The following is a 57,671-nucleotide window of genomic DNA, read 5'->3' on the forward strand; positions in this document are numbered from 1 at the left end:
CAGGGCGCGAGCTCCTCCGAGTCGAGGGGGTACAGATAGTCGCGGAAGTCCTCGGTCTCCAGCGTCACCGCCTCGTCGCGGCCGCTCGTACGCGCGGTCGTGAAGAAGCCGTCGATGTCCTCGCCCTGTGTCATTCCCTCTCCTCCGGCGTCTCGACGCTCTCGGTGCGGCTGCGCAGCCGCGCGCGAGTTCCGCCCGTGTAGATCGCGGCCACGATGTCGTCCGGAGAGATCGGAGCGCGCAGCTCGCGTGCCACCTTGCCCCCCTCGAACACCAGTACTCGATCGCAGAGCATCGACAGCTCGTTCTCGTCCGACCCCGCCACCAGCACGTGGGCGCCCTGAGCCGCCGCATCGTGGATGGCATCGACGATCGTACGGCGTGCGCCGACGTCGACGGCCTGGGTGGGCTCGTGCAGCAGCAGCAGCTCCGGCGCGGTCGACAGGCACTTGGCCAGCAGCACCTTCTGCTGATTGCCGCCGCTGAACGTGCCGACCGCCGCCTCCGCGCGGGGAGGGCGCACGTCGAGCCGGTCGATCCACTCCGCCGTCCGCGTCCGTTCGGGGCGACGGCCGTTCGGCAGCAGCGCGGCTGCGCGGCGTACCGTATGCGGGAACGCGATGTTCTCGCTGACGCTCATGGTCATGGCCAGGCCGGCCTTCTCGCGGCCTTCGGGAAGCAGGACGATGCCCGCTCCCGCGGCCCCGCCGGGTGTCAGGCCGCGGACCGCGAGCTCGGCACCGCCGACGCGCACGGTCCCGCCCTTCGCCTTCTGGGCACCCCCTAGCAGGTACGGCACCTCCTCGTACCCGGAGCCTGCGATGCCGGTCACGCCGACCACTTCACCGGGCCGCACGTCGATGTCGATTTCCTCGACGACGCCGCCGGTCAGGCCCGCGATCTGCACCGAAGCGGCGGCATCGGTGGCGAAGGCGGCGCGCCCGCCGCCGCGCTCGAGATCGCGACCGAGCATGATGCTCGTGAGGTCGGCCTCGCTCATGCCCGCGACGTCGTGGCCCGACGCGACCGAGCGACCGTCCCGCAGGACCGTGACCCGGTCGGCCGCGTCGAGCACCTCTTCGAGACGGTGGGTGATCATCAGCACGGCGGTGCCTGTGGAGACGATCTCGTCGAGCAGCACGAAGAAGTGCTCGAGCGCGCGGCGGCTCAGGGCGCGCGTCGACTCGTCGAAGATGATGAGGCCCTGTCCTGGCTGGGCGTCCTGGAGAGCGCGCGCGATGCCGACCGTCGCACGCTCCTCCTCGTGCAGCGACGCGACGGGGGCGTCGAGGGGCACGGCCCGCCCGATGCGCTCGAACACCGCCTCGGCTGCCTCCCGCTCGCGCTTCCAGTCGATCCGCTTGAGGATGCCCTGCCCCTTCAGGCGGCCGATGCGCATGTTCTCCAGCACGCTGAACGACGGCAGCAGGCCCAGGTTCTGGTGCACCACGGCCATGCCGCGGCGCTGTGCTTCGTCGGGACGGACCGGCAGTTCGAAGGGGCTTCCGTCGATCGACACGACGCATCCCTCGTCAGGCGTGTACAACCCGGAGAGGATCTTGGCGGCCGTCGACTTGCCGGATCCGTTCTGTCCGACCAGCGCGTGGATCTCGCCGGGTCGCACGTCGAAGTGGATGTCGGTGAGCACCCGGGCGCTTCCGAACGTCTTCGACAGCCGGCTGACCGCGAGGCGGGGCGGGGGCGCGGCCGCAGCGGCGCGCGCCCCCTCGATCTGCGTCGTCGTCACTGCCACAGCGCCAGGTAGTCGTCCTTGAACGACGTGGGGCCGAACCACTCGCCCGAGCGCTCCGCCTCCTCATCGATCTTCTCGGGCAGCGTGTCGGCCGTAAACAGGCGCACGGGATTCGACCCGGGTTCCAGCTCACTGACCGAGGCGCCCGTTACCAGGCGAAGGAGCGTGTCGGCTTCCTGGTAGCCCAGGAACGCCGATGCCTCCGCTGCGACGCCTGCGAACGCCCCACCGGCGACACCCTGGACGGCTCCGAGAGACGCGGCGCCCGTCAGGAACTTCACGTCGGTGCGGCCCGAGTCCTGGATCGCTCCGGTCGCCTGCGGAATGTACTGCGCGAAGTCGGTGATCAGGTAGCCGATGTCGGGGTTGCTGATGAGCTCCGCGGCGATGTTGCTCTGCAGCTGCGCCTGCGTCGCCGTGGAGATGTCGATCGTCGCGGCGATCGTGCAGTCGGGGCAGTATTCGGGCAGCTCATCGAGCGCGGTCTGCATGAAGCTCGACGACCAATATCCGTCGGCCGAGCGCGACACGAGGATCGTTGCGTCGCCACCCGAGTCCTGCGCGATCCAGTGCAGCATCGCGCGGTCGGAGCTGACGGCGCTCGAGGGGATGTAGGCGAGCGTCTCGTCCGCGGGGAAGTCCTCCTCGTTCGGCCCCTGGTTGGCGATGACGACAGGCACCTCGGCGGCGCGCGCCTTGTCGAACGCCTCGGCGCCCATCTGGTACGGGATCGCGTCGCTCACGATGCCGAGCGCACCCGCCGCAATCGCCTGGTCGACGCACGCCGCGATGTTGGCCGGGTTGCCGTCGGCGGGGCAGGACACGAGCGTGATGTCGACAGCGGCGAGCGCCTCCTCAAGGGAGGCCTGGATGGTGACGAATGTCGGCGCACGCAGGGTGATCGGGATGTAGTACACGGTGCCGCCGGCGAGCTCAGCGACGCCGTCCACGGGCTCCGTGGGCACGGGATACGAGTCGTGGGCCTGGGTGACCTCCGCGAGGAACTCGTCGACAGCCGGCGCGCCGCTCCCGGCAGGAGCGTCGGCGCCCGCCGGTTCTTCGGCGGAAGGGTCGGCCGAGCAGCCGATGAGGGCGACGCTCGCGACCGCGACGGCCGCGAGAGCGAGTACGCCGCGGCGCAGGGATGTGGTGAGCATGGATCTTTCCTTTGACGTCGTTGACAAGGGATGGGGTGGTGCAGAGGGTCTATCTCGAGCGGCGCCCGAGAACGGTGGAAGCGGTGACGGCGATCACGAGCACAGCGCCGTAGAACACGTTGGGAACCCACAGGTTCGAGTTCGTGCCGATGAGGGCGAGCTGCAGCCCGAGCGTGCCCGTCGCCAGAAAGTAGGCCGCGAGCAGCGCTCCGATGGGGTTGAACTTGCCGGGGAACAGGATCGCGGTGCCGAGGAACACGGTCGCGAACATGGGCAGCAGGTACGTCTGCGCCGTGGCGGCGTCGAAGCCGCCGATCTTCGCCGCGCTCAGCACGCCGCCGAGACCGGCGATCGCACCGGCTGCGACGAACGCGCCCAGGCGCACGCGATCGACCCGTACACCTGCCAGGCGGCTGACCTCGCGGTTAGCGCCGACGAACCGCATGTTGCGGCCCAGCGGCGTGAACTGCAGCACGTACGCGAACCCGAGCATCAGGATCAGCCCGAGGTAGAAGCCCACCGGCAGCCCCAGGATGTTCGTGTTCACCACGGCGGTGAACTCCCGCGGGACGCCGCTGATCGGCTGCGCTCCGCTGGCCCAGATCGCGAGGCCCGCGAGCACAGTGCTCATACCGAGCGTCACGACGATGGTGTTGACGCCGAGTCTCACGACGAGCAGCCCGTTGACCAAGCCCACCAGCGTCGACACCGCGATCGCGAGCAGCGCTGACAGCCACACGTTCGTGCCGAGGTTCACGGTGAGCACTGCGACGACCGTGCCGGCGATCCCGTAGTTCGCGGGGACGGACATGTCGACGAACTCACCGACGATGATCGTGCAGAGCAGCGCGGCGGCGAGGAACACGATCTCGAGCTGTCCGCTCAGGATCACCCGGGGCACGCCCGCGCTCAGGAAGCGTTCCGGCGTGATGATGCCGAAGACGACGATCATCAGGATCCACACGCCGATCACGGAGAATCGCGAGGCCCACCATCCGAAGTCGAGTGGCGATCGCTGGGGCTTGATCGCCGCGGAGGTGACGGTGAGCGACTCCGTCGGCTGTTTGCGGGGAGGTGCCAGGTTGGTCATGGTCGATGTCCGTTCACGTCGTTGTGATCAGTGGTCATTCCGCGACGACGCGGTTCTCGATGGCGCCGAGACCCTCGATCTCGGCGCGCACGACGTCGCCCGGCTTGAGGAAGTTCCCGGTCGGCGCTCCGATGCCCTGCGGCGTGCCCGTCAGCAGCACGTCGCCCGGCATGAGCGTCATCACCGTGGAGAGGTAGGAGATCTGATCCGCGATGTCGTAGATCATGTCGTCGGTCAGGTGGTCCTGCCGCACCTCGCCGTTCACGGTGAGCGTCATCCGGAGCACGTGCGGGTCGGCGATCTCGTCGGCCGTGGTGAGCCAGGGGCCGAGCGGGCCGTGCGTGTCCCATCCCTTGCCCAGGATGAACGTCGGCGACAGCTTCTGCAGCCAGTCGCGCACAGACACGTCGTTGGCGACGACGTAGCCTGCGACGGCGCTGAGAGCGTCCGCCTTGGCGATCCTCCGAGTCCTCATGCCGATCACGACCCCGAGCTCGACCTCGTAGTCCAGGGCATCCGACTCGATCGGCTTCACGATCTCGCCGAACGGGTCGTTGAGGCTCGACACCTGCTTGTTGAACCAGAACTGGCTCGTCGGCGTGGGGATGCCGGCCTGCGCGGCCTCGGCGGCGTGCTCGGCGTAGTTCATGCCGATAGCGAGCACCTTCTGCGGGTTGTCGATCGGGTTGAGCAGCGTCACGTCGGCCAGTGCGCGGGTCTCCCCCGCAGCCGAGGCGAGCGCCGGCCCGAGCTCGTCGAGGCGGCTCAGGATCGCGGTCAGCGACGCGCCTCCCGCCGCCTCGGTGACGTCGACGACGCCGTCACCCTCGACACGGCCGAGGCGTTCGGCGCCGTCTGCGGTGCGGAATCGTGCCAGCCTCATCGGTCCTCCTCCTGCTGCTCGGACGGCAGCTTTCCCCACACCTCTTCGCCGATGGGCGTGAGCTGGAAGTTGAGGAAGCGCCACGCGCCGTCCTCCGTGCGGCGCAGCACCTGCGTCACCGTGCCGTGCTGCTCCCGGCTGGAGCCGTCGGGGTTGCGCAGCGAGTTGTGGATCGGGCCCACCATGATGGCGACGTCCCCCACCTGCCGCACCGACAGCTCGCCGCGGGAGATGGCGAGATACGCCCGACGGATGCCGACATGCTCCATCAGCATCGCCTTGTCGTGCACGAGCCCCGGGGCGTGGATGTGGATCAGCGCGTCGTCGAAGATGCGGTCGAGCGTGGCCAGGTCGCCCTCGATGAGGGCGCGCTGACGCTCCTCCTCCAGCGCGATGGCCGCCTCGCGCACGTCAGCGGGTGCTTCCAGGACCGCGGTCATGCCGTGGCTCCCTCTGCCTGCGGCTCGTCGACGAGCCAGGTGCGGAAGCCCGTCGCCTCTCCGGCGTCGTGGCCGGGGCGCGGGGCGCCGACGAGCTTGTGGTAGCCGCTGAAGATCTCGTCGGCCTCGGCGAGCGGCAGCACGTCCTCGATGTCGTCGAACGGCTTGCCGTCGGTGCGCTCGGCGACGATCCGGCGGATGACCTCGTAGCCCTCACCGCGCATGCTGTCGACGATGCGCGTCACGATGGGGCGGCGCGCCTCGTCGTACGCCTGGAATGCCGTCGCGGGGTCGCCGAGCTCGACGAGCTTCTCCGTAAGCACGCGCGCATCCAGCATCGCCTGGGTGATCCCGTTCCCGCCGCGGGGGTACATCGCGTGGGCGGCATCGCCGAGCAGCACCACACGACCGTCCACCCAGGTGTCCAGGGGGAAGTGGCGGACGAGCGGGAAGAGGTACACCTCGCGCGCGTCGCGGATCAGCTGCTGGACGTCGAGGAACGGCAGCTTGAGGGTGTCGAAGGCGGGGATGATCTGCTCCGGGTCGGCGACCTGGTTCCAGTCCTCGATCGTCTCCTCACCGTTGGTCTCGACCACCCAGTTGATCAGGTCCAGGCCGCTGTTCTCGAAGTTCTCGGCGATGGGATAGATGATCATCGTGGAAATGCGGGGGTCGCCGAGGTGCAAGATCGTGTGCCCGTCGCGGATGGGCTCGCGTAGCGTCGTGCCGCGCCACATGGTGATGCCGGAGAACTCGGGCTCCGTCTGAGCGGGGTGCATCTGCTTGCGCACCGCCGACTTGATGCCGTCGGCGGCGATGACGGCGTCGTGGCGCACCGTCTCGGTGCGGCCGTCGCGGTGCTCCAGATGCAGGGTCACGCCGTCAGCGTCCTGCTCGTAGCGCACGACGCGCGCGCCGAGGACGACCGCATCCTCGCCGAGACGCTCGCGCACCTTGTCGAAGAACATCATCTGCAGGATGCCGCGGTGCACGAAGCGCTGCTCGTGCAGATAGCCCATGTGCACGCCGCACTTCTCGGCGTAGATCTCCTGGCCGAAGTGGTTGTAGAAGATCGAGTCGACCGCGTCGACCGAGATCGCGCGGAACTCCTCGAGCAGGCCGAGCTCGTCGATCTCGCGGGTGCCGACCGTCTTGATGTCGACGCCGACACCGAGGGGCTTCAGCTCCGGAACGGTCTCGTAGATCCTGGGGCGCAGTCCGGCCTGGTGCAGGCGCAATGCAGTGATGAGGCCGCCCGGGCCGGCGCCGACGATCGCGATGTCGCTGGTCATGTGTCTCTCTTCCGTGGATCAGCTTCTGAGTCAGGCGGTCGTGCTCACGAGCGCGAGCGTCTCGCCGAGGAATCGGGTGGTTGCGTGACGGGCTCGTGACGCCGCGCGCGGGTTGTAGGCGAACACGGGGTTCGCCGGCGCGTGCTCGAGGGCGGCGCTCGTGAATGCGTGCTTCGTGTGGCCGTAGAGGTCGGTCTCCCAGTCGATCCCGACCTGGGTGAGGGCCGACTCGAGCGCCGCGCGCTGCGAAGGGGTCGCCATCGGGTCATCCGCGCCGGTGCACAGCAGCACGCGCGCCGTGGGGTCTGCGCTGTCCCAGCCGGGCGCCAGCAGGTCAAGGCCGGCGTGGATGCCCACCACGCCGCGCAGGTCGCCGCCCGTACGGAGATGCTCGAGCGCCGTGGAGCCGCCGAAGCACCAGCCGACCGCCACGATCGCGCCCGGATCCACCTCGTCCTGGGCCGCCATGGTGTCGTGGGCCGCGCGGATGCGCCCCATCCACTCGTCGCGGTCGCCGACCATGCCGCCGATGAGGGGGCCGATGCCGTCCGTGTCCTGCGGACGATGGCGCTCGCCCCACACGTCTGCCGCGAACACCGCGAACCCCTGCTCTGCGTACTGCTCCGCCTGCTCGAGCAGGTCGTCGGTCAGTCCGAAGGCATCGTGCACGAGCAGGATGCCGGGCGTCGCCTCTCCTGTGTCGGGTGCGGCCAGGTACCCGATCATGCGGGTGTCGCCGAAGCGGTATTCGATGTCCCGCGAGATCAGTCGCGTCACGGTGCGTCCCTTCGCGTCGAGGCCGCACCGCTCAGCATCAGCGCTGTCTGGTGCGGAACCAGGTCGTGATGAAGTCCAAGAACACGCGCACCCGCTCGGGCGTCTCCCCGCCCGGGGCGTGAACGGCATACAGCGCGCGCGAGGGCGGCGGCAGCTGCGGCAGCACTTCGACGATGCGCCCGTGCTCCAGCGCCTCGCGGGCGGACATCCGCGGCGTCAGCCCGATGCCGCAACCCGCCTCGATGAACTGGTCGATCAGCATGTAGGCGTTCGCGGCCGCGACGGGATGCGCCACCTTGAGCTGAGCCTCGTCCGGCCCCTCGCCCAACCTCCACACCGCGTCGCCCGTGTGGCTGATCAGCCGGTGCTGCGACAGCTCCATCGGAGTCTGCGGCGTTCCACGCTCCGCCAGGTACTCCGGCGAGGCCGCGAGCATGAAGGGCAGCTCGGTGATGCGGCGCACCCGCACCCGCGAGTCCCGCGGCGCACGCGCATGGAACGCGACGTCGAATCCGCGATCCAGGAAGTCGTACAGCCTGTCCGACGGCGTCTCCAGTTCCACGCGCACCGAGATCTCCGGGAACTCGCGTCCGAAGGCGCCGATCGCCGCTCCCAGATCGAGATGACCGATCCACTTCGGACTGAGGATCGACAATCGCCCGCCGACCGATTCCTGAGTCGTCGACAGTGCCGAATCCGTCTGCTCGATCTCGTCGAGGATGCGCTGCGAGAACTGCGCGTACTCGGCCCCGGCCGCGGTCAGGCTGAACGACCGCGCCGTTCGATTGACCAGCCGCACACCGAGCTGCCGCTCCAGGTCGGCCACGTGGCGCGAGACGAGCGAGGGCGAGATAGCCAGCTCGGAGGCTGCTCCGGCGAAGGACGATGACCGCGCGACGGCGGCGAAGGTGCGCATGACGACGAGACGATCCACAGAGGGTCTCCCAGAGGTCGGAGGTCGCAGACGTCGACGTCTGCGGCACGTCTCGCGGGTTCGAGAACGGCGGGGTCGGGCAGGTGGGGCTGTGGTCCATCATGCCTCACTCGCTGTACGCGCTGTCAAGCGAATCCGCCGACGCTCCTCACGTCCGGCCGGATGGCTCGCAGGCGTCGCCTGCAGCAGGGCGCGCGTGTAGGGATCCTTCGGCGCCGCGTACAGCTGCTCCGTCTCGCCGAGTTCGACGAGCCGGCCTCGCCGCATCACGCCGACACGGTGTGAGATGTGCCGGACGATGCCCAGGTCATGCGCGATGAACAGGTAGCTGACTCCTGTGTCCCGCTGAAGATCCATGAGCAGGTTGATGATCTGGCTCTGGGTCGACAGGTCGAGCGCGCTGACGGCCTCGTCGCACACGATGAGGCGCGGTTCGAGCGAGATCGCTCGCGCGATCGCGACCCGCTGCTGCTGACCGCCCGACAGCTCGTTCGGGAAGCGGTGCAGATGCGATGTGTCCAGTCCCACGCGCTCGAACGCATCATGAGCGCGCCGCTCGATCTCCCGCGCGTCCGTGATTCCATGACGGCGCAGCGGCGTCGCGATGGCGTGCCACACGAGCCGGCGCGGGTTCAGCGACAACGAGGGGTCCTGGAAGACGGCCTGCACGTGCTTGCGGTACGCCAGCGGCGGGCGTGCTCCCCAGCGTGCGATGTCGTCGCCCGCGAAGCACACAGTGCCGCCCGTGATCGGTGCCAGGCGCAGGATGGCCCGGCCCGTGGTCGACTTGCCCGACCCCGACTCGCCCACGAGTCCCAGCGTCTCGCCCTCGCCGATCGTGAACGTCACGTCATCGATGGCAGGTGCCGACGAGCGACCGAAGGGACCCTTCGGGTAGGCGACCTGCAGGTTCGTGACCTCGAGCAGCGAAGCGGTCATCAGCGCACCTCCATCAGATCGATCTCGGCGTCGATCGCCGCACGCTCCGCGGCGTCGATCGTGCGGAGCCGGCCGGTCTCCCCCGCGTTCGCGGGGTTCGCGGCGAGCAGCGCACGCGTGTACGGGTGGTGCGGGCTGTCGAACAGCTGCGTCACCGGGGCGTCCTCGACGATCCGGCCGCGGTACAGCACCGCGGCGCGGTCGCAGGCCTCGGCCACGACACCGAGGCTGTGAGTGATCATGAGCACGCCGAGGCCGTACTCGTCGCGCAGGTCGAGGATGAGGTCGAGCACCTGGGCCTGGGTCGTCACGTCGAGCGCGCTGGTCGCCTCGTCCGCGATGAGGAGGTCGGGTTCAGCCGCGAGCGCCATCGCGATCGCGACGCGCTGCGCCATGCCGCCAGAGAACTCGTGCGGGTAGGCGTCCAGACGCCCCGCCGCGTCGACCACACCGACGCGATCCAGCAGCTCGACGGCGCGCTTGCGGGCGTCGGCCGTCGACATGCCCTTGTGGATCCGCAGCGGCTCGGTGAGCTGGCGGCCGACCGTGTGCACGGGCGACAGCGCCGCCATGGGGTCCTGGAACACCGCACCCATGCGCGCGCCCCGGTACTGCTGCAGCTGCCGCGACGTCAGCCCGGCGAGCTCCTCGCCGTCGAGCCTGATCGAGCCATGCCGCAGACGCGTGCCGGCCGGCAGCATGCCGAGCACCGCGCGAGCGAACGTGGACTTGCCGGAACCGGACTCCCCCAGGATGCCGACGATCTCCCCCCTCGCGACCGTCAGAGACGCATCCTTGACGATGTCGACCTCCTCGTACCGCGAGCGGTCGAGGGCCACGGTCACGCCCGAGACCGCGAGCAGCGGGGCATCCTGGGCCGCGGGTGCATTCCCCGGCTCGACGACCGGTGCGGCGGCCTTGGGGGCGGGACGCGGCTTCAGCCGGCGCTCTCCTGTCAGAGCGTCGTTGAGGCCGTCGCCGAACACGTTGAAGGCAAGCACCGTGAGGACGATCGCGATGCCCGGGGCCCAGGTGAGGTAGGGCGCAACCGACTGCTGCTCCAGGGCGAGCGAGAGCATGGCGCCCCAACTGGCGCTCTCGGCGTCCAGGCCCACGCCGAGGAAGCTCATGGCCGACTCGATCGTGATGGCAGAGCCGATGTACACGGCGGCCTGGGTGATCACCGGGCCCGCGACGTTGGGCAGGATCTGCCCGAACAGCACCTGCGCCTGCGTGAGACCGGCGACCTCTGCCGCCTCGACATACGCCTTGCGCCGTTCGGCGAGCACCGAGCCGCGGACCATGCGCACGAAGCCGGACGCGAAGACCAGGCCGATCGCGAGCATGAGCACCCACATGGTGCGGCCGAGGATCGCGACGACCGTGATGCCAATGAGCATCCCCGGAAGCGACTGCAGCATGTCGATGCCGCGCATGCCGATCCGGTCCCACCAGCCGCTGCGGTACCCGATGAGGAGCCCGATCGGCACGCCGATGAGGGCCGCGACGACGACCGACCCGAAGGCGACCACGAGCACGATCCGCGCGCCGTACAGCAGGGTGCTCAGCTGGTCGCGGCCGAGGTCGTCGGTGCCGAGCGGGTGCGCGGCGGACGGGGGCTGCAGGATGGCGCCGAGGTCGGCCGCCGTGGGGTCGTAGGGAGCGATGAGCGGCGCGAACATCGTGATCAGCACGAGCAGCGCGAGGGCCGCTCCGGCGACAAGGGTGCCGGGCTGCCGACGCAGCCTGGCAAGCACGCGCGCCACGTCGCTGCGCTTTCCGCTCGGGGCGGGCCGAGTGCGCACGACGGCGGTCTGGGTCTGGCTCATGCGGCCCTCGCCTTCGGGTCGATCAGGCCGTACGCGATGTCGATGAGCAGGTTGACGGCAATCACCAGCACGGCGATCAGCAGCACGCCGCCCTGCACGACGGCGAAGTCCTTGCCGGTGACGCTGCGCAGCATCAGGGTGCCGATGCCCGGGAAGGCGAAGACCTTCTCGATGGCGAAACTGGTGCCGATCATGACGCTCACCGTGATGCTGGACGCGCCGAGCACTGGGACCATCGCGTTCTTCAGGGCGTAGCGGCCGATGAGCCGGCTCTGCGGCACGCCGGCGGCCGTGAGGGAGTCCATGTAGCGGGCCTCACGTGCACCCGCCAGGGACGAGCGCAGCTGGCGGGCGATGAGCGCGCAGCCCACGATGCCGAGCGACAGCGAGGGCAGGACCATGCCGCGCAGCCATCCGACGATGTCGCTCGTGAGGGGCACGTACGACACCACCGGCAGCCATCCCAGCTGCACGGCGAACACCAGCAGCAGCACGATGCCGATCCAGAACTCCGGGATGGACAGCGACAGCGAAGACAGCGCGGTGGAGATCCGGTCGCGGAGCGAACCGGGCTTGGTGCCGCCGAGCAGTCCCAGCGCGAATCCGAACACGGCGGAGACGACGAGGCCGCCCCCGATCAGGGAGAGCGAGGCCGGCAGCCGCTCGGCGAAGAGCTGCGTCACGGGCCGGGCCGAGACGTAGCTGGTGCCCAGGTCGCCCTGCAGCACGCCGGCGTACCAGCTGCCGAGCCGCTCGAAGAACGGTCGGTCGAGGCCCAGCTGCGTCTCCAGCTGCGCGATCGACTCCGGGTTCGCGGCCGTGCCGAGCACCGCCGCGGCGGCGCTGCCCGGCACGAAGTACGTGAGGGCGAACACCACGAGGCTCAGCAGCGCGAGCTGCGGCACGACGAGTGCGATGCGCGACGCGATGAGGTTCAGCATGCGTCTTCCCTCCTCTCCCTGATCGAGTGCGGCGTCATCGGCGGATCACGAAGCAGGCGTGACGTCGCGGTAGTTGATGAGCTTGGGCTCCCACAGCTCGGCTGGCTGCGCGATGCCCTCGACGACCTCGGGGTTCCAGGCGATGGTCTCCAGCCCGCGGGCGTGGGCGCAGGTGAGCGCCTCGTCCGACACGACCTTCATGGCCTCGCCCCACAGCTCGGCGGCTTCCTCGGAGCCGCCGGCGGCGATGGCGGCGTCGGCGGCCCTCTTCAGGGCCTCGCTCTCCACGCCCGACGGGTTGCCGGGAGCGTCCGCGGCGAACCACGAGTTGTACCACTCGAAAGGCGTCGCCTCGTCATTGCTGCCGAGGCCCATCGGGTAGCGGCCCGAATTCCACTCGCCGCCGAACTGAGGCGGGGGCACGGTGCTCACGGTGGCCGAGATGTCGCCGATCTGCGAGAACTGCTCCACGTACACCTCAAGCTGGTGCGCGTTGTACGGCGCCGCGATCAGCTCCATGGAGACCGAGGGGCTGCCCGCGTCGCTGTAGAGGGTCTTCGCCTCGTCGAGGTCGCCGCCGTAGCCGGCGATGTCGGCGCTGTAGCCGATCTCGCCCTCGTCGAAGTGCTGCGCCGCCGCCTCGTGCTCGCCGCTGATCTCGCCGAACTGCGCGACGTCGATGGCCGAGCAGACCGCCTGACGCAGCTCCTGCGACTCGAAGACGCCGCCGGGGCCCCGATCGAAGAAGATCACGTTGTTGCGGATCGCCGGGAACTGGATGTGCTCGATCGCCGATCCCTCGAAGCGCGGCAGGACGGTCGGCTCGACCTCGGTGACGTCGATCTCCCCGTTCAGCAGAGCGGCCGCCGCGGCCTCCGGCTCCGCGATCGCGTACAGCTCGATGTTGGCGAACCCGGGGGCGTCTCCCCAGTAGTCCTCGAAGGCGGTGAACGCGAGACGGGTGCCCGTCACCGACGTGTCGGGAGAGTAGGCCCACGGCGAGGTGCCCACCGGGTGCTGGGCCGCGCTGTCGTCCGCCAGCGAGGCGGGGCTCGCGATGGGGAGGGTCCGCGTGGTGAGCGTGTGCGCGATGGCCGGGTTGGGGCCCGCGAGGTTGAACCGCACGGTCAGATCGTCCACGACGTCGACCGACTCGATCGACTGCAGCACACCCGCCGCAGGGGTCGCGCCGGCCTTCACGTACTCAACGTTGGCCTTGACCGCTTCGGCGTCGAGCGGCGTTCCGTCATGGAACGTGACGCCGTCGCGCAGCGTGAGCGTGATCGCCTCGTCGGTCAGCTCGTAATCGGTGGCGAGGAACGGCTGCGGAGTGCCGTCGGCACCAGGAGCGAGCAGCGTCTCGTAGGGCACGCGCAGGAGGCCGCCTTCCATCTCCTGTCCGGGCGCCCAGTTCTCAGGGAACTCGCCGTAGTTGATGCGCAGCGTCGCGTCTGCGGCAGCGGGAGACTCTCCGCCATCCGGGTCGGTGTTGGTCGCGCCGCCGGTGCATCCGGCGAGCAGAAGGCCGGTGAGGGCGAGAGGAGCGAGAGTGAGGGGGATTCGGATCTTGCGCTGCATGTAGACGCCTCCTTGCGTGATGGTGCAGCTCGATGCGGACACGGCTGCGTGCCCTCGGGTTGGCGCCACGCTAGCCAGCCGCTGCTCCCCGCCCCAAGCGGCGGACGGTCACGCTAACCGTGCAGGATCGTCACGTTCCCCGACCGTGCCGCTGTCGTAGCGTGTGCCGTGACGACGCCGTCTCCCTGCGACCGCCCGAGGACGACGCGGCGTCCCAGACCATCCGCTCCCGAGAGGAAGGCGCCCGATGACGGTCGTCGACATCAACATCCATCACCTGCCCGAGGACCTCTTCACGAACGAGAAGATCCTGAACGGCTTCCTGAATTCGGCCCCGCGCGGCTTCGGCGAGATCGCCACCGTGGGCACCGCCGACGACGGCAAGCCGCAGCTGATCCTCGAGAAGCCCAAGGGATACCAGAACCTCAACTACGTCGATGGCGACTACTCCGCCGAGGCGAAGCTGGCGGCGATGGATGACGCCGGCGTCGACTACGGCATCATGCGCGTGCCGGTGTGGCAGGAGTGGCTGGATCTCGAGACCTGCAAGGCCGTCAACGACAACGCCGCCGAGATCGTGAAGCGCTCGAACGGCCGCCTCTTCTCGACCGCGTGCGTCCCCCCGTGGGGCGGCAAGGAGAACATCTACGAGCTGGAGCGCTGCATCGATGAGCTCGGTGTCGTGGGCGTGCAGCTCGCGTGCCACTACGGCCAGCTCTACCTCGACGACGAGGTGTTCAAGCCGTACCTGAAGGTGCTGAACGACAAGGGCCTGCCGGTGATCGTGCACCACACTCCGCTGCCCGTGGAGTGGAAGTCGGTCATCGACTACACGAACCTGCGGCGCGAGTACGGGCGCATCATGGACCAGGGCATCGCCGTGGGCCGCGAGCTGTTCAGCGGCATGTTCGACGAGCTGCCGAATCTGAAGTTCATCCACACCATGCTCGGCGGCAACTGGTTCGCGAGCGCGCAGCTGCTCACGCCCCACAAGCCCGTGAAGGCCGAGTCGCTGAGTCGCCTCGACCCGACCGGTGGCGAGAAGATTCGCCAGTACATGGACGAGAACATCTTCTTCGACCTGACCCACCCGCACTCCTGGGGCAAGAAGCAGATCGAGGCCGCGCTCGAGATCTCGGGGGCCGATCACTACATGTTCGGCTCGTCGTTCCCCGTGTTCCGCAGCTGGATGAGCCAGGGCGTCGAGTTCCTGAAGAACGAGATCGAGGTGTCGGACGAGGACCGCGAGCTCGTGCTGTGGAAGAACGCCAAGCGGATGTTCAACCTCCCCATCTGATCTGCATGGGCGCCGCGCGCGCCCACCCCGATCGCTTACAACGAAGTAGGTACACGCATATGACCATCAGCTCCGTTCTCGTCATCGGCGGCGGCATCGGCGGCCTCTCGGCGGCCATCGCACTGCGTCAGCAGGGCTACGAGACGACCGTCATCGAGCGCTACCCGGATATGCACGCGTCGGTGTTCGGCGTCGGCATCATCCAGCCGGCCAACGCCCTGCGCGCACTCGACATGATCGGCTGCGCCCAGGCGTGCATCGAGGCCGGCTACCCGGCCAAGCAGTGGGGCCGGATGCTCGACGTCGACGGGAACCACCGATTCGATATGCCGGGCATCCGGATCGAGGGGTCCACGCTGCCGCCACTCAACGGCGTCACCCGCCCGAAGCTGCACGAGATCCTGACGAACCGCGCCGAAGAGGTCGGCGTCGAGATCCACTACGCGGCCGAGTTCGCCTCGCTCGTCGAGAACGCGGACTCGGTCACCGCGACGCTCGTCGACGGCCGCGAGTTCACCGCCGACATCCTCGTGGGAGCGGACGGGGTCCGTTCCAAGGTGCGCCACCATGTGCTCGGCCACGACATGCAGACGGAGTACATCGGGCAGTCGGCGTTCCGCGTGAACATCCCGCTGCTGCCCGAGATCGACTGCATCATCCTGCAGGGCGACGACCAGGGCATGGCCGGCTACGTGCCCATCGGTCCCGACCTGGCCTACATGTTCTACAACGCGCACATGGGCACGCATGAGCGCATCCCGCACGATCAGCTCGCGCCTCGCCTGCGGGAGTACCTGGCCCGCTTCGGCGGTCTCACCGCCCGCGTGCGCGACGAGTTCATCACCGACGACGCCGACATCGTGCTGCGCCCCGAGGAGTCGATGGGCACGCCGAAGCCGTGGCACAAGGGCCGCGTCGTGCTGATGGGCGACGCGGTGCACGCGATCACGCCGCACCTCGGCCAGGGGGCCGCCCAGGCGATCGAGGACGGCGTCGTGCTGGCCGACGCCCTCGCGGCGCACGACGTGCTCGAGAACGCGTTCCTCGAGTACACCGAGCGCCGCTACGAGCGCTGCAAGCTCGTGGTCGACACGTCGCTCGCCATCGGCGAGTGGGAGATGGGCCGCCTGCCGGGCTTCGACAACGTCGCGGCCACGAACCACGTGCTCGACGTGATGGCCCAGCCGCTCTGACCGGTGCCATCGGACGAAAGGAAGCCGCATTGCTGCCCACCACGAATCATCAGCCGCCGTTCGCCATCACTCGTGCTTCCCACGTGAGGATGCAGGTGACCGACCTCGAGAAGTCGCGCGACTTCTATCGAGACGTCATCGGCCTGGTCGTCACGGAGGAGACCGATGACGCCGTGTACCTGCGCGGGTGGGAGGAGACCGCGCACCACAGCCTCGTGCTCGAGCGCGGTGACGAAGCGAAGGCCCTGCAGGTGGGCCTGCGGGTGCGCACCGACGACGACATCGCTGCGGCCGAGCGCTTCTGCAAGGACGCCGGGCTCCCACACGAGCGCGTCGAGCTCGATCACCAGGGACCGACACTGCGGTTCGTGGACCCCGTCGGCACGCACCTGGAGCTCACCTCGTCGATGAGCCTCGAGCGGAGGCGTCACCAGGACTTCGCCGACTTCGTCGCGGGCGCCCCCCAGCGGCTCGATCACTTCCAGGTCGTCACGTACGACGTGCAGACCGCCACCGACTTCTGGGCGTCGCTGGGCATGCGCCTGGCGGAGTTCACCGCGACCGACGGCACCGACGAGCTCTGGGGGTCGTGGATGGAGGTGAAGGGCAACACGCACGATCTCGTGTTCACCAACGGCCGGGGGCCGCGCCTGCACCACTGGGCGTATACGGTTCCCGACGCGACTGCCCTGCTGCACGCCGCAGACGTCGCGGGCGACCTCGGCTACGGCGACGACATCGACCGCGGGCCGGGCCGGCACGGCATCTCGAACGCGCTGTTCCTGTACCTGCGCGATCCGGATCAGCACCGCATCGAGCTGTTCACGACGCACTACCAGTTCATCGACCTCGAAGAGGAGCCGATGCGCTGGGACGTCTCCGACGCCCGCCGCTCCCAGCTGTGGGGCATGCCCGCCAGCCGGCGCTGGTTCTTCGAGGCGAGCGAGTTCCCCGGCGAGGACGTCCGCGAGCCGCTGCTGCAGGCGACCCCCGCCACGCTCGAGGACGTGCTCAGCATCCACTGAGATCCGCTGCTGCGGCTTTCGGCCCCGCTCTCGTCGAGAACGGGGCCGAAAGCCGCACCGCTCACTGGATCGGAATCCGCGCCCACACGAGATTGTGATCCGAACCGTGGAAGGCCGGATCGAAGCGGCCTCCGGAGAGGCGCACATCGACGCCGTAGGAGAACGCGCTGCCGACACCGCGCGTGTAGATCCCGTCGATCCACTCCGCCTGCAGCTCGGATGCGCTCAGCGCACCGGGCACGCCGTTCGCGACGAACGTGCCCGACTCCGCCGACTTGTACCGGATGTTCGTGCGCGCCGCGGCAGCCGCGGCATTCGTCCACCCGAGCTGGATCATCCGGGCCTGCGCGCCCTTCGTGCCGTCGTAGCTGCCGCCGCTCACGGAGGGTCGCGCCTGGATCGAGTCGTTGAAGTCGGCGAGCAGCACGAGATCGCCGCACGCCGGGGCACGCTCGGTCATGTACGCGGAGATGCGTTCGACGGCGGCGCGGCGCCGAGCCACTGCGGCGCTCGAGGTGTCGTTGGGCGTGAGGTGCACCGAGACCGCGCAGAACGGGCGACCGGTCGCGGCCACGGTGAACCGCGCCCACTCGAAGGGCTGGTCCGCTGTGCTGGAGCCGACGTTCCAGACGGCGTCGCCGACGAGCTGCTTGGTCGACACCGTGGCGGCCTCCTGCAGGCGAAGGTGCGCCGGATCATAGAAGAGGTGAGCGCCCGGGACGCTCGTGGACGACGGCCGGAACCGGTCGCCGGGGATGACCGCCTGGTGACGGGTGAGCAGGGCGTCCAGATCCTGGATCATGTTCCCCCGCCCGGTCCCGGCAGCATCGGCGTTGAGCTCCTGCAGGGCGACCAGTGCGGGATCGACAGCGTCGATCGTGCGCGCCACCGCCGCGCCGCGGGTGCTCCACGGCACCGACGTGACGGCCTTGACCGAGCCCACGTTGTAGGTGGCCACCGTGATCGCCGTCGACGCTGCCGCCGCCTGCGGCGTGGGCACCATGGTGTCCACGACCGTGCCGGCCGACACCCACGTGCGCGACCCCGCGTCGTACCGCTGCAGCTGCGCCGCCACACTCATCCCCGTCGCCTGCCCGATCGCGTTGCGCCAGGCGGCATTCAGAGGGATGTCGACGTTCTTCCGCCCAGCGGGCACCGAGAAGGTGGCCCGCCAGACCGCCCCCGCCACGTCGCGGGCGGTGTTCAGGTCGTCGAGCCGGCGCCCCAGCACGACCCGCAGCGGGGTGCCGGCCGGGTGCTCCTTGTTCCACGAGACCCGCAGCCGGTCGGCGGCGCGCGTCTCGATCACGGGGGCGTCGCTCTTCGGCACGAGGCGGAAGTCGAGCTGCTCCATGCGCAGCGACTGGCCGGACGTGCCGGCGAACGACGCCGCTCCGGTGCCGCCGTTGCGCCACGGCTGCCACCCGATGCGCTGCACGTGCGCGCGGTACTGCAGCACGTAGCGGTCGGCGAGCGGACCGGTCAGGTAGGCGTAGAAGCCCTCCAGACGCTGGCTCTTGCCGCGCGACCCGGCGAAGGCGCCGTCCTGGCGCCACCCCTGCCAACCCTCCTTCTGGATGTGCACGCGATACACGATCGACGAGCCGGGAGCGTTGGCGAGCCGCAGCGTCATCCCCTCCACGCGCAGCGCTCGGCCCGAGGTGCCGAGCGACAGGGGGTTCGCGGCGGCGGGCTTCTGATCGCCGATGCGCTGCACGTGCGCGGTTCCCGAGATGAGCGGGCTCATGACGGCCGCATCGGCGGACCGCGGTGCGCCCGTCAGCGCCGCCGCCACGACGGCGAGCACCACGAGCAGCGCCGCCCAGGCACGGCGCTCGCTCGGCGCGCTGCGGGCTGCTCGAGAGATCGTCTGCATCTTCATTCCTCCGGTCGGGCGACCCGGTGCGCCCGCGAGCGTCCGATGCTATGCGCGGGGGCTGACAGCGAACAGGGGGTTGCGCGGTCGCGTCGTCGCGGGGCGATGCCCTCCGTCGCCCTACCCTGGTGAGGTGACGCGCGACCGGCTGGCCCTGTGGGTGACTCCGCTCGTTCTCACGCTCGTGGCCGCAGCGCTGCGCTTCATCGGCCTCTGGCATCCGCAGGAGCTCGTTTTCGACGAGACGTACTACGTCAAGGACGCCTGGACGCTGCTCCATCTCGGCTACGAGGGCAGCTGGCCCGAGGAGGCCAACGAGCGCTTCCAGCAGGGCGACACCGACATCTACTCCCCCGCCGCGAGCTACGTCGTGCATCCACCTCTCGGCAAGTGGCTGATCGCGATCGGGATGGCGCTGTTCGGCGCCGACAGCGGATTCGGATGGCGCTTCTCGGCCGCTCTGTTCGGAACGCTGCTCGTGCCCCTGGTGTACGCGATCGCGCGGCGCCTGTCGGGCTCGACCGCCGTGGGCGCGGTCGCGGGCGGTCTGCTCGCGATCGACGGCTTGGCGATCGCCCTCAGCCGCGTGAGTCTGCTCGACGGGTTCCTCGCGTTCTTCATCACGCTGGCGTTCTGGTTCCTGCTGCTGGATCGGGACCGCACATCCGCGCGCTTCGACAGGGGCGACGGCTACGCCGGGCCCGTGTTCTGGAACCGCCCCTGGATCGTCGCTGCGGGGGCCTCTCTCGGCGCCGCGACCGCGGTCAAGTGGTCGGGGCTGTACGTGCTCGCCGGCGTCGGCATCGCCCTGGTCGTCGCCGACGCGCTCGCCCGCCGCCGGGCAGGCGTGCGGGAGTGGTACGCCGCCGCCCTCGTGCGCCAGGGCCCTGTGACCTTCCTGCAGCTCGTGCCGATCGCCGCCGTCGTGTACGCGATCTCCTGGACCGGCTGGCTCGTGACGACCGGCGGATACGACCGGGGCTCCGACCCGAACCCGCTGATCGCGCTGTGGAACTACCACTCGTCGATGTACGGGTTCCACGTGGGACTCACGAGCTCCCACCCTTACGCGAGCCCGGCCTGGCAGTGGCCGCTGCTGCTGCGCCCGACCGCGATGTGGCTCGGCCGCCCCGAGGCAGGCGAGGCCTCCTGCGGCTGGAGCGACGACTGCATCGCCGTGATCGGCAGCCATCCGAACCCGGTCACCTGGTACGGCGCATGGGCGGCGGTGATCCTGATCGCCGTGCTGCTGGTCCGACGCCGTGCCGGGACCTACGGCTTCGGGTTCGCGTTCGTGCTGACGGGGATCGCAGTCACCTACCTGCCGTGGCTGCTGTACCCGTCGCGCACGATCTTCCAGTTCTACACGGTCGCGATGCTGCCGTTCCTCGTGATCGGTCTGGCGCTGGCCCTCGGGTGGCTGGCGCGCCCGCGCGACCCCGTGATCGTGCGCGACCCGAGCCCCTCGGAGGTCGCGTACGCCACGCGAGCCGCGGCGACCGAGACGCGCGCCTGGCGGCTCGTGGCGGCGGTGTTCCTCGTGCTCGCGGTGCTCGCGGCGGTGTTCTTCCTGCCTCTGTCGACCGGCTTCCTGGAGCCCTACGACCTGTGGCGCCTGCACAACTGGCTGCCGGGCTGGGTGTGACGCCCGCATACGCCGGAGAAGGCCCGAATGGGGTCTCCATTCGGGCCTTCTGCGGCGAACGTCCGCTCAGTTGAGCTCAGTGGGGTGGGCACCCACGCGGCCCGAGCCGTCGAGCGGGTCGAGCGCGTCGATCGCGGCGACCTCCGCGTCGGTCAGCTCGAAGTCGAACACATCGAAGTTCTCAGCCATGCGCTCGGCGCGCACCGACTTCGGGAACACGATGAAGCCCTTGTCGAGGTGCCAGCGGATCACGACCTGGGCGGGCGTCTTGCCGTGCGCTGCGGCCGCGTCGGCCACGGCCTTCTCGCCGAACAGGTCGTACTTGCCCTGGCCGAGCGGTCCCCACGACTCGATGTGCATGCCGTGGTCAGCCGCCCACTGCGTGATCTCGCGCTGCTGGTACGCGGGGTGCAGCTCGATCTGGTTCACGGCCGGCGTCACGCCGGTGGCCTCCACGATGCGCTCGAGGTGCTCGACCAGGTGGTTCGAGACGCCGATGCTCTTGGCCTGCCCCGCGTCGCGGATCTCGATGAGCTTCTGCCACGCGTTGACGTAGTTGTCGTTCTTCGGAGCGGGCCAGTGCGTCAGATAGAGGTCGACGTAGTCGAGGCCGAGCTTCTCGAGGCTCTCGGAGATCGCGGCCCGGGGCTCGTCGCCCGCCTGGCGATCGTTCCAGAGCTTGGTGGTGATGAAGAGCTCCTCGCGCGGGATGCCGCTCTTCGCGATGGCGGCGCCCACCCCCTCCTCGTTCTTGTAGATCGCCGCCGTGTCGATGTGACGGTAGCCGGCCTCGAGGGCCTCGCTGACGGCCTTCTCGGCCTCGGCCGGCGGAACCAGGAAGACGCCGAAGCCGAGCTGCGGGATCTCGAAACCGGAGTTGAGCGTGATGGTGGGTACGGTCATGTCGTCCACCCTATGAGCGATCCCGGACACCGAAGGCGGGCTTGACGAATCCTGTCCCGAGGGCTTCCGCTCCGCTCACGCGAAGACGCGGTCGATCGCGGCGACCCGCTCGAACAGCCGGTCGAACACGTTCATCCGGTCGAACTGCAGCGCATGGGCCCGGGCGCGTTCCTCCCAGGCGGCGCGCTCGGCCGGGCTCATCCCGAGGGCCCGGTCGATGCTCGCGGCGATCTGGTCGGGCGCGTCGACGTCGATGATCATCGCCGTGTCACCCACGGCCTCCCCCACGCCGCCCGTCAGCGTCGTGATCGCGGGGCCGCCCCCCGACAGGGCCTTCTCGGCGAGCGCGATCCCGAACGTCTCGATGAACTCGGGGCGCGGCTTGGTCGGCAGCACATAGGCCGCAGCGCCCGCGAAGAGGTACGGCTTCTCGGCGTCGTCGACGTCGGTGAGGAACCGGATGCGCTCGGCCGCCGGCGACGCCGCCGCGATGCCGCGCAGCTCCTCCTCCTCGGGGCCGCGACCCGCGATGATCAGCTCCGTGCCGCCCGCCGCCTCCGACGCAGCGAATCCGGCGATCAGATCCTCGACGCCCTTGGCCCGCGCCAGCCGCGACAGATAGAACACGTAGCCGTCGCGCTGGAGCCCGCGGGCCGCGAGGCGCCGGTCGAGCTCGGCCCGGTCGAGGCCGAGGAACAGCGACGCGTCGATGGCGGGGTACGAGATCGCCACCTTCTCGTCGCACCGCTCGGCGTAGCGCGTGCCGTGCATCGCGTCGAGCAGGCGGGCCTCCTCGACGATGAGATCCTTCGTGTACTGCGACACCGCGACGCACACATCGCTCGCCAGGTACGACTCGAGCACATGCGCCGCGGCCCCGAAGCGTCCGTCGGTCACGCACTGCCGCACGACGTTGGTGACATCCGAGCCGACCGCCTCCGCGACGGTCACCACGTTCACCGGCAGGCCCGTCCTGCGCGCGACCTCCACAGCGTCGGTCACGGCCGTGGTGTGCGGGCTCAGGTACAGCGACATCGCCACGGTGGGCACGCCGTCGGTGAACAGCTCGACGAGCCGGCCCACCAGTCCCTGGATGTAGCGGCCGTCGACCACCTTGTAGTCGCCCACCGGCTCGGGACGCTCGACCGTGATGCCGTCGCTGTAGGGCAGCACCGAGTCCAGGGGCTTCAGCGGCAGTCCCGCGGCCTCGAGGCGCTCGATGGGCCACGTGACGATGCGCACCTCGTCGAACCCGCGCTTGCGCGCCGCCTCCGCCAGATTGCGGGCCTCCCCCGAGTGCCCGCAGATCACCGGATCGGCTCGGACGACGATGACGAGGCGGCGGGACATGGGCGGCTCCGGGGTCGGGGGCACGTGGCGTCCGGTCGCGGCGCGTCCGGGTGCGGGCGATCGTACGCGATGGATGTGTCAGCCCGATAGCCGCCGAAGAAACGCGGGCTCCTCGGCCCGCTCCTCGGGCGCGTCGGGCGCCCGCGGCCGGTAGACGAAGGTGACGAGCACGACCGAGATCATCATGAGCAGCAGCCACGAGACGAGCTTCGACAGCGACACGAGCTGCCAGCCGTCGGCCTGGTCGGGATAGATCCACGCGCCCGCCGCCGTGCCGATGTTCTCGGCGATCCAGATGAAGAACGCCACCCCGGCGAACGCGATCAGCACCGGCATGCGCCGCCACGGCCGGGTGCGGTGGTTGCGGAACAGCATGGTGCAGCGGGCATAGAGCAGCCCGACCAGCGCCAGCAGCACCCATCGCGCGTCGGGCAGGTAGTGGTGCGAGAAGAAGTTCGCGTAGATGCCCGCCGCCACCACCGCGGTCGCCCACAGCGGCGGATAGCGGTCGAAACGCAGCTCGAACAGACGGAAGACGCGCACCATGTACGACCCGACCGCGGCGTACATGAAGCCGGTGTACAGGGGCACGGCCGCGATGCGCAGCACGCCATCGCCCTCGTAGCTCCACGAGCCGACGTCGGTCTTGAAGATCTCCATCACGGTGCCCACCACGTGGAAGAGCAGGATGACCCACAGCTCGCGACCGCTCTCCAGGCGGAACACCAGCATGAGGATCTGGATGGTCACGGCCGCGATCACGAGGGCGTCGCTGCGCGCGAGCACGGCGTCGTCGGGGTACCAGAGCCGCGCCGCGACGATGGCTCCGAGCATCGCGGCGCCGAAGATGCACGCCCACGCCTGCTTCAGCACGAACACCGAGAACTCCACGAGCGCGCGGCGCCCGGGTCCGCCCGCGGCGAGCGCGTCGAGCCGACGCGACGCCCAGTCGTCGATGCGCTGCTCGACCGGTGTGAACGCCCGGCGCTCGTCGGGGCGAGAGGGGTCGGGCGACATGGGCCGATCCTAGGCCGCCATCTCGACCACAGCCGCAACGACGCCGGTCGCATCCGCGACCTAGACTGGAGGGCTATGCCCGAACCCCGCATCTCCTACCCTCCCGAGCTGCCGGTCAGCGGCGCACGGGACGAGATCGCGCGCGCGATCGAAGACCACCAGGTCGTGATCGTCGCGGGCGCCACCGGCTCGGGCAAGACGACGCAGCTGCCGAAGATCGCGCTCGAGCTGGGCCGTCAGCGCATCGCCCACACGCAGCCCCGGCGCCTCGCCGCGCGCACGATCGCGGAGCGCGTGGCCGAGGAGCTCGCCGTGCCGCTCGGCGGCGTGGTGGGCTACAAGGTGCGCTTCACCGACAAGGTGTCGGACGCGACGCGCATCGCGCTGATGACCGACGGCATCCTGCTCAACGAGATCCACCGCGACCGCACGCTGTCGCGCTACGACACGATCATCGTCGACGAGGCCCATGAGCGCTCGCTCAACGTCGACTTCCTGCTGGGGTACCTGAAGCAGCTGCTGCCGCAGCGCCCGGATCTCAAGGTGATCATCACCTCGGCGACGATCGACCCCGAGTCGTTCGCGATGCACTTCGCCGAGCAGGACGGGACGCCCGCCCCGATCATCGAGGTATCGGGCCGCACGTTCCCGGTGGAGATCCGGTATCGGCCCCTCGTCGCCGACGCGTCGGACGACGGGCAGGATGTCGCCGCGTACGACGTCGAGGACGAGGTCGGCGGCATCGTCGCGGCGCTGCGCGAGCTCGACCGGGAGGCACCCGGCGACGTACTGGTGTTCCTGCCCGGGGAGGCGGAGATCCGCGACGCCGCCGATGCGGTGCGCGGCGCCTTCCGGGATGAGCGCGCACCCACCGAGGTGCTGCCCCTGTACGGCCGCCTGAGCGCGTCCGAACAGCACCGCGTGTTCGAGCGGTCGACGGTCGCCGGCGTCAAGCGCCGCGTGATCCTGTCGACCAACGTCGCGGAGACCTCGCTCACGGTGCCGGGCATCAAGTACGTGATCGACACGGGCACCGCCCGCATCTCGCGCTACAGCAACCGCGCCAAGGTGCAGCGTCTGCCGATCGAGGCGATCTCGCAGGCATCGGCGCAGCAGCGCTCGGGGCGCGCGGGGCGCACGAGCGCGGGCATCGCGATCCGGCTCTACGGCGAAGACGACTTCGCGCGCCGTCCCGAGTTCACCGAGCCGGAGATCCTGCGCACGTCGCTCGCGTCGGTCATCCTGCAGATGCTCGCGCTGGAGTTCGGAGACATCTCGGAGTTCCCGTTCCTGACCCCGCCCGACTCACGCGGCGTGAAGGCCGCGCTCGATCTGCTGGTCGAGCTCGGTGCCGTGGTGCTCGCGCGCGACGGAGCGGCGCGGCTGACGCGCGTCGGCCGCGACATCGCGCGGCTGCCGATCGACCCGCGTTTCGCACGCATGCTCGTCGAGGCCCACCGCAACGGCACGGTCGCCGAGGTGCTCGCCATCGTCTCGGGGCTGTCGATCCAGGATGTGCGCGAGCGGCCGGAGGAGCAGCGCGAGCAGGCCGACCAGTCGCACGCGCGCTTCGCCGACCCCACGAGCGACTTCCTCACGCTGCTGAACCTGTGGAACCACCTGCAGGAGAAGCAGTCGGAGCTGGGCTCGAGCGCCTTCCGCCGGCTGTGCCGCGCGGAGTTCCTGAACTACGTGCGCGTGCGCGAGTGGTTCGACGTGCACCGTCAGCTGCGCGGCCTCGCGAGCGGACTGGCACCCCGCAAGGGCAACCGACGTGCGAGCGCGGCGAGCGAAGCGAGCAATGAAGACCTCGTCCAAGCCCTTCCGGGAGCGCAGGCTGACGCGATCCACCAGTCCCTCCTGGCGGGCCTGCTGTCCCAGATCGGCATCCTGGACGAGCGCGAGAAGGGCAGGGACCAGGGCCGACCCGGATCCGGCAGGGGCGCGGAGTATCGCGGGGCGCGCGGCATCCGGTTCTCGGTGTTCCCGGGCTCCGTGATGCGCAGGCGCCGCCCCAAGGCCGTCATGGCGGCCGAGCTGGTGGAGACGTCGCGCCTGTTCGCGCGCACGGTCGCGCAGATCGATCCGGCGTGGGCCGAGGCGCTGGCGGGCGACCTGGCCAAGCGTCAGGTGACCGAGCCGCACTGGTCGAAGGATGCCGGGGCCGCGGTCGCCTACGAGAAGGTCACGCTGTACGGCGTCGAGATCGTGCCGCGCCGGCGCATCCAGTTCGCGCGCGTCGACCGGCCGGGTGCGCGCGAGCTGTTCGTGCGGCACGCGCTCGTCGACGGCGAATGGGATCCGTCGCGCCTGTCCAAGGACCTCACGGCGTTCCTGCGTCAGAACGCCGAGCTGCGCCGCCGCCTCGAGAGGCTCGAGGAGCGCGAGCGGCGTCGGGACATCCTGGCCGGAGACGAGGCGGTGTTCGCGTTCTACGACGCGAGGATCCCTGCGGAGGTGTTCGACGTCCGGTCGTTCGAGTCATGGTGGCGCGAGTCGCTGAAGCGCACGCCCCGGCTGCTGACCATGCGGGAGTCGGACCTGGTCGAGGGCCAGGCGACGGCGGACGCACGCGACTTCCCCACGCGGTGGACGCAGGGCGACCAGACCCTGAGTCTCGCGTACCGTTTCGAGCCGGGGGCCCCGGACGACGGCGTCACGGTGGTCGTGCCGCTCGCGCTGCTCGCCTCGCTCGAGCCCGTGGGGTTCGACTGGCAGGTGCCCGGCATGCGCTCGGAGCTCATCACCGCCCTGCTGCGCGCCCTGCCGAAGGCCATCCGTCGCCACGTGGTGCCGGCCGCGGACTGGGCTGAGAAGCTCGCGGTCGAGCTGCGCGGCTCCGGCCCCGAGGATCACGCCGGCCGCCCGCCCGAGAGCCTGCGCGAGGCGCTCGCGCGGCGGATCCAGCGGGTGGCGAACCAGCCTGTGCGCGCATCCGACTTCGAGATGGATCGCGTGCCGGGGCACCTGACCATGTCGTTCCGCGCGGTCGACGAGCGCGGGCGCGCGCTCGGATCGGATCGCGACCTGGGGGCGCTGCAGGAGCGGCTGGCCGGCCGCGCGCGACAGAGCGTGGCGCGCTCGCTCGACCGCGAGGCCCGGCGCGGCGGCCCCGCTGAGGTCGCGGTCGGCTCCGCTCGTCCGGTGCGGGAACGCACGGGCCTGACGGAGTGGGACTTCGGCGAGCTGCCCGAGATCGTCGACACGAAGGTCGCGGGCGGCGTCGTGCGCGGCTACCCCGCGCTGATCGACGAGGGCTCGTCGGTGGCGCTGCGCGTCGAGGCCACCCCCGAGCGTGCGGCCTTCGAGACGCGTCGGGGTGTGCGCCGACTGCTGCTGCTCGCCGTGCCTTCCCCTGCCTCGTACGTGCAGGAGCACCTCACGGCGAACGAGAAGCTCGTCCTCGCGGCCTCGCCGTACTCCTCGGCCAAAGCTCTGATCGAGGACTGCCGCGCGGCCGTCGCCGACGCCGTGCTCGAGCGGGCCGGCGCGCTCCCCCGCACGCCCGCGGCGTTCGACCGGCTGCGCGCGGAGGCGACCCGCGGGTCGGTCGACGACGTGTTCGCCTGCGTCTCGCTCGTGGCGCGCATCCTGAGCGCCGCTCGGGAGGTGGAGCGCGGGCTGAAGAAGTCCAACTCGATGGCACTGCTCGGTCCGCTCGGCGACATCCGTGGGCAGCTCGCGGGACTCGTCCATCCGGGGTTCGTCTCCCAGACCGGCCTCGCGCGGCTGCAGCACCTGCCCCGATACCTGGAGGGAGCGCGCGTGCGCCTCGAGGCGCTGCCCGACAACCCGGGACGCGACCGGGCCTGGATGACCGAGCTCGAGCGCGCCACGGCCGCGTACGCCGAGGCGGGCGGCACGATCCCCGTGCCGCCGGACGCCCCCGCGCATCTCGTGCGCGCGCGCTGGCTGCTCGAGGAGCTGCGCGTCGGGCTGTTCGCGCAGCGCCTGGGCACCGCCGAGGCGGTGTCGGTGCAGCGGCTGCAGAAGGCCCTGCGCGGCTGAGACCACGACCCGACGGCGTCCTCGTCCGCGCACCCCGAAACCGCGCCGAAACGCGGGGAAACTACAATCGAGAGGTCCCCCTGCCTTCGCACCGCCGATCCTCCGGCCTCGATAGGAGCATCATGCCTTCGACCGTCACCGTCCGCCCGCTGATCGGAATCGCCGCGCTCGCCGTCTCGGGCCTGCTGCTGGCCGGCTGCACCGGCGGCGGCGACACTGCGGCGCCCTCCGAGTCGCAGGCGCCCGCTCCCGAGACCGACGTCACCGCCGACGACACGCTGCACAGCATGCTGCCCGCCGAGGTGCAGGAGTCGGGCTCGGTCGTGGTCGGCACCGAGGCCGGCTACGCGCCCTACGAGTACATGGACGCCGACGGCTCGACGATCATCGGCCTCGACATCGACCTGCTGGACGCCGTCACGGCGCGGCTGGGCATCGAGTACCAGCTCGAGAACGTCGCGTTCGACACGCTGCTCCCCTCCCTCGACGCCGACCGCTTCGACCTCGTCGTCGCGGGCATGACCGACACGGTCGAGCGACAGGCCAACTACGACTTCGTCGACTACTTCAACGCCGACCAGGCGATCATGGTCCCGGCCGGCAACCCCGAGAACATCGACTCGCTGCTCGACCTGTGCGGCAAGCCGGTGTCGGTGCTGGTCGACTCGACGCAGCAGACGATCCTCGAGACCGCGAGCGTCGAGTGCCCCGACCCGATCGAGATCCTGACGCAGGCCACCGACTCCGACGCGCTTCTGCAGGTGCAGCAGGGCCGCACGGTCGCGATGCTCACGCAGGAGGCCACGGGCCGCTACAACGCCGAGCAGATCGGCGGCGGCAGCGCCTTCGAGGTCGCCAACCAGGAGTCGATCGACCCGGCGCCGCTGGGCTACGTGTTCAAGAAGGGCGACGACGAGCTCGTCGCCGCGTTCCAGGCCGCGCTGCAGTCGCTGCTCGAGGACGGCACGTACGAGGAGATCCTCGGCGCGTACGAGCTCGAGGGCTCGGCCCTGGACGAGATCACCGTCAACGGCGCCGACGAGTGAGCCCGGACCGCCCCATGAGCGCCGAGAAGGCGGCCCCTGCGCCGAGTGCCGCACCGCCCCGGGTCGTGCCCGTACGGCACTGGGGACAGTGGATCGTCGTGGCCGTCCTCGTCGCGCTCGCGGCGAAGCTGGTCGCCGACATCGCGGCGCACAGCACCGTGCGCTGGGACGTGGTGTTCTCGCGCTTCGGCGCGCAGGCCGTGCTCGAGGGGCTCGGGATGACCGTCGTCCTGACGATCGTCAGCATGGTGCTGGGCGCGGCCCTGGGCATCGGCATCGCGATCATGCGCCTGTCGAGCAACCGCCTGCTGTCGGCCTTCGCCTTCGGCTTCGTGTGGCTCTTCCGCGGCACGCCGCTGCTCGTGCAGGTGCTGATCTGGTTCAACCTGTCGCTGTTCCTGCCCCGGATCGATCTCGGGTTCGCCACGGTGCAGACGAACGCGATCATCCAGCCGTTCACGGCGGCCATCCTGGCTCTCGCGCTCAACGAGGCCGCGTACATGGCCGAGATCGTGCGCGGCGGCATCCTGTCGGTCGACAAGGGCCAGGCCGAGGCCGCCGGCGCACTCGGCATGACGCCCGCGCAGACCATGCGGCGCATCGTGCTGCCTCAGGCGATGCGCTCGATCCTGCCTCCCACGGGCAACGAGCTGGTGACGCTGCTCAAGGAGACGTCGCTGGTCTCGATCATCGGCGCGGGCGATCTGCTGTTCCGCTCGCGCCAGATGGGCACGGGCGACTTCACCCAGATGGAGATGTTCCTCGTGGCGAGCGCCTGGTATCTGGTGCTCACGAGCGTCGCCAGCATCATCCAGACCGTGGTCGAGCGCCGTTTCGACAAGGACCGTGCGCCGTCGGGGTGGCTGGCCCGGCTGCTGCCGATGCGCGAGCGCAAGGAGGTGGCCGCATGACCGCCGTCGTCACGGAGCCGCTCGTCACGATCCGGGACGTCGAGAAGTCCTACGGACACAACGACGTGCTCAAGGGAGTGAGCCTCGAGGTGCACCCGGGCGAGGTCGTCGGCATCCTGGGCCCGTCTGGATCGGGCAAGTCGACGCTGCTGCGCTGCATCAACCACCTCGAGGATGTCGACCGCGGCGAGATCCGCGTGGACGGGGTGCTGGTCGGCTACCGGGAGCACCGCGGCCGGCTGCACGAGCTGCGCCCCAAGGAGGTCGCGGAGCGCCGGCAGGACATCGGCATGGTGTTCCAGCGCTTCAACCTGTTCGCCCACATGACGGCACTCGAGAACGTGATCGAGGCGCCGCTGCGCGTGCGTCGACGCGCCAGGGCCGAGGTGCGCGAGGAGGCTCTGGCGCTGCTCGACAGCGTGGGCCTCGCACACCGCGCCGACGCCTACCCGTCGCAGCTGTCGGGCGGGCAGCAGCAGCGCGTAGCGATCGCCCGCGCCCTCGCCATGAAGCCCAAGGTGATGCTGTTCGACGAGCCGACCAGCGCGCTCGACCCCGAGCTGGTCGGCGAGGTGCTGGGCGTCATGCGCGCCCTCGCCGACGAGGGCATGACCATGATCGTGGTCACGCACGAGATCGGCTTCGCCCGCGAGGTCTGCGACCGCGTGGTCTTCATGGCCGACGGCGTCGTGGTCGAGCAGGGCCCGCCGTCGCAGGTGATCGACGCCCCGCAGCACGAGCGGACCCGCACGTTCCTGGCCCGCATGTCGCGGTGACTGCGGCCTGCGCCCGGCGCGGAGATCTGCACCGATCCGTGCCGGATCGGCCGATGCGCTCCGCATGCGTGGACTTCTCCGCCGCTCGTGCAGGTCGGGGGGCCTCTGCCATGCTGGCGTCATGACCGACGTCACCCGGGAGCTGCCGCGCACACGCGCGGGATCGCCCGTGCTGATGAAGGTGCGCGGCCTGATCCTCACGGCCGTGCTGTCATGGCTCGGGTACGCGATGTTCACAGGTGGCAGCCGGGGCCGCTGCTACGGCGAGATGTACGACGACGGGTCGGGCGGGCTGCACCAGACGTGCGAGCAGTGGAACCTCACGGAGAGCCCCCTCGTCGGCGTCGTCATCGCGGCCCTCGCCTATCGCGCGGTCAGCCGCGCCGCGCGCCATGCGCTCGACGACGCCGACGCCATCCGGATGCTCGATCGTGCCGGCATCGCCATCATGATCGTCGCCGGCGCCTCGCTCGTCATCGCGAGCGCGTGGTTCTGGATGATGCCCGGCCCCGGAGAGGCGACGAGCTACATCTGGCCGTTCCCGTTCGGCGCGGTCGACGTCGAGATCGACCCGCCTCCCGTTCCGTAGGAGATCTTCCCTCCGACGGAGAACCGATCCGGAAGCGCTCCGTCGGACGGCATGTCTCCTGCCGGACAGCGCGGTCAGGGGGGCGTGACGGCGCCCGCGAAGTGCTTCGTGCCGCGGCGGCCGTTCCAGCCTGCGAATGCGAAGCCCTCACCGGTGCGCGTGATCGCGACGTCGACCGTGCCGGGCAGCAGCACGGGCTTGGCGAACTCCACGGTCCACCGGAAGCTCTCCCCTCGCGCCGGGCCCACCTCGGCCAGCGCACGCGCCGCCGTGTACATGCCGTGGGCGATGGCGCACGGGAACCCGAACGCCCGGGCCGCGAGGGCAGACATGTGGATGGGGTTGCGGTCGCCCGACACGGCGCCGTACGCCCGGCCGGTGTGCGCCGGCAGCGCCCAGCGGCCGGTCGGCAGCGGCGGGGACCACGCGGACTCCTCCGCCCGCTCGGGCGCGCGCTCGCCGGTCGAGACGCCCTTCGCGAGGTAGGTCGAGACCCCTCGCCAGGCGAGCTCTCCCGCGACGCGGATCTCGGCCGTGAAATCGGCCGTCACGCCGCGTCGGTGCGGGCGCAGGTTCTCGGCCCATGCGCGCACCTCCAGCTCGTCGCCGAGCAGGACGGGCCGGCTCACCGCCACGTCGTTGGCGATGTGCACCATGCCGAGCGGGGGCAGGGGGAAGTCGCGACGGGTCATCACCGCCATCGAGAGGGGAAACGCGAGGGCGTGGAGGAAGCCGGCGGGCAGCACGTCGGAGGCCGGCTCGCGCACGACCCGCTGGTAGTCGCGCAGGTGCGCCGCCATCCCCCCGGTGCCGACGCCTGCGACGCGGACCTCCGTGCCCGGGAGCACGGGCGCGGCTCCCCCGCCGCGCGCCGCCCGGCTGGCGGCGATGCGCGCCGACGACGCGACGGCCCCGGCGTACAGGCCTCCGAGCGACGGCAGCGTGGGCAGCGTCACGACCCGGCGCTGGGTCATCGGCCGACCATGTTCTGACCGCAGACGCGCAGCGTCTGACCGTTGACGCCGGCCGCGGGCGGCGACGCGAGGAACGCGATGGCCTCGGCCACATCGACCGGCTCGCCGCCCTGCAGCAGTGACGAGAGGCGGCGGGCCACCTGTCGGGTGGCGAACGGGATGTGCTTGGTCATGTCGGTCTCGATGAAGCCGGGGGCGACCGCGTTGGCCGTGCCTCCGGTCGGCGCGAGCAGCGGCCCCGTGGCGGCCGTGTGACCGATGACGCCGGCCTTGGTGAACGCGTAGTTGGTCTGTCCCCGGTTGCCCGCGATGCCCGACGTCGAGGCGAGCGACACGATCCGAAGGCCGGGCAGCTCACCGCGATCGGCCGCCGCCAGCAGCTGCTCGTTGATGCGCAGCTGCGAGGAGACGTTCACCGCCACGACCGCATCCCACTTGGCCGCGTCCATGTTCGCCAGCAGCTTGTCTCGGGTGATGCCCGCGTTGTGCACCACGATATCCAGTCGGCCGTGCCGCGTCTTCGCGTGCTGCAGGATGCGCGTGCCCGCGTCCGGCGCGGTGACGTCGAGCTGCAGCGCCGTGCCCCTGACCGCGTTGGCCGTGCGGGCCAGCCCATCGCCCGCGGCGGGGACGTCGACACACACCACGGTGGCGCCGTCGCGCGCGAGCGTCTTCGCGATGGCCGCGCCGATGCCACGCGCGGCCCCTGTGACCACGGCGACCCGGCCCGCGAGCGGCTTCTCCGCGTCGAAGCCCTCGAGCGGCGGGGCCGCGTCGGTGGGGCCGACCTCGAGCAGTTGCCCGTCGACGTACGCCGACTTCGCCGACAGGAAGAAGCGCACGGTGGCGAGCACCGAGGCATGGCCGACGTCGAGCCCGTCGGAGAGCACGACGCCGTTCGCCGTCGCGCCGCCGCGCAGCTCGTGCGCGAGCGAGCGCAGGAACCCGTCGACGCCCTGGCGCGCGGCCGCGAGCTCGGGGGCGTCGCTCGAGGTGACAGGCCGCGACAGCGTCACGACGCGACCGCTCGGCTGCAGCCGCTTGAGCGCGCCGGGCAGCGAGAGCACGACCGCGGATGCGTCCTGGGGTCGTGCGAGCTCGGTGAGCACCGGCAGGATCGCGCCCCAGCGCGCGTCCTCCGACGCGTCGCGGCGCACATCCAGGCCCCACCCCAGCAGCGCCGTGGCCACGCGGTCGGCGTCGCGGCGAGATGCGTCGTCCGAGACCACGAGCACGGGGCCGACGGTGAGTGGCTGACCGGGCTTGTACCGGCGCAGCAGGGCAGGCCGCGGCAGGCCCAGCTTCTTGGCGAGCACCTTGGTGAGGCCGGTGTTCACGGCCCGCGTGTATGCGTCAGTCATCCTTCGCTCCGCCGGGTCAGGCCGACTCGATGATCGCGGTGGCGCCCAGGCCGCCCGCTGCGCAGACCGAGATGAGGGCACGCGCGGGCTTTCCCGTCTCCGCGGCGCGCTGGGCCACCATCTTCGACGCGGAGGCCAGGATGCGCCCGCCCGTCGCGGCGAAGGGATGACCGGCCGCGAGCGACGAGCCGTTGACGTTGATCTTCGCACGGTCCACCGCGCCGAACGCGCCCTCCAGGCCCAGCTCCGTGCGGCAGTACTCGTCGTCCTCCCACGCCGCGAGCGTGGTGAGCACGGTCGAGGCGAAGGCCTCGTGGATCTCGAAGAAGTCGATGTCGTCGAGTGCGAGGCCGTTGCGGGTCAGCAGGCGGGGCACGGCGTGCACGGGGGCCATGAGCAGACCCTCGTGGCCGTGCACGAAGTCGACCGCGGCGGTCTCGGCATCGACGAACTTCGCGAGCACGGGCAGGCCCTTGGCCTCGGCCCAGTCGCGCGATGCGAGCAGCACGGCCGACGCGCCATCGGTCAGCGGGGTGGAGTTGCCGGCGGTCATGGTCGCCTCGGTGCCGGCGAGGCCCTTGCCGAACACCGGCTGCAGCTTGGCCAGCTTCTCGAGCGAGGTGTCGGCTCGCAGGTTGTCGTCGCGGGTCAGTCCGCGGAACGGCGTAACGAGGTCGTCGAAGAAGCCCGCGTCCCAGGCCTCGGCGAGGTTGCGGTGGCTGCGGAACGCGATCTCGTCCTGCGCCTCGCGCGTGATGCCCCAACGGGCCGTGGTGATGGCCTGGTGCTCGCCCATCGACAGACCCGTGCGGGGCTCGTCGGTGGCCGGCGTGAGCGGCTTGAGGTCGGCCGGGCGCAGCGAGGCGATCGCCTTGAGGCGCTGCGACAGCGTCTTCGCGTGCGAGACGTTCAGCAGCGCCCGACGAAGGCCCTCGCTGACGGCGATGGGTGCATCCGAGACCGTGTCGGTGCCGCCCGCGACGCCCGAGTCGATCTGACCGAGCTTGATCTTGTTCGACACCGCGATCGCGGCCTCGAGACCGGTGGCGCAGGCCTGCTGCAGGTCGTATGCCGGCGTCTGCGGCGACAGCGACGAGCCGAGCACGCACTCGCGGATGAGGTTGAAGTCGCGGGAGTGCTTGAGCACGGCGCCGCCCACGACCTCGCCGAGGCGCTCGCCCTGAAGGCCGAAGCGGGCGACGAGCCCTTCGAGCGCCGCCGTGAACATCTCCTGGTTGGAGGCGTCGGCGTACTTCTTGCCCGCTCGCGAGAACGGGATGCGGTTGCCGCCGACCACGACCGCGTCGCGCAGCGCGGGTGTCGTCGGGCGTTCGGCACCCTGGGTGGTCGGGGCGGGCGTGGTGGAGCGTGCGGCCACTTCGTCGTTCCTTCGCTCGGATTGCGAGTCGGGTGATGGATCGGGTCGACAGCGCCGTCGGCGGATCGACCATGATGTGAGACTCAGAGTACCTGATACTCTCGGTCGCGTGATTCAGACGGGCGACCAGCGTGGGCAGGACGGGCGCAGGACCCGGTGGGACGACCACCGCGCCGCCCGTCGGCGCGACCTGGTCGATGCCGCTCGCAAGGCTGTGCACCGCGGCGGGCCGGGCGTCTCGATGGACGAGATCGCCCAGGCGGCGGGCACGTCGAAATCGATCGTCTACCGCTACTTCCACGACAAGGCGGGCCTGCGCCGCGCCGTCGCATCGGCCGTCGTGGCCGACATGCACGACGCGCTGGCTCGCGCCGCCCGACAGGCCCCCACACCGCTTGCGGCCATGCGCGCCATGGTGGGCGTGTATCTCGAGATGATCGAGCATTCGCCGCAGGTCTACTGGTTCGTCGCGCGGGCGTCGATCGCGGGGCCGGACCCCGAGGCCGTCGACGACAAGGCGCGGTCGACGGAGACCGAGGAGACGCCGCTGTCGTCGTACCTCGACTCGGTGATCGAGCTCGTGGCGGGGCCGTTCGCGCAGGCGGCGGGCGTCTCCCCGCATGACGCCGCCGCCTGGGCTGCGGGCGCGGTCGGGTTCGTGCGCGGCACGGGCGAATGGTGGCTGGCCCACCGTGGCCTCGCCGCGCTCCCCGACCGCGACGCGCTCGCGGAGCAGATCACGCTCTGGCTGTGGGACGGCCCCGTGGGCGTGCTCCACAGCCACGCTGCCGCTCCCACTTCCTGACAGCGTCCGTCAGCCGCCGTCCGGCTCTACGGCGACAGCGAGCGCACGGCCTCGGCCAGACGGCGCGCGCCCTCGGCGAGGCGCTCCTCGGGCTCGAAGCTGAAGGCGAGGCGCACGGTGTCCTCGCGGCTGCCGTCGGCCATGAAGGCACTGCCCGGCACGTAGACGACGCGCGCGGCGATCGCGGCGTCGAGCAGCCCGTCCGACGGGGTGCCGTCAGGCAGCGTCACGACCGTGAAGAACCCGCCACGCGGGTGGGTCCAGGTCGTGCCCGCCGGCATGTGCCGCTCGAGCGCGGCCATCAGGGCGTCGCGCCGGTCGCGGTACACCGCCGTGCTGCGACGCACGTGGGCGCGCCAGTCGGTCTGCGTGACGAAGCGCTCCGCGAGCAGCTGACCCGGCACCGACGCATGGATCGTCATGGCCTCCACCACGAGCTGCACCCGCGCACGCAGCTCGACCGGGGCGGCGACCCATCCCACCCTCACGCCTGGCGAGAAGATCTTCGAGAACGAGCCGAGATACACGACGTTCTCCGGGTCGCGCGCGTACAGGGTCGTCCGGGCGGAGCGCGTGTCCCCCGCGTCGTCGAACGCGAGCATCCCGTACGGGTTGTCCTCGACGATCAGGATGCCCTCGCGCCGGCAGATCTCGACCACTGCGTCGCGCCGCTCCTCGCCGAGCGTCGCGCCCGACGGGTTGCCGAACGTCGGCACCGTGTACAGGAACGGGATGCGCGATCCGGATGCCCGCACGCGCGCGATCGTCTCCTCGAGCGCCGCGGGGATCATCCCGTCCTCGTCGATGTCGACCTGCGCGACCTCGGCCTCCAGGCCGCCGAAGATCGACAGGGCGCCGACGTAGGTCGGCGCCTCGGCGAGGACCGTGTCGCCCGGATCCGCCAGCAGCGTGGTGATCGCCTGCAGGCCCATCTGCGACCCCGCCGTCACCTGGATGCGCTCGGGCCCGGCCTCGACGCCCTCCGCCCGCATCACCTCGCGGATCGCCTCGATCGTTCCCGCGAGGCCCTGGGCCGGCTGGTACTGCAGCGCGTCGACCTCGCGGTCGCGCAGCACGCCGACGGCGAGGCCGGCCACGACGTCGCGAGGCAGCGCGGCCAGGTCGGGGCTGCCGCCCGCGAGCGAGATCATGCCCGGCTGCATCGCGATGTCGAACACGGATCGCACGCCCGACGGATGGAAGCGCTCGGCGCGCGCCGCGTAGGTCGGTCTGCGAGGAGTCGGGGCATCGGGGGTCATCGCCCCCGATGCTCTCACGCGTTCCGGCCGTCCGAGGACACGGGCCGGCACGGGCGCTCGGGTATCTTGAAATCGAGAGAATCGGCGCCCGGTCCGTTCGGCGGGAGTAGCCGATCGGCTGACCACCAGGGCCCACGATCACAGGGAGCTTCTTCCGCATGTCGAAGATCATCTACACGCACACCGACGAGGCGCCGCTGCTGGCGACGTACTCGTTCCTGCCGATCGTCGCGGGCTACGCGGCGAAGGCGGGCATCGAGATCGAGACGCGCGACATCTCGCTCGCGGGCCGCATCCTCGCGCAGTTCCCCGAGCGCCTCACCGAGGAGCAGCGCATCGGCGACGCGCTGAGCGAGCTGGGCGAGCTGGCCAACGACCCCTCCGCCAACATCATCAAGCTGCCCAACATCTCGGCGTCGGTCCCGCAGCTCGAGGCGGCCATCGCCGAGCTGCAGGCGCTCGGCTACGACATCCCCGACTACCCGGGCAACCCCGAGACCGACGACGAGCGCGAGGTCGCCGCCCGCTACGACAAGGTCAAGGGCTCGGCCGTGAACCCCGTGCTGCGTCAGGGCAACTCCGACCGCCGCGCGCCCGCGTCGGTGAAGGCCTACGCGAAGGCCCACCCGCACTCGATGGGCGCGTGGAGCGCCGAGTCGAAGACCAACGTGGCCACGATGGGCCACGACGACTTCTACTCGAACGAGCAGTCGGTGGTCATCCCGGCGGCCGACACGCTGCGCATCGAGCACGTGGGCCAGGACGGCGCGGTCACGGTGCTCAAGGACGACCTCAAGGTGCTCGAGGGCGAGGTCGTCGACGCGACCTTCATGAGCGCCAAGGCGCTCGACGCGTTCCTGGCCGACCAGGTCGAGCGCGCCAAGGCCGAGGGCGTGCTGTTCTCGGTGCACCTCAAGGCGACCATGATGAAGGTCAGCGACCCCATCCTGTTCGGTCACGTCGTCAAGACGTTCTTCAAGCCCGTCTTCGAGAAGTACGGCGCCGACCTCGCGGCCGCCGAGCTGTCGCCCAACGACGGCCTCGGCGCCATCTACGCCGGCCTGGACGCGCTGCCGAACGGCGCCGAGATCAAGGCCGCGTTCGACGCCGCGCTGAACGAGGGCCCCGCGCTCGCGATGGTCAACTCGGACAAGGGCATCACCAACCTGCACGTGCCGAGCGACGTGATCGTCGACGCGTCGATGCCCGCCATGATCCGCATCGGCGGCCACATGTGGGGCCCCGACGGCAAGGAGGCCGACACGCTCGCGGTCATCCCCGACTCGTCGTACGCCGGCATCTACCAGGCCGTGATCGACGACTGCAAGGCCCACGGCGCGCTCGACCCGGCCACCATGGGCACCGTGCCCAACGTGGGCCTGATGGCGCAGGCGGCCGAGGAGTACGGCTCGCACAACAAGACGTTCGAGATCGCGGCGCCGGGCACCGTGCGGGTCGTGAACTCGGCCGGCGACGTCCTGCTGTCGCACGAAGTCGAGGCCGGCGACATCTGGCGCGCATGCCAGACCAAGGACGCCCCCATCCGCGACTGGGTCAAGCTGGCTGTGACGCGCGCCCGCCTGTCGAACACGCCCGCGGTGTTCTGGCTCGACGCGAACCGCGCCCACGACGCCAACCTGATCGCCAAGCTCGAGCAGTACCTGCCCGAGCACGACACCGAGGGCCTCGAGCTCCACGTCATGGCCCCGGCCGAGGCGACGCTGTTCTCGCTCGCGCGCATCCGCGAGGGCCTCGACACCATCTCGGTCACCGGCAACGTGCTGCGCGACTACAACACCGACCTGTTCCCCATCCTCGAGGTGGGCACGTCGGCCAAGATGCTGTCGATCGTGCCGCTGATGGCGGGCGGCGGACTGTTCGAGACCGGCGCGGGCGGCTCGGCGCCCAAGCACGTGCAGCAGCTCGTGGCCGAGGACTACCTGCGCTGGGACTCGCTGGGCGAGTTCTTCGCCCTGGCGGCGTCCTTCGAGCACCTGGCCCAGACCACCGACAACGCCAAGGCGCAGGTGCTGGCCGACACGCTCGACCGCGCCACGGGCACGTTCCTCGACGAGGACCGCTCGCCCGGCCGCAAGATCGGCACGATCGACAACCGCGGCTCGCACTTCTACCTGGCCCTGTACTGGGCGCAGGAGCTGGCCAAGCAGACGGACGACGCCGAGCTCGCCGCCGCCTTCGCGCCGCTGGCCGAGAAGCTCGCCGCCGACGAGAAGACGATCGTCGACGAGCTCATCGCGGTGCAGGGCAGCCCCGTCGACATCGGGGGCTACTACCGCCCCGACGCCGAGAAGACCTCGGCCGTGATGCGCCCGTCGGCCACGTTCAACGCCGCGCTCGCGGCGCTGTAAGCGCACACGACACGTGCGACGGCCCCGGTCCCCTGCGGACCGGGGCCGTCGCCGTTCCCGCCCTGCGGTCGCACGCCCGTTGGATGGGAGCCGTGAAAGGTGTTAGGTTAGGCGAGCCTCACCTACCCGGTCCGGGGCATCCCCGTCACAGCATCGAAGGGATCTCCCTTGCGCATCGCACGCACTCTCGGCGCGGCCGCCGTCGCCCTCGCCCTGACCGCCTCGCTGGCGGCCTGCTCGTCCTCCCCCGCCGCCGAGCCCGGCGCGTCCGCCGGCACCGGCGGCGACGGCGCCTTCCCGGTCGAGGTCGAGCACGTCTTCGGCACCACCGAGATCCCCGCCAAGCCGGAGCGCATCGCGACGGTCGCATGGGCCAACCACGAGGTGCCGCTCGCCCTCGGCGTCGTGCCGGTGGGCATGAGCAAGGCCACCTGGGGCGACGACGACGGGGACGGCGTGCTGCCCTGGGTCGAGGACAAGCTCGCCGAGCTCGACGCCGAGACGCCCGTGCTCTTCGACGAGACCGACGGCATCCCGTTCGAGGAGGTCGCCGACACGCAGCCCGATCTGATCCTCGCCTCGTACTCGGGCCTGACGCAGGAGGACTACGACACGCTGTCGAAGATCGCTCCCGTCGTGGCGTACCCCGAGGTGGCCTGGGGCACGTCCGTGCAGCAGATGATCGAGATGAACAGCACCGCGATGGGCATGAAGGCCGAGGGCGAGCAGCTGATCGCCGATCTCGACGCCCGCGTGCAGGAGTCGCTCGATGCGCACCCCGAGATGAAGGACAAGACGTTCCTGTTCTCGTTCTTCGACCCGGCCGACCTCAGCCAGGTGGGCTTCTACACGAGCCTCGACACGCGGCCCGGCTTCCTGACCTCGATCGGCCTTCCCGAGCCGCAGGTCGTGGTCGACGAGTCAGCCAAGACCGACTCGTTCCTCGCCTACGTCAGCTCCGAGGAGGCCGAGCGCTTCGACGACGTCGACGTGTTCGTCACCTACGGCGACGAGAGCCTCAAGGAGGCGCTGCAGGCCGACCCGCTGCTGTCGCAGATCCCGGCGATCGCCGAGGGACGCATCGCCCTGCTGGGCGTCGACCCGCTCGCCGCGTCGGCCAACCCGTCGCCGCTCTCGATCGGCTGGGGCATCGACGAGTACTTCGACCTCCTCGCCGGAGCCACCGGCGGCGCCGAGGGGTGAGCACGCGCCTCGCGCCCATGACGACGCCGGATGCCGCGAACCTGCGGCGTCCGGCGGTCGTCCGTCTGGCGTGGCTCGCCGCCGCGACCGCGGCGCTCGTCCTGCTCATGGTGGCCTCGGTCTCGCTGGGCGTGCGCGATGTCGCGTTCGACGACGTGCTGGCGGGGCTCGCGGGCGGCACCGACACGATCTCGCAGGCCGCGGTGTTCAAGCGCGTGCCGCGCACCCTGCTCGCCGCTCTGGTCGGCGCGGCCCTGGCCCTCGCCGGCACCGCGATGCAGGCCGTGACCCGCAACCCGCTCGCCGAGCCGGGCATCCTGGGCATCTCGGGCGGCGCGTCGCTGGCGGTGGTGATCGGCGTGGCCTTCTTCGGTCTCGCGAACGCCGCCGCGTGGGCCGCGCTGGCGATCGCGGGCGCCTCGATCGCCGCAGTCTTCGTCTACACGGTCGGCTCGCTCGGCCGCGGCGGCGCGACGCCCCTCAAGCTCGCGCTCGCGGGGGCGGCGACCTCGGCGGCCGCCATGTCGCTCGTGAGCGCCGTGCTGCTGCCGCGCGTCGACGCCATGAACACCTTCCGCTTCTTCCAGGTGGGCGGCGTCGGCGGCGCCGACGCCGCCAAGATCGGGCTCTTCCTGCCGTTCGCGATCGTCGGCACGCTCGTCTGCCTCGCGATGGCGCGCGGCATGAACTCGCTCGCGCTGGGCGACGACCTCGCCTCCGCCCTCGGCGAGAACGTGATGCGCACGCGCCTCATCTCGGCCGCCGGCGGCGTCATCCTGTGCGGCGCCGCCGTGGCGGTCGCCGGCCCCATCGGCTTCGTGGGCCTCGTCGTGCCGCACGTGTGCCGCCTGCTGATCGGCACGGACCATCGCTGGCTGCTGCCCGCGTCGGCGCTCGTGGGCGCGTGCCTGCTGATCGCGGCGGACGTCGTCGGCCGGCTGGTCCTGCCCGGTCAGGAGCTCGAGGTCGGCATCGTCACGGCTCTGATCGGCGCACCGTTCTTCATCTGGATCGTCCGCCGCCAGAAGGTGCGTGAGCTGTGACCGTCGCCCCTGCCCTCTCCCAGCTCGCAGCCGACCCGGCCGCCGTCGCCGCCGGCCGTCGCCTGCGCGCGCGGCGCCGCACCGTCATCACCGTCGTGCTGGCGGTGCTCGCGGCGACCGTGGCCGTCGTCTCCCTCATGGTCGGCAACACGTTCTACGGCCTGGATCAGGTCATCCGCGTGATCCTCGGCGAGACCGTTCCGGGCGCGTCCTTCACGGTCGGCGAACTGCGCCTGCCCCGCGTCGCTCTGGGCATCCTGGTCGGCTTCGGCTTCGGCATCGCGGGCGTCACGTTCCAGACCATGCTGCGCAATCCCCTGGCCTCGCCCGACATGATCGGCATCAGCAAGGGCGCGAGCGCCGCCGCCGTGCTCAGCATCGTGGTGCTGGGGCTCGACGGCATCGCGGTGTCGCTCGTCGCGCTCGGCGGCGCCCTGGCCACCGCGATCGCGATCTGGCTGCTGTCGCACCGCGGCGGGTTCGCCGGGACGCGGCTCATCCTGATCGGCATCGGCCTGGCGGCGATGCTCGACAGCGTCATCACCTACGCCCTGTCACGCGCCGCCACGTGGGATCTGCAGGGCGCGATGCTGTGGCTGACGGGCAGCCTCAATCCCGCCTCGTGGGAGCGGGTGCAGCCGATCGCGGCGACCTTCGCGGTGCTGGTGCCGCTGCTGCTCATCCTGGGCGGGCCGCTCGACGTGCTGCGGCTCGGCGACGAGTCCGCGGCGGCGCTGGGCGTGCGCGTGCGGCGCACACGACTGCTCGCGATCCTCGCGGCCGTGCTGCTGGTCGCGCTGTCGACCGCGGCGGCGGGCCCCATCGCCTTCGTCGCCCTGATGTCCGGGCCCATCGCGGCGCGCATCGTCGGGCCCGGCGGCTCGCTGCTGCTGCCGGCCGGGCTGATCGGGACGCTGCTCGTGCTCGTGGGCGACCTCGTGGGACAGCACGCGTTCGGCGGCCGCCTGCCGGTCGGCGTCATCACGGGCGTGCTCGGTGCGCCGTACCTCATCTTCCTGCTCGTCCGAGCCAATCGATCCGGAGGCACCCTGTGACCGTCTCTCACACGCTCGAGACCGAAGGCCTGACACTCTCGTACGGCGACCGCACGGTGGTCGAGGGGCTCGACCTCACCGTCGCGCCGGGCCGGATCACCGCGATCGTCGGCGCGAACGGATGCGGCAAGTCGACGCTGCTGAAGGCCATGGCGCGCCTCATCGCGCCGAGCGAGGGGCGGATCGTGCTCGACGGCAAGGCGCTGCACGAGCGGCACTCGAAGGAGATCGCGCGCCTGCTGGGACTGCTGCCGCAGAGCCCCGTCGCGCCCGAGGGCATCGCGGTGGCCGACCTCGTGGGCCGCGGCCGGCACCCGCACCAGCGGCTGCTCGCGCGCTGGAGCCCGCAGGACTACGCCGCGGTGGCCGAGGCGCTCGCGGCGACCGGCATCTCGGAGCTCGCGAACCGCTCGGTCGACGAGCTGTCCGGCGGTCAGCGGCAGCGTGTCTGGATCGCGATGGCGCTCGCGCAGGCGACCGACATCCTGCTGCTCGACGAGCCGACCACGTTCCTCGACGTCGCACACCAGGTCGAGGTGCTCGACCTGCTCACCGACCTCAACCACGACCGTGGCACGACCATCGTGATGGTGCTGCACGACCTGAACCTCGCCGCGCGCTACGCCGACGAGCTGATCGCGGTGCGGGGCGGCGCGGTGCACGCGCAGGGGGCGCCCGACGACGTGCTGACCCCCGAGCTCGTGCAGTCGGTGTTCGGCCTGGCGAGCACCGTCATCCCGGACCCCCTCACCGGCAAGCCCATGGTCGTGCCGAGCGGTCGTCACCACGTGGGCTGAGGTCCGCCCTCCCACGCGGACCCGAACGCGCTCGGGCATGTCCCGCTTGTGGCCCGTGTCGGGGCCGGATGGCGCGGATCCCGCGAGGGCATGTCCCACTTATGGCCCGAACGCGCTCGGGCATGTCCCGCTTGTGGCCCGTGTCGGGGCCGGATGGGGGCGACAACTGGGACACGCCCCGCGACGCGGCGGCCGCCGCTAACCTGGCCCGTATGGCGAAGGCGATCCAGTACACCGAGCTCGGCGGCCCCGAAGTTATCACTCTGAACGACATCCCGGACCCCCAGCCCGGGGCTGGACAGGTCGCGATCCGGATCGAGGCGGCCGGCGTCAATCCGATCGACTGGAAGCTGCGCGAGGGCATCCGGCCCTCCGCTCCGATCTCGAAGCCGCGCGGCACGGGCACGGACGGTGCAGGGCACGTGACGGCCGTGGGCGAGGGCGTGGACGGCTTCCGCGTGGGCGATCCCGTGGTCTTCTCGGGCAAGCTCGGCGCGTACGCGACCGATCTCGTCGTGCCGGCCGAGAAGGTGTTCGCGCGCCCGGCGGGCGTGCCCGCCGCGGTGGGCGCCGCTCTGGGCATCCCCGTGGGCACGGCGTACCAGGCGCTGCGCTCGCTCGGTATCCGCGGCGACGACACGCTGCTGATCCACGGCGCGTCCGGCTCCGTCGGCCAGGCCGCCGTGCAGTTCGCGGTGCTGGCCGGCGCACGCGTGCTCGGCACGACGAGCGACGCGCGCGCGAGCCGCGTCTCCGACCTCGGCGGCGAGCCGATCGCATACGGCGAGGGCCTGGTCGAGCGCGTGCGCCAGGCCGCCCCGGACGGCGTGACGGCCATCCTCGACTTCGCAGGCACCGACGAGGCGATCCACGCGTCGCTCGAGCTGCTGGAGGACCGCAGCCGGATCGCGACCATCGTGCGCGGACCGGATGCCGCCGACTTCGGCATGCGGGCGTTCGGCGGCGGCGCTCCCGAGCCCCTCACCGCGCAGCAGGAGACGTGGCGCAGCGAGGCCATCCCCGTGGCGCTGGCGCTCATCGCCGCAGGCAGGTTCTCGGTCGAGCTCGGCGAGCAGTTCCCGCTGGAGCGGGCCGCCGACGCGCAGCGCGCCAGCCGCGAGGGCGCACCGGGCAAGCTCATCGTCGTGCCCTGACCCGTCCGCGCGGCCCCGCCCGCTCCCCGCCCGCGAATTTGTCCTGCGTCGTGTCGGTGGCCGCCGCGTAGGCTCGAGGCATGACCGGAGATCTCGCATGAGTGGACTGCGCTGGGGCATCCTCGCCACGGGCGGCATCGCGCACGCCTTCGCCTCCGACCTGCGCACGGCGGGCCTCGACCTCGTCGCCGTGGGCTCGCGCTCTCAGGCCTCGGCCGACGCATTCGCGGCCGAGTTCGACGTCGCCCGGGCGCACGGCTCGTACGAGGACCTCGCCGCCGATCCGGATGTCGACATCGTGTACGTGTCGACGCCCCACCCGATGCACGCCGACAACGCCCGGCTGGTGCTCGAAGCCGGCAAGCACGCGCTGGTCGAGAAGCCGTTCACGCTCAACCGGGGCGAGGCCGACAGCCTGCGCGAGCTCGCCGCGAGCCGCGGCCTGCTGGTCATGGAGGCGATGTGGACGCGCTACCTGCCGCACATGGTGCGCGTGCGCGAGATCATCGAGTCCGGCGCGCTCGGCGAGATCCGCGCCGTGTTCGCGGATCACACCCAGCGCCTGCCGCTCGATCCCGGCCACCGCATCAACGCCATGAGCCTCGGCGGCGGCGCGCTGCTCGACCTCGGGATCTACCCGATCTCGTTCGTCTGGGACATCCTGGGCGCGCCCGAGACGGTGCAGGCGGCCGCACGCCTGGGCGAGACGGGGGCCGACGCCGAGGTCGCCACCGTGATGACGCACGCCGGCGGCGCCGTGTCGACGACCATCTCGTCGTCGCGCGCGGCGGGTCCCAACACGGCACACGTGGTCGGCACCGAGGCGCGCATCGACATCGACCGGGTCTGGTACACGCCGACGTCGTTCACGGTCACGGGCCCGGATGGCACGGTGATCGAGCGCTACGAGTCGCACGTCGACGGCCGGGGCATGCAGTTCCAGGCGATCGCCGCCGAGCACTTCGTGTCGGAGGGCCTGCTGCAGGGGCGCGAGCTGCCGCTCGACGAGTCGGTCGCGATCATGGGCACGCTCGACGACATCCGGCGCCAGATCGGGCTGACCTACCCCGGCGAGGACTGACCGCGCGGTCGCATCCCCCCTCCTCCGCCCTCCTCGACAGAGATTGGACCCATGGCAGACTCCTCCGACGCACGCGTCGCGGTGTACCTCGACTTCGACAACATCGTGATGAGCTGGTACGACCGCGTGCACGGCCGCAACTCGTACAGCAAGGACCGGCAGAAGATCGCCGAGAACCCGACCGATCCCGAGGTCGCCGACAAGCTCGCGCTCGCGACCATCGACGTCGGCGCGATCATCGACTACGCGGCGTCGTTCGGGACGCTCGTGCTGACGCGCGCGTACGCCGACTGGTCGTCGCCCGTCAACGCGATCTACCGCTCCCAGCTCGTGGGCCGCGCGGTCGACCTGGTGCAGCTGTTCCCCGCAGCGGCCTACGCGAAGAACGGGGCGGACATCCGGCTCGCCGTCGACGCGGTCGAGGACATGTTCCGCCTGCCCGATCTCACGCACGTGGTGATCGTCGCGGGCGACTCCGACTACGTGCCGCTCGCTCAGCGCTGCAAGCGCCTCGGGCGCTACGTGATCGGCGTGGGCGTCGCCGGCTCGACGGCGAAGTCGCTCGCCGCGGCGTGCGACGAGTTCGACGCGTACGACACCCTGCCGGGCGTCACGCTGCCGAAGAAGCCCAAGGCGGCCGCCGCCGCTCCGGCCGAGAAGGCGGCCGATGCCGCCGAGACCGCCGAGACCAAGCAGCGCAGCCGCCGGTCCTCGCGCGCCAAGCAGGCGCCGGCCGACGACGACACGCTGGTGCCCTTCGACGAGATCCCGCCCGAGGATCTGCACGCCGCCGCGTCACGGCTGCTCGACCGCGCGCTGCGCCTGGGGCGGGACAAGGGCGACGACGCGGAATGGCTGCACACCTCGGCGGTCAAGCAGCACATGCGCCGGATGGATCCCTCCTTCAGCGAGAAGACGCTCGGCTTCCGCTCGTTCACGGATTTCGTGAAGTCGCGCGACCAGATCGCCGAGGTGCAGGAGAGCGGTCACGAGCGCCTCGTGCGCCTCAAGGACTGAGTCCCCTCGGGGACCGGAGCTCGCCGCGGCGCCGGGGCCCGCGGCGGTCTCCGGTATGCGCGGTCAGGCGGCGACGGATGCGGAGAGCGCCGCGAGCACCCCGGGGATCACCTGCTCGTCGAACAGGTCGATGGACGACAGCGCGTCGGCCACCGGGAGCGACCCCCAGCTGAACGAGCTCGCGAGATAGTTGACGCCCGTGGTCTCGACCACATGCGCGACCTGCGCCGTGACCTGCTCGACCGACCCGACGAAGAACAGGTGGTCGGCCACGAGCTGACGCAGGTCGGGCGCGGGCGGCTGCTCGACGCCGTGCCGGCGCCACAGCCAGGTGAAGTTGTCGTAGTGGTCGGCGAAGGCGGCCTCGGCCTTCTGCCAGGCCTCGTCCTCGGTCGGCGCCACGAACACGTGCCGCAGCACGCCGAAGCGCGGGTGCTTCTCGTCCGAGCTCACGGTCGCGCGCGCCTCGAAGTAGATGTCGCGACGCTCGCGCACGACGTCGAGGCCGGGCGACTTGAAGGCGAAGCCGAAGATGGTGTTCTGGCCGTTCACGGCCGCGCGCTGGATGGACTCGGGGTTGGAGGTCGGATACCACGTCGTGAAGACCGGCTGGTGCGGGCGGATCGCGAGCGGGAACTCCTCCCCTGTCTCGGTGCGATACGTGCCGGTCTCGAGCGCCTCGAGGATGCGCGGCAGGAACGAGTCGTAGCGGGCCTGCATCTGGTCGGGCCCGTAGCCGAACATGCGCGCCTCGATGGGCGACGATCCCTTGCCGATGCCGAGCTCGAGCCGGCCGTGCGAGAGCTGATCGACCATCGCGATCTCCTCCGTGAGGCGGAGGGGGTCGTACAGCGGCACGATGAACGTCATCGGCGCCAGCCGGATGCGCTCGGTCTCGCGTGCGAGCGCCGCGGCGAAGAGCCCCGGCGACGCGGCGAGGCCCAGTGTGGCGCCGTGGTGCTCGGCGACGTGATACCGCTCGAAGCGGCCGCGGTCGGCCCGCCGCGCCACCGCGATGCGGTCGTCATACGTCTCGGCGATGCTTCGCCGCCTGTCGACGTCGACCCAGTCGAAGACGCCGAATTCCAGATCGATCACGCTTCTGCCTCTCTGCAGTCGTGGGGTTCTCAGTCTGCCGCCCGTGCGGCGGCGCGGCCACGTCCGCGCCGCCGGTCCCGACCCGGTGTCCTCGGATCGGGACGGGACGATGTCAGCGCGTCGCGCCGAGCGGCGCGCGGTTCTTGATCTGGTCCAGCGTGGCGAACGAGCCGTGGAACGAGAACGACTGACGGTACGGCAGCAGGATGCGCGCGACGGGGTCCGCCTTGATGTTCTTGGCGTCGAGCACCCAGAACTCGGCGCGGTTCTCGGCCATGAAGTTGACCATCGACAGCACCCACCCGTCGCCCTCGGGCGCGTCCTCCGACCGCGGCAGGAACATCGGCTCCTGAGCCACGACGCCCGGAGGCAGCTCGTGCACATCCACCTTCTGGTTGTCCCAGTCGAGGGTCGCCAGACCGCGGTCGTGCCGGAAATAGCCCCAGCGGTAGCGGTCCATCTGGTAGCGCAGGTCGAGGCGCGGCATCTCGCCCACCGATCCGGGCACCGCGTGCTGCGTGGGCTCCGTGGCGTCGTCGGACAGGTCGAAGCACAGCCGCGTGATCTTGGCGATGCCCTCGTCGATCGTCGACAGCTCCCCGAGCGTCGTGGGGAAGAACGAGAAGCCGTTGCCGGGAGAGATCGTCGCGTCGACGTAGACCTTGTCGCCCTCGGTGAACGCGTTCATGATGTGGCCGCTGAAGGTGTTCGGCAGGTAGAACCACCGCATGTCGGCGACCGTGCCGCCTCGCGGCATGATGCCCCAGGCCGACGGCTTCGTGGGGTCGTAGTTGTAGAAGTCGCCGCCGCGCTTCATCCGCTCCTCGTCGACCGTGAGGGGCATGACGTCGAAGATGACGTGCTCGCGCGTCACAGCGAAGTCGTGCGAGAGGCCCGGCCAGGGCATCTTGAACTTCTCCTCGCGGATGAGGTTGCCGTCCTTGTCGGCCACCTGCAGCGCCATGACGGGCTCGATGAGGCTGCGGTCGGCGAAGAGTCCGAAGCTCCACCACTCGCCCGTGACCGGGTCGACCTTGGGGTGGGCGCACACCGTCATCGACTCGAGCTTGCCCTGGAAGTTCCAGGTCTCCTCGCTCGTCTCGAGCGTCTCGGGGTCGACCATGTACGGGTGGCTGTCCTCGCGCAGCGCGAAGAGGCGCCCGCCGTGCCAGTGCGCGTACGTGTTGCCGGTGTTGTCGCGGTCGAGCACCTCTGCCAGCGGGTCGTCGGTGTACGGGTTGCGGTACTTGCCCATCAGCCGGCGGCGCGCCTCGCGCTCGGCCAGCAGCCGCTCGGTGCGCACGTAGCGCGACTTGAAGTCGACGTGCCCGTCTTCGAAGCGCAGCACCGACATGAGGCCGTCGCCGTTGATGATGACGTCGTCCTCGAGCGTCGGGTAGAAGCGGTCGCCGCCCACGCGGAACAGCGCGCCGTTGATCTCGCGCGGCACCTCGCCGATGATCTCGGCGTCGTACAGCTCCGCCTCGAGACGCGTCGAGGGCATCTCCTTGCCCTGGAAGCTGTGCATCTTGTAGAAGGCACCGGCGAGCGTCATGTCTGCTCCTCGTATCGGCGTCCGCTGCGGGCGGCGGACGGCTGCGGTCAGCGTATGGAGGCAGCCGCCAGAGCGGGCACTTCGCGCACGCGAGTGATTCGGGGATCGGCTGTCGCCCGCGATAGCCCGGGATCGCGCCGCCCGCTCCTAGGGTCGGAACGTATCGTCCCGACCCCGCCGCCCGCGGCGATGGAGGCAAGCGCATGGCACAGACGTTCAAGGAGCGCCGCAGCGCGCTCGCGGCCCTCGGGCTCGATCTCACGCCCGACATGGTGGGCGGCACGATCGCGATCGCGGCGCCCGACATCGACCCGGCGATCTACGAGGGCGTCAAGGTCGTGAAAGACCTCGCCTACGGGCCCCACGAGCGCAACGTGCTGGACGTCTACAAACCCGCCGACGGCGGGGACGGCCGCCCCGTGCTGATCTACGTGCACGGCGGCGGGTTCGTGCGCGGCGCGAAGGACTCCGACACGACCCCCTACTTCCGCAACATCGGGGCGTGGGCCGTGCAGCAGGGATGGGTCGCCGTGGTCATCAACTACCGGCTGGCGCCCGAGCACGCCTACCCGAGCGGCGCGCAGGATGTCTCAGCCGCCGTCACGTGGACGGTCGACCGCATCGCGGAGCACGGCGGCGACCCGGCGCGCATCTTCCTCGCGGGCCAGTCGGCCGGCTCCATGCACGTGGCCGACTACGTCGTGGGCCACGGCGGCTTCGGGCCGCACGGGCGCGCGCTGGCCGGCGCCGTGATCGTGTCGTGCATCTACGACGTGGGCCGCGCGTCGCACAAGGACCTGCACACCGCCTACTGGGGCGAGGACACGTCGCGCTGGGGCGAGTACGCGACCCTGCGTGGCCTGATCGACACCGATCTGCCGCTGATGCTGGCGGTGAGCGAGTACGACGAACCGGAGTTCCAGGATCACGCGTCGCAGTTCGTCGCCGAGTGGTTCGCGCAGCGGGGCACGTATGCGCCCATGCACCTGCTCTACGGGCAGAACCACCTCACGCCGGTCTACGGCGTGGGCTCGCCGTGGGACGAGCTCGGTCCCAAGCTCGCCCGCTTCATCGACGTCAACGGCTGACCGGCATGCCCTTCGAGTACCGCTACCGCGAGCGCCGGCAGGACATCGTCGAACGCGGCGGACCGCCGCATCCGCGACCCCGCGTCGAACGGCACGGCGACGTCATCGCGCACTACGACATCCCGGTCCCGACGCGTGACGGCAAGATCATGTGGACCGACGTGTTCCTGCCGGCGTCGGGCGAGCGCGTGCCCGCGATCGCGAGCTGGACGCCGTATGGCAAGGCCAACCCCGCCCCGATCGGCAAGCGCTTCCCGCGGTCGGGCGTGAGGGACGACGCCCTCAGCGAGCTGGTGAGCTTCGAAGCGCCCGACCCGGCATGGTGGGTACCGCGCGGCTACGCCGTGGTGGCGACCGACATGCCCGGCATGTGGCATTCGACGGGTCCCGCGCACTTCATGGCTCCCGAGGAGGCCTGGGACTACCACGACCTCATCGAATGGATCGGCACGCAGGAGTGGTGCACCGGCAAGGTGGGGCTGTCCGGCGTCTCGTACCTCACCGTGAGCCAGTGGCGCGTCGCCGAGCTGAACCCGCCTCACCTCGCCGCGATCAACCCCTGGGAGGGGTGGACCGACACCTACCGGGAGGTCTACAAGCACGGCGGCATCCCCGAGACGAGCTTCGTGCCCGTGATCTACGACCGCTGGGGAGCGACGGCGCCCGGCACCCTGATCGAGGACCTCGAGACCGAGTTCGCCGAGCATCCGTTCTTCGACGAGTACTGGGAGTCGAAGGCGGCGCAGCTCGAGAAGGTCAGGGTGCCCGCGTTCGTGACCGCGAGCTGGACCGATCACGGTCTGCACACGCGCGGCACGCTCGAGGGCTTCCGGCGCATCGGGTCGGACCAGAAGTGGCTGTTCGTGCACGGCCGCAAGAAGTGGCAGCAGTACTACGCCGCCGAGAATCTGGCCAAGCAGCTCGCGTTCTTCGAGAAGTTCCTCAAGGGGCGCGGCGACACCGAGGTCGAGACCTGGGCGCCGGTCACCGTCGAGGTGCGCCGAGAGCACAGCGACGGTGTGCTGCGCGAGGCGGCGGCCTGGCCACTGCCCGACACCGCCTACACGCCGCTCTACCTCGGCCACGACGGCCGCCTCGCCACGGATGTCGTCGCCGACGCGGGCGCCCAGACCTACGAGGGTCTGGCATCCGGTCTGGCCGCTTCCACCCGCGCACAGTGGACGCACACGTTCACCGAGCCGACCGATCTCATCGGCCACGCCACCGCCGAGCTGTGGGTGTCGGCCCCCGAGGCGGCCGACATGGACCTGTTCGTCGGAGTGTTCAAGAAGCGCGCAGACGGCTCGGTCGTCGGGTTCCCGTACTACGCCCTGTGGGACGACGGCGCCGCCGCGCTCGGCTGGCTGCGCGTCTCGCACCGCGAGCTCGACGCCGAGCGATCCACCGACTTCCTGCCCGTGCTGAAGCACGAGCGCGCGCTGCCGCTCGAGGACGGCGGCCCCACGAAGGCGACCGTCGAGATCCTGCCCCAGGGCACGCGGTTCGAGGCGGGCGAGTCGCTCGTGCTCGTGATCCAGGGCGTCGACCTCTTCCGTCGCAACAACTGGCACCTGCCCCAGCACACGCAGCACGTGAACGAGGGAACGCAGATCGTCCACTTCGGCGGCGAGACGCCGTCGCGCCTCGTGATCCCGATCGTGCCGCGCTGAGAATCGTGCCGCATGGAGGATCGCGGGCGTGCCGGCGACCGACGGGCCGCCGGCCCCGTCCCCGCGACGAGACACGAAGAGGCCGCCGACTTCCGTCGGCGGCCTCTCGTGCGCAGGATGTCCCGAGTCAGCGGCGCACGGTCGCGTTGACGTCGGTGTTGGGGATCAGGTCGGGAGCCGTCCAGCCCGACAGGTCGTAGTCGCTCATGGCGCTCTCGACCAGTCCCTCCAGCTGCGGCAGCTGCCCGCTCGCCATCGCCGTGCGGTACAGCGACATGTAGTGCACGTCCTCCTGGCCCAGGTAGTTCTGCTCGTACAGGTCGTGGCGGCCGCCGAACTCCGAGCCGATCGCATCCCAGAGCATCTTCATGATCTGCGAGCGGTCGACCGCCGAGAGGTCGTTCGAGCCGCGGTAGAACTTGTCCAGCGTCGGGCGCAGCTCGGGATTGCCGAAGTCGTCGGCGATGGAGTTGAGGTAGATGAGCCCCGAGCCGCTGAACTTCTCGGCCAACTGCCGCGATCGCGCCTGAATCTGCGGCCCCATGGCCGCCGAGACCGAGGCGTAGAACGGATTGGGCTCCACCGAGCCGCCGGGTCCCGGGACGGCGTGCTCGATCATGCCGGCGCGCAGTCCGTCGAGCAGGTTCTTGTTCACGAGCATCTCGCCGACGGCCGTGATGATGTGACGCTCGCCCTGGCTGCCGAGCACCGCCGCGGCCTTGTGGAACAGGCCGGTGAGGAAGCCCAGCTTGGTCGACAGGCGCACGTTCGCCTGCAGGATGCCCCGCTGCGTCCACTTCGAGTCGCGGATGTACGCGAAGATCTTGGTCTCGTCGTAGATGAGCACGTTCTCCCACGGGATGAGCGCGTCCTCGAAGACCAGCACCGCGTCGTTCTCGTCGAGGCGGCTCGAGAGCGGGTAGTCGAACGGACGCGATGTGCGTGCCGCCACCTCCTCGTACGAGGCCCGCGCAATGAGCTTGACGCCCGGCGCCGCCACGGGCGTGACGAACATCAGCGCGAAGGCCTTGTCCTTCACCTCCACGCGGGTGTGGCCCACCAGCACGTACTGAGCGATCGGCGAGCCCGTGGCCACGACCTTGGCGCCCGAGACGATCAGCCCGCGGTCGGTCTCGCGCTCCACGTGCACGAACACGTCGCGCGTCTCCTCGAGGGGCTTCGACCGGTCGACCGGGGGGTTGGCGATCGCGTGCGCGAAGAAGTCGACGTTCTCCTGCGCCTTCTTGTACCAGCGCCGCGCGTTCTGCTCGTACTCTCCGAAGTACTCGGGGTTCTGGCCGAGGCTCGTCAGCAGCGCGGCCTTGTAGTCGGGCGTGCGCCCCATCCACCCGAAGACGAGCTCCTGCCAGGTCTGGATGGCGGTGATGTTGTCGCGCAGATCCTGCTGCGAGCGCGCGACACGGAAGAACGGATGCGTGAGGCCGCCCGACCCGGTGTCGGTCGGCTTCAGCATGCGGTCCCGCGTCTCCGGCGCGTGCAGCGCGTCGTACAGCCGGGCCATCGACCGGGCGGAGTTGCGGAAGGCCGGATGCGTCGTGACATCGGCGACGCGGTCGCCGTAGAGCCACACCTCCCGCCCGTCTCTGAGCGACTCGAGGTATTCGTCGCCGTTCTGCGGCACGAGCAGGGTCTCGGAGGCAGGAACGGAGGAAACAGTCGACATCGTGGCTCCTTGCTGGCATACGGGCGGAACGACTCTGATCCGCCGCTTCTCACGCTACGCACGACTGCGAACGCCGATCAGAGTCGTTTCGCCCGTGATTTCGCCGCCGCATTGGTCATCCCGCATAATGAGGACTCCCCCAGCCGCGCAAGGGAGCGCTCATGACCACGCGCATCGCCGACCTGCTCGCGCACGTGCCCGACGTGCCGCGACCCGAGACGCTCAACGACGACCGCACGATCGAGGGCCTGTCGGCGGGCATCGAGCCGCGCGTCGTCGACTGGGCGCTCGCCACCGCGCACGTCGCGGTGCAGGAGACGTACCGCGACATCGCCCCCAGCCGCTTCGCCGAGCTCGCGCATGACACCGCCCGCTCGATCGAGGCGATCTCGCTGAACCTCATGCGGTACCTGCTGGGCGGGCGCGAGACCGCGGCGGCCGTGCGCGTCTCCCGGGCTCAGCATCAGGTGACCCTCGACGCCGTGCGCCTGGGCATCCCCCTCCACCGCATCGTCGGCGGGCTGCGCACGCTGGATCACGTGTGGAAGACGGCGTTCATCCGGCTCGTGCTCGACACCGTGCCGCGCGACGAGGCCGTGGAGGTGCTGAGCCGCGTCGACCGCGCCCTGTCGACGTACTTCGACGCGCTGGTCGACGACAACGCGCGCAGCTGGGCCGAGGAGGACCGGCGTCTGTCCGATCAGCTGGCCCTCGGCAAGCGCCAGCTCGTGGAGCAGATCATCGCCGGAACGCGCGTCGAGGACGCACAGATCCGCGAGGTGCTCGGCGTCGGGGCCGGCGACGAGCACACGGGGCTCATCCTGTCGACCTCGGGAGTCGACGTCGGGGTCGTCTTCGACTTCGCCGGCTTCCGCGCCGGGCTGGAGCGGGCGTACCCCGGCCACACGGTCACGTTCCTTCCCGCCGACGTCGACACCGTCTGGGTGTTCCTGTCGGGCTCGCCGATCCCGCACGACGCCCTGACCGCACACCTGCGCGCGGCGATCGCCTCGACGCGCGGAGCGCTGGTCTCGGTCGGCCTGCCCCGAGCGGGTGCCGAGGGCCTGCGCGCCACCCACCTCACGGCAGCCGCGGCGCACGCGTTCAACCGCCTCGCCACACAGGCCGGCCCCGTCGTCGCGTTCGCCGAGGCGGGGCTGCTCGCGCTGGTGGCCCAGACACCGCAGCTGGCCCGGTGGTTCGTCGAGCACGAGGTCGGGCCACTGCTCGACCCCTCGCCCCTGCGCGACGAGCTGCGTCAGACGCTGCAGACCATCATCGGCTTCAACGGCTCGCTGGTGCGCACCGCCGAGGCGCTGTACGTGCATCGCAACACGATCACGTACCGGCTGGGCCGCATCCAGGAGATCCTCGGGCGCGATCCGCTCGAGCGCCCCGTCGAGACGCGCACGGCCCTGCTGCTCGCCGAGCTGCTGTAGCCCGGCCGGCGGGAGTGCGCGCCGGTGGCGCCGAGCGGGATCTGCGTGGATGCCGGAGCGGGGCGCGGCCGGCGGGCCGCGCCCCGCTCAGTCGAGCACGATCGTTCCGACCTGCGGCAGCGCGAACTCGAGCGTGTCGCCGAGGTACTTCTCCTGCTGGTGCTCGCGGGTCGAGTCGGGGATGTTCGCCACCACCGTCGTGCCGCCGCCCACCGCGATCTCGAGCCGGTAGGCGTCTCCGAGGTAGCTGGACGCGGTGACGCGGCCGGTGAACGTGCCATGCGGCTGGTCGGCGTGCGCGTACTTCGCGAGCACGATGTCGCGCGAACGGAACGCGAGCTTGTTCCCCTTCACCGAGCGCACGCCGCCGGTCGTCTGCAGCACGCCGCCGCCCTCGAGCGTGATGCGGCCCGTCTCGTAGTCGACCTCGTCCACCGTCAGGATGTTGTCGAACCCGACGAAGTCGGCCACCCACTCGTTCTTCGGCTGCGCGAAGATCTCGTGCGGGGTGCCCGACTGCTCGATGCGGCCGCGATTCATCACGATGACGTGGTCGGAGACAGCCAGTGCCTCCTCCTGATCGTGCGTGACGTACACCGACGAGTAGCCGAACTCGTCGTGCAGTCGCCGGATCTCGGTGCGCATCTGCAGCCGCAGGCGCGCGTCGAGGTTGGACAGCGGCTCGTCGAACAGCAGCAGACCGCTGGCCGACACGAGCCCCCGCGCCAGCGCCACGCGCTGCTGCTGACCGCCCGACAGCTCGTGCGGGTACCGCCGCCCGAAGCCGGCGAGCCCCACCGCGGTCAGCGCGTCGCTCGCCCGCCGCTCGGCTTCGCCGCGCGCGACGCGACGAAGCCGGAGCGGGTAGGCGACGTTGCCGAGCACCGTGCGGTTGGGCCAGAGCGCGTAGCTCTGGAACACCATGCCGAGGTTGCGACGGTGCGGTGCCAGGTTCATGCCCTTGTCGACGTCGACGAAGACCTGGTCGCCGAACCGGATGCGCCCCGTGTCGGGGACCTCGAGCCCCGCCAGGCAGCGCAGCGTCGTGGTCTTGCCGCATCCCGAGGGGCCGAGCAGCGTCGTGAAGGACCCCTCGGAGAGCTCGAGCGTGATGTCCTGCACGGCGAACGGGCTGCCCGCGTACCGCTTGCCGAGTCCCTCGATGACCAGTGAACGCATCCTCGCGCCCTCTCTGTGTGTGGGTGTCCGGTGGGTGGTGGTGTCCGGTGAGGTGTCCGCGTCGGCCGCGGTCACTTCCCCAGCATCTGCTTGAACTTCGCCACGGTCTCCTGACGCCCGGCGTCGATGTCAGCCGCCGGGATGATCTCGGTCAGGTTGGCGTTCTTCCAGTTCGTCCACGGCTGGTCCTTCTCGGTCTCGGCTGCCGCGTTCGTGTTGAGCGGCGTGAGTCCGGCCTTGCTGACCGCCTTGCCGGCCTCCAGCGTGTTGAGCCACTCGAGGTACAGCTTGGCCGCGTTGGGGTGCGGCGCGTCCTTGATGAGCAGGTGCTTGTGGGTGACGACGTAGTTGTCCTCGCTCATGAGCGAGAACTTCACGGGGGCGCCCTGCTTGGAGGCGAGGTACACGGCCGACGACGGGGCGCCGAACAGGAACGCGAACTGCCCCTGCATGAGACCCGCGACCGCGTCGCCGTACGTGCCCTTGACGTTGCCGTCGGCGTTCTCGAACACGCCGGCCACCTGCTGCTCGTCCAGCGCGCCGTTGAGCGTCAGGTACATCGGCGCATCCTGGTTGGGACCGGGCACGGTCGGGTCGCCCATGCCCACGAGACCGGCGTACTCGGGCTCGGCCAGGTCCGACCACTTCGTCGGCTGCAGCTCGCCCGCGCGCGGCAGGAAGGTGCCAAGGCCGAAGAACCCGATCAGCGGCGACGAGTAGAGGTCCTCGGGATCCTGCAGCTCGGCCGCGGACGCCTCGAGCTCCTCGGGGATCTGGAGGGACTCGACGTGGTAGGGCTCGGCGAAATCGACGTACTTCTGGCCGTTGGGGTTGTGCAGCACATCGGTGACGTGGTTGCCCGACTGCACCTGGCCCTGCAGGTCGGCCGTGAGGGCCGGGTCGATCTCGTTGGTGATGTTGATCTTGATGCCGAAGCGCGCGGTGAACGCGTCAAATGTGGTCTTCATGTCGTCGGGAAGGCCCGAGATCACGTTGAGCTCGTCCTCCCCGGCGGCCGAGGCCGCCTCGCACAGCTCGGTGATGTGCGCTGCGGCCTCCTCGGTGATCTCCTCGGCGGCGGCGTCGACGGCGCAGCCCGTCGATCCGCCCGCCGGGGCGGCGCCGGGCTCCTCGGCGTCGGCGGGAGTGCTGCTGGCGCAGCCGGCGGTGGCGAGCAGCGTGCTCGCCACGAGGACGATGCCGGCGATGGGCT

The 57,671-nt window shown here is 70.6% G+C and carries 47 protein-coding genes (2 of these 47 running past the window's edge); 21 read left to right on the forward strand and 26 right to left on the reverse strand.

Features of this window, described 5'->3' with window-relative positions; genetic code table 11:
- The 13 genes from ABTW64_RS05530 to ABTW64_RS05590 all read right to left on the reverse strand — a co-directional run.
- On the reverse strand, nt 1-134 hold the beginning of the coding sequence (locus ABTW64_RS05530; protein WP_350620078.1) for a DUF3500 domain-containing protein. Its footprint begins 1,162 nt before the window's first position; 134 of the gene's 1,296 nt are visible here — the first part of the coding sequence; it begins with the start codon at nt 132-134; its stop codon lies beyond the left edge, outside the window.
- Nucleotides 131-1,747, reverse strand: coding sequence for a sugar ABC transporter ATP-binding protein (locus ABTW64_RS05535; RefSeq protein WP_350620080.1), 1,617 nt, complete (start codon nt 1,745-1,747; stop codon nt 131-133). The genes ABTW64_RS05530 and ABTW64_RS05535 overlap by 4 nt, the downstream gene beginning before the upstream one ends.
- Complete coding sequence (locus tag ABTW64_RS05540) at nt 1,744-2,910, reverse strand: sugar ABC transporter substrate-binding protein (RefSeq protein ID WP_350620082.1); 1,167 nt, start codon at nt 2,908-2,910, stop codon at nt 1,744-1,746. The genes ABTW64_RS05535 and ABTW64_RS05540 overlap by 4 nt, the downstream gene beginning before the upstream one ends.
- 49 nt (nt 2,911-2,959) lie before the next feature.
- A complete protein-coding gene (locus tag ABTW64_RS05545; RefSeq protein WP_350620084.1) occupies nt 2,960-4,000 on the reverse strand; it encodes an ABC transporter permease in 1,041 nt (346 codons plus the stop codon).
- Nucleotides 4,001-4,034: 34 nt separating this feature from the next.
- Nucleotides 4,035-4,883: a fumarylacetoacetate hydrolase family protein gene (locus ABTW64_RS05550; protein WP_350620087.1), complete on the reverse strand. Its 849-nt coding sequence runs from the start codon at nt 4,881-4,883 to the stop codon at nt 4,035-4,037.
- The gene (locus ABTW64_RS05555) at nt 4,880-5,323 is read right to left on the reverse strand and encodes a nuclear transport factor 2 family protein (protein ID WP_350620089.1); all 444 of its coding nucleotides are present in this window, start codon (nt 5,321-5,323) and stop codon (nt 4,880-4,882) included. Before ABTW64_RS05555 ends, ABTW64_RS05550 begins: the two co-directional genes overlap by 4 nt.
- Nucleotides 5,320-6,615, reverse strand: a complete 1,296-nt coding sequence (locus ABTW64_RS05560) for an FAD-dependent monooxygenase (protein WP_350620091.1) — start codon at nt 6,613-6,615, stop codon at nt 5,320-5,322. The genes ABTW64_RS05555 and ABTW64_RS05560 overlap by 4 nt, the downstream gene beginning before the upstream one ends.
- A gap of 30 nt (nt 6,616-6,645) precedes the next feature.
- Nucleotides 6,646-7,392: a dienelactone hydrolase family protein gene (locus ABTW64_RS05565; protein ID WP_350620093.1), complete on the reverse strand. Its 747-nt coding sequence runs from the start codon at nt 7,390-7,392 to the stop codon at nt 6,646-6,648.
- A 37-nt stretch (nt 7,393-7,429) separates the two neighbouring features.
- Nucleotides 7,430-8,326 (reverse strand): LysR family transcriptional regulator, encoded by an 897-nt coding sequence (locus ABTW64_RS05570; protein WP_350620095.1) that lies wholly within the window; start codon nt 8,324-8,326, stop codon nt 7,430-7,432.
- A 99-nt stretch (nt 8,327-8,425) separates the two neighbouring features.
- A complete protein-coding gene (locus tag ABTW64_RS05575) occupies nt 8,426-9,265 on the reverse strand; it encodes an ATP-binding cassette domain-containing protein (RefSeq protein ID WP_350620097.1) in 840 nt (279 codons plus the stop codon).
- Nucleotides 9,265-11,094, reverse strand: a complete 1,830-nt coding sequence (locus tag ABTW64_RS05580; RefSeq protein ID WP_350620099.1) for a dipeptide/oligopeptide/nickel ABC transporter permease/ATP-binding protein — start codon at nt 11,092-11,094, stop codon at nt 9,265-9,267. The genes ABTW64_RS05575 and ABTW64_RS05580 overlap by 1 nt, the downstream gene beginning before the upstream one ends.
- Complete coding sequence (locus ABTW64_RS05585; RefSeq protein WP_350620101.1) at nt 11,091-12,035, reverse strand: ABC transporter permease; 945 nt, start codon at nt 12,033-12,035, stop codon at nt 11,091-11,093. Before ABTW64_RS05585 ends, ABTW64_RS05580 begins: the two co-directional genes overlap by 4 nt.
- 45 nt (nt 12,036-12,080) lie before the next feature.
- Entirely contained in the window at nt 12,081-13,613 is a 1,533-nt protein-coding gene (locus tag ABTW64_RS05590; protein WP_350620103.1) for an ABC transporter substrate-binding protein, read from the reverse strand.
- A gap of 247 nt (nt 13,614-13,860) precedes the next feature.
- On the opposite strand from ABTW64_RS05590, the gene ABTW64_RS05595 reads away from it, so the two are divergent.
- From ABTW64_RS05595 to hpaD, 3 genes are read left to right on the forward strand one after another with little or no spacing between them, the layout of a single operon-like run.
- A complete protein-coding gene (locus ABTW64_RS05595; RefSeq protein WP_350620105.1) occupies nt 13,861-14,910 on the forward strand; it encodes an amidohydrolase family protein in 1,050 nt (349 codons plus the stop codon).
- Nucleotides 14,911-14,969: 59 nt separating this feature from the next.
- The gene (locus ABTW64_RS05600; RefSeq protein ID WP_350620107.1) at nt 14,970-16,103 is read left to right on the forward strand and encodes an FAD-dependent oxidoreductase; all 1,134 of its coding nucleotides are present in this window, start codon (nt 14,970-14,972) and stop codon (nt 16,101-16,103) included.
- A gap of 29 nt (nt 16,104-16,132) precedes the next feature.
- Complete coding sequence (gene hpaD / locus ABTW64_RS05605; protein WP_350620109.1) at nt 16,133-17,128, forward strand: 3,4-dihydroxyphenylacetate 2,3-dioxygenase; 996 nt, start codon at nt 16,133-16,135, stop codon at nt 17,126-17,128.
- A 61-nt stretch (nt 17,129-17,189) separates the two neighbouring features.
- Here the strand turns inward: hpaD and ABTW64_RS05610 are convergent, their stop codons facing one another.
- Entirely contained in the window at nt 17,190-19,004 is a 1,815-nt protein-coding gene (locus ABTW64_RS05610) for an endonuclease/exonuclease/phosphatase family protein (RefSeq protein ID WP_350620111.1), read from the reverse strand.
- A gap of 133 nt (nt 19,005-19,137) precedes the next feature.
- On the opposite strand from ABTW64_RS05610, the gene ABTW64_RS05615 reads away from it, so the two are divergent.
- Nucleotides 19,138-20,649, forward strand: a complete 1,512-nt coding sequence (locus ABTW64_RS05615) for a dolichyl-phosphate-mannose--protein mannosyltransferase (RefSeq protein WP_350620113.1) — start codon at nt 19,138-19,140, stop codon at nt 20,647-20,649.
- 66 nt (nt 20,650-20,715) lie between these two features.
- Here the strand turns inward: ABTW64_RS05615 and ABTW64_RS05620 are convergent, their stop codons facing one another.
- The 3 genes from ABTW64_RS05620 to ABTW64_RS05630 form a co-directional block, all read right to left on the reverse strand.
- Nucleotides 20,716-21,552, reverse strand: coding sequence for an aldo/keto reductase (locus ABTW64_RS05620; protein ID WP_350620115.1), 837 nt, complete (start codon nt 21,550-21,552; stop codon nt 20,716-20,718).
- 75 nt (nt 21,553-21,627) lie between these two features.
- Nucleotides 21,628-22,902, reverse strand: a complete 1,275-nt coding sequence (locus ABTW64_RS05625) for a glycosyltransferase (RefSeq protein WP_350620117.1) — start codon at nt 22,900-22,902, stop codon at nt 21,628-21,630.
- A gap of 78 nt (nt 22,903-22,980) precedes the next feature.
- Nucleotides 22,981-23,919, reverse strand: coding sequence for a DUF817 domain-containing protein (locus ABTW64_RS05630; RefSeq protein ID WP_350620119.1), 939 nt, complete (start codon nt 23,917-23,919; stop codon nt 22,981-22,983).
- Between the two features lie 75 nt (nt 23,920-23,994).
- On the opposite strand from ABTW64_RS05630, the gene hrpA reads away from it, so the two are divergent.
- The 5 genes from hrpA to ABTW64_RS05655 all read left to right on the forward strand — a co-directional run bounded on the left by hrpA (nt 23,995) and on the right by ABTW64_RS05655 (nt 31,249).
- Entirely contained in the window at nt 23,995-27,927 is a 3,933-nt protein-coding gene (hrpA, locus tag ABTW64_RS05635; protein WP_350620121.1) for an ATP-dependent RNA helicase HrpA, read from the forward strand.
- 122 nt (nt 27,928-28,049) lie between these two features.
- Nucleotides 28,050-28,973, forward strand: a complete 924-nt coding sequence (locus ABTW64_RS05640) for an ABC transporter substrate-binding protein (RefSeq protein WP_350620123.1) — start codon at nt 28,050-28,052, stop codon at nt 28,971-28,973.
- Nucleotides 28,974-28,987: 14 nt separating this feature from the next.
- A complete protein-coding gene (locus tag ABTW64_RS05645) occupies nt 28,988-29,884 on the forward strand; it encodes an amino acid ABC transporter permease (protein ID WP_350620125.1) in 897 nt (298 codons plus the stop codon).
- Nucleotides 29,881-30,660, forward strand: a complete 780-nt coding sequence (locus ABTW64_RS05650) for an amino acid ABC transporter ATP-binding protein (RefSeq protein WP_350620127.1) — start codon at nt 29,881-29,883, stop codon at nt 30,658-30,660. The genes ABTW64_RS05645 and ABTW64_RS05650 overlap by 4 nt, the downstream gene beginning before the upstream one ends.
- A gap of 121 nt (nt 30,661-30,781) precedes the next feature.
- Nucleotides 30,782-31,249 (forward strand): hypothetical protein, encoded by a 468-nt coding sequence (locus tag ABTW64_RS05655; RefSeq protein ID WP_350620129.1) that lies wholly within the window; start codon nt 30,782-30,784, stop codon nt 31,247-31,249.
- Between the two features lie 74 nt (nt 31,250-31,323).
- On the opposite strand, the gene ABTW64_RS05660 is transcribed toward ABTW64_RS05655, so the two are convergent.
- The 3 genes from ABTW64_RS05660 to ABTW64_RS05670 are packed head-to-tail and all read right to left on the reverse strand — an operon-like array spanning nt 31,324 to nt 34,962.
- Nucleotides 31,324-32,223, reverse strand: coding sequence for a MaoC/PaaZ C-terminal domain-containing protein (locus tag ABTW64_RS05660; protein ID WP_350620131.1), 900 nt, complete (start codon nt 32,221-32,223; stop codon nt 31,324-31,326).
- Nucleotides 32,220-33,584, reverse strand: a complete 1,365-nt coding sequence (locus tag ABTW64_RS05665; protein ID WP_350620133.1) for a 3-oxoacyl-ACP reductase — start codon at nt 33,582-33,584, stop codon at nt 32,220-32,222. The genes ABTW64_RS05660 and ABTW64_RS05665 overlap by 4 nt, the downstream gene beginning before the upstream one ends.
- Before the next feature lie 16 nt (nt 33,585-33,600).
- Nucleotides 33,601-34,962 (reverse strand): acetyl-CoA C-acetyltransferase, encoded by a 1,362-nt coding sequence (locus ABTW64_RS05670; protein WP_350620135.1) that lies wholly within the window; start codon nt 34,960-34,962, stop codon nt 33,601-33,603.
- Between the two features lie 109 nt (nt 34,963-35,071).
- Here ABTW64_RS05670 and ABTW64_RS05675 point away from each other — a divergent pair, with 109 nt between their 5' ends.
- Entirely contained in the window at nt 35,072-35,767 is a 696-nt protein-coding gene (locus ABTW64_RS05675) for a TetR/AcrR family transcriptional regulator (RefSeq protein ID WP_350620137.1), read from the forward strand.
- A gap of 26 nt (nt 35,768-35,793) precedes the next feature.
- Here ABTW64_RS05675 and ABTW64_RS05680 read toward each other — a convergent pair whose 3' ends face one another.
- Complete coding sequence (locus tag ABTW64_RS05680) at nt 35,794-37,026, reverse strand: aminotransferase-like domain-containing protein (protein ID WP_350620139.1); 1,233 nt, start codon at nt 37,024-37,026, stop codon at nt 35,794-35,796.
- A gap of 158 nt (nt 37,027-37,184) precedes the next feature.
- Here ABTW64_RS05680 and ABTW64_RS05685 point away from each other — a divergent pair, with 158 nt between their 5' ends.
- The 8 genes from ABTW64_RS05685 (at nt 37,185) to ABTW64_RS05720 (ending at nt 46,745) form a co-directional block, all read left to right on the forward strand.
- Nucleotides 37,185-39,395, forward strand: coding sequence for an NADP-dependent isocitrate dehydrogenase (locus tag ABTW64_RS05685; RefSeq protein ID WP_350620140.1), 2,211 nt, complete (start codon nt 37,185-37,187; stop codon nt 39,393-39,395).
- Nucleotides 39,396-39,563: 168 nt separating this feature from the next.
- Nucleotides 39,564-40,598 (forward strand): iron-siderophore ABC transporter substrate-binding protein, encoded by a 1,035-nt coding sequence (locus ABTW64_RS05690; RefSeq protein ID WP_350620142.1) that lies wholly within the window; start codon nt 39,564-39,566, stop codon nt 40,596-40,598.
- A 17-nt stretch (nt 40,599-40,615) separates the two neighbouring features.
- Complete coding sequence (locus tag ABTW64_RS05695; protein ID WP_350620517.1) at nt 40,616-41,641, forward strand: FecCD family ABC transporter permease; 1,026 nt, start codon at nt 40,616-40,618, stop codon at nt 41,639-41,641.
- A complete protein-coding gene (locus ABTW64_RS05700; RefSeq protein WP_350620144.1) occupies nt 41,638-42,696 on the forward strand; it encodes a FecCD family ABC transporter permease in 1,059 nt (352 codons plus the stop codon). Before ABTW64_RS05695 ends, ABTW64_RS05700 begins: the two co-directional genes overlap by 4 nt.
- Nucleotides 42,693-43,493 carry an ABC transporter ATP-binding protein gene (locus ABTW64_RS05705; RefSeq protein ID WP_350620146.1) on the forward strand — a complete coding sequence of 267 codons (801 nt, stop codon included), beginning with the start codon at nt 42,693-42,695 and terminating at the stop codon, nt 43,491-43,493. Before ABTW64_RS05700 ends, ABTW64_RS05705 begins: the two co-directional genes overlap by 4 nt.
- Nucleotides 43,494-43,615: 122 nt before the next feature.
- Entirely contained in the window at nt 43,616-44,647 is a 1,032-nt protein-coding gene (locus tag ABTW64_RS05710; RefSeq protein ID WP_350620148.1) for an NADP-dependent oxidoreductase, read from the forward strand.
- A 97-nt stretch (nt 44,648-44,744) separates the two neighbouring features.
- A complete protein-coding gene (locus tag ABTW64_RS05715; protein WP_350620150.1) occupies nt 44,745-45,728 on the forward strand; it encodes a Gfo/Idh/MocA family protein in 984 nt (327 codons plus the stop codon).
- Nucleotides 45,729-45,779: 51 nt separating this feature from the next.
- Nucleotides 45,780-46,745 (forward strand): NYN domain-containing protein, encoded by a 966-nt coding sequence (locus ABTW64_RS05720; protein WP_350620152.1) that lies wholly within the window; start codon nt 45,780-45,782, stop codon nt 46,743-46,745.
- 63 nt (nt 46,746-46,808) lie between these two features.
- Here the strand turns inward: ABTW64_RS05720 and ABTW64_RS05725 are convergent, their stop codons facing one another.
- Nucleotides 46,809-47,843: an LLM class flavin-dependent oxidoreductase gene (locus ABTW64_RS05725; RefSeq protein WP_350620154.1), complete on the reverse strand. Its 1,035-nt coding sequence runs from the start codon at nt 47,841-47,843 to the stop codon at nt 46,809-46,811.
- A 112-nt stretch (nt 47,844-47,955) separates the two neighbouring features.
- Nucleotides 47,956-49,398 (reverse strand): carotenoid oxygenase family protein, encoded by a 1,443-nt coding sequence (locus tag ABTW64_RS05730; protein ID WP_350620156.1) that lies wholly within the window; start codon nt 49,396-49,398, stop codon nt 47,956-47,958.
- A gap of 203 nt (nt 49,399-49,601) precedes the next feature.
- On the opposite strand from ABTW64_RS05730, the gene ABTW64_RS05735 reads away from it, so the two are divergent.
- The gene (locus ABTW64_RS05735; RefSeq protein ID WP_350620158.1) at nt 49,602-50,486 is read left to right on the forward strand and encodes an alpha/beta hydrolase; all 885 of its coding nucleotides are present in this window, start codon (nt 49,602-49,604) and stop codon (nt 50,484-50,486) included.
- 5 nt (nt 50,487-50,491) lie between these two features.
- Complete coding sequence (locus tag ABTW64_RS05740; protein ID WP_350620160.1) at nt 50,492-52,156, forward strand: CocE/NonD family hydrolase; 1,665 nt, start codon at nt 50,492-50,494, stop codon at nt 52,154-52,156.
- Nucleotides 52,157-52,283: 127 nt separating this feature from the next.
- On the opposite strand, the gene ABTW64_RS05745 is transcribed toward ABTW64_RS05740, so the two are convergent.
- Nucleotides 52,284-53,840: a 4-hydroxyphenylacetate 3-hydroxylase N-terminal domain-containing protein gene (locus ABTW64_RS05745; protein WP_350620162.1), complete on the reverse strand. Its 1,557-nt coding sequence runs from the start codon at nt 53,838-53,840 to the stop codon at nt 52,284-52,286.
- A 161-nt stretch (nt 53,841-54,001) separates the two neighbouring features.
- Here ABTW64_RS05745 and ABTW64_RS05750 point away from each other — a divergent pair, with 161 nt between their 5' ends.
- Nucleotides 54,002-55,279, forward strand: coding sequence for a PucR family transcriptional regulator (locus tag ABTW64_RS05750; protein ID WP_350620164.1), 1,278 nt, complete (start codon nt 54,002-54,004; stop codon nt 55,277-55,279).
- An 87-nt stretch (nt 55,280-55,366) separates the two neighbouring features.
- Here ABTW64_RS05750 and ABTW64_RS05755 read toward each other — a convergent pair whose 3' ends face one another.
- Together ABTW64_RS05755 and ABTW64_RS05760 are read right to left on the reverse strand one after the other, a co-directional pair.
- Nucleotides 55,367-56,458, reverse strand: coding sequence for an ABC transporter ATP-binding protein (locus ABTW64_RS05755; protein WP_350620166.1), 1,092 nt, complete (start codon nt 56,456-56,458; stop codon nt 55,367-55,369).
- A 71-nt stretch (nt 56,459-56,529) separates the two neighbouring features.
- A protein-coding gene (locus ABTW64_RS05760) for an ABC transporter substrate-binding protein (protein ID WP_350620168.1) crosses the window boundary here: on the reverse strand, nt 56,530-57,671 show its 3' portion. The gene runs 10 nt beyond the window's last position; the window shows 1,142 of its 1,152 coding nt (coding positions 11-1,152); its start codon lies beyond the right edge, outside the window — the gene reads right to left on this strand; the stop codon is at nt 56,530-56,532.

The organism is Microbacterium sp. NPDC096154 (genome assembly GCF_040302945.1).
Lineage (GTDB): Bacteria > Actinomycetota > Actinomycetes > Actinomycetales > Microbacteriaceae > Microbacterium.

Excerpts from the sequence above, each read along its gene's own strand:
- ABTW64_RS05655 (WP_350620129.1), top strand. The coding sequence starts at position 30,782 with ATGACCGACGTCACCCGGGAGCTGCCGCGCACACGCGCGGGATCGCCC.
- ABTW64_RS05720 (WP_350620152.1), top strand. The coding sequence starts at position 45,780 with ATGGCAGACTCCTCCGACGCACGCGTCGCGGTGTACCTCGACTTCGAC.
- ABTW64_RS05590 (WP_350620103.1), bottom strand. The coding sequence starts at position 13,613 with ATGCAGCGCAAGATCCGAATCCCCCTCACTCTCGCTCCTCTCGCCCTC.
- ABTW64_RS05645 (WP_350620125.1), top strand. The coding sequence starts at position 28,988 with ATGAGCGCCGAGAAGGCGGCCCCTGCGCCGAGTGCCGCACCGCCCCGG.
- ABTW64_RS05665 (WP_350620133.1), bottom strand. The coding sequence starts at position 33,584 with ATGACTGACGCATACACGCGGGCCGTGAACACCGGCCTCACCAAGGTG.
- ABTW64_RS05595 (WP_350620105.1), top strand. The coding sequence starts at position 13,861 with ATGACGGTCGTCGACATCAACATCCATCACCTGCCCGAGGACCTCTTC.
- ABTW64_RS05610 (WP_350620111.1), bottom strand. The coding sequence starts at position 19,004 with ATGCAGACGATCTCTCGAGCAGCCCGCAGCGCGCCGAGCGAGCGCCGT.
- ABTW64_RS05755 (WP_350620166.1), bottom strand. The coding sequence starts at position 56,458 with ATGCGTTCACTGGTCATCGAGGGACTCGGCAAGCGGTACGCGGGCAGC.
- ABTW64_RS05650 (WP_350620127.1), top strand. The coding sequence starts at position 29,881 with ATGACCGCCGTCGTCACGGAGCCGCTCGTCACGATCCGGGACGTCGAG.
- ABTW64_RS05750 (WP_350620164.1), top strand. The coding sequence starts at position 54,002 with ATGACCACGCGCATCGCCGACCTGCTCGCGCACGTGCCCGACGTGCCG.
- ABTW64_RS05685 (WP_350620140.1), top strand. The coding sequence starts at position 37,185 with ATGTCGAAGATCATCTACACGCACACCGACGAGGCGCCGCTGCTGGCG.
- ABTW64_RS05745 (WP_350620162.1), bottom strand. The coding sequence starts at position 53,840 with ATGTCGACTGTTTCCTCCGTTCCTGCCTCCGAGACCCTGCTCGTGCCG.
- ABTW64_RS05540 (WP_350620082.1), bottom strand. The coding sequence starts at position 2,910 with ATGCTCACCACATCCCTGCGCCGCGGCGTACTCGCTCTCGCGGCCGTC.
- ABTW64_RS05710 (WP_350620148.1), top strand. The coding sequence starts at position 43,616 with ATGTCCCGCTTGTGGCCCGTGTCGGGGCCGGATGGGGGCGACAACTGG.
- ABTW64_RS05550 (WP_350620087.1), bottom strand. The coding sequence starts at position 4,883 with ATGAGGCTGGCACGATTCCGCACCGCAGACGGCGCCGAACGCCTCGGC.
- ABTW64_RS05660 (WP_350620131.1), bottom strand. The coding sequence starts at position 32,223 with ATGACCCAGCGCCGGGTCGTGACGCTGCCCACGCTGCCGTCGCTCGGA.
- ABTW64_RS05740 (WP_350620160.1), top strand. The coding sequence starts at position 50,492 with ATGCCCTTCGAGTACCGCTACCGCGAGCGCCGGCAGGACATCGTCGAA.
- ABTW64_RS05580 (WP_350620099.1), bottom strand. The coding sequence starts at position 11,094 with ATGAGCCAGACCCAGACCGCCGTCGTGCGCACTCGGCCCGCCCCGAGC.
- ABTW64_RS05585 (WP_350620101.1), bottom strand. The coding sequence starts at position 12,035 with ATGCTGAACCTCATCGCGTCGCGCATCGCACTCGTCGTGCCGCAGCTC.
- ABTW64_RS05625 (WP_350620117.1), bottom strand. The coding sequence starts at position 22,902 with ATGTCCCGCCGCCTCGTCATCGTCGTCCGAGCCGATCCGGTGATCTGC.
- ABTW64_RS05545 (WP_350620084.1), bottom strand. The coding sequence starts at position 4,000 with ATGACCAACCTGGCACCTCCCCGCAAACAGCCGACGGAGTCGCTCACC.
- ABTW64_RS05640 (WP_350620123.1), top strand. The coding sequence starts at position 28,050 with ATGCCTTCGACCGTCACCGTCCGCCCGCTGATCGGAATCGCCGCGCTC.
- ABTW64_RS05560 (WP_350620091.1), bottom strand. The coding sequence starts at position 6,615 with ATGACCAGCGACATCGCGATCGTCGGCGCCGGCCCGGGCGGCCTCATC.
- ABTW64_RS05735 (WP_350620158.1), top strand. The coding sequence starts at position 49,602 with ATGGCACAGACGTTCAAGGAGCGCCGCAGCGCGCTCGCGGCCCTCGGG.
- ABTW64_RS05680 (WP_350620139.1), bottom strand. The coding sequence starts at position 37,026 with ATGACCCCCGATGCCCCGACTCCTCGCAGACCGACCTACGCGGCGCGC.
- ABTW64_RS05575 (WP_350620097.1), bottom strand. The coding sequence starts at position 9,265 with ATGACCGCTTCGCTGCTCGAGGTCACGAACCTGCAGGTCGCCTACCCG.
- ABTW64_RS05555 (WP_350620089.1), bottom strand. The coding sequence starts at position 5,323 with ATGACCGCGGTCCTGGAAGCACCCGCTGACGTGCGCGAGGCGGCCATC.
- ABTW64_RS05715 (WP_350620150.1), top strand. The coding sequence starts at position 44,745 with ATGAGTGGACTGCGCTGGGGCATCCTCGCCACGGGCGGCATCGCGCAC.
- ABTW64_RS05695 (WP_350620517.1), top strand. The coding sequence starts at position 40,616 with ATGACGACGCCGGATGCCGCGAACCTGCGGCGTCCGGCGGTCGTCCGT.
- hrpA (WP_350620121.1), top strand. The coding sequence starts at position 23,995 with ATGCCCGAACCCCGCATCTCCTACCCTCCCGAGCTGCCGGTCAGCGGC.
- ABTW64_RS05600 (WP_350620107.1), top strand. The coding sequence starts at position 14,970 with ATGACCATCAGCTCCGTTCTCGTCATCGGCGGCGGCATCGGCGGCCTC.
- ABTW64_RS05630 (WP_350620119.1), bottom strand. The coding sequence starts at position 23,919 with ATGTCGCCCGACCCCTCTCGCCCCGACGAGCGCCGGGCGTTCACACCG.
- ABTW64_RS05620 (WP_350620115.1), bottom strand. The coding sequence starts at position 21,552 with ATGACCGTACCCACCATCACGCTCAACTCCGGTTTCGAGATCCCGCAG.
- ABTW64_RS05730 (WP_350620156.1), bottom strand. The coding sequence starts at position 49,398 with ATGACGCTCGCCGGTGCCTTCTACAAGATGCACAGCTTCCAGGGCAAG.